Below are 56,866 nucleotides of genomic sequence, written 5' to 3' on the forward strand. Positions count from 1 at the left end.
CCGGCGGCGAGCGATCTGTGGCGAAGGTGCGGGAAACGACGGCGGGCCACCCCCGCGCCTTCGGCGGTGAAGGTGCGGGAAACGACGGCGGGCCACCCCCGCGCCTTCGGCGGTGAAGGTGCGGGAAACGACGGCGGCCCCCGCCGAAGCGGGGGCCGCCGGACGGATCCGCGGGTCAGACGCCCATCGACTGGGTGTCGTTGGTCTCCGGGGTCTGCTGGGCCGACACCTCGGTCACCCCGTTCTTGAGGTGGTAGCGGGCGACGGCCTCCTGCAGGACCTCGGCCTTGACCTCGCCGCGACGCACGAGCTGGGTCAGCACCGCCAGCGTGATCGAGGCCGCGTCCACGTGGAAGTGGCGGCGCAGCGCCGAACGCGTGTCCGACAGGCCGAAGCCGTCGGTCCCGAGCGAGGACCAGTCACCCGGCACCCACTGGGCGATCTGGTCCGGGACGGCGCGCATGTAGTCGCTGACGCCCACGAACGGCCCCGGCACGCCCGACAGCTTGCTGGTCACGTACGGCACGCGCTGCTCGGCGTCGGGGTTGAGCAGGTTGTGCTCCTCGACGGTGAGGGCGTCCCTGCGCAGCTCGCTCCAGGAGGTGGCCGACCAGACCGAGGCCGACACCCCCCAGTCCTCCGCCAGCATCCGCTGTGCCTCCAGCGCCCACGGGCCGGCGACGCCGGACACCAGGATGTTCGCCTTGGGTCCTGTACCCGCCGCCGGAGCGTAGAGGTAGAGACCCTTGAGGATGCCCTCGACGTCCACATTCTCCGGCTCGGCCGGCTGCGGGTAGGGCTCGTTGTAGACGGTCAGGTAGTAGAAGATGTCTTCGGGGTGCTCCCCGTACATCCGCCGCAGGCCGTCCTTGACGATGTGCGCGATCTCGAACGCCCACGCCGGGTCGTACGACACGGCGGCGGGGTTGGTCGAGGCGATCAGAGGGGTGTGGCCGTCCTCGTGCTGCAGGCCCTCGCCGTTCAGCGTGGTGCGGCCGGCGGTGGCGCCGAGCAGGAAGCCGCGGCCCATCTGGTCGCCCAGCTGCCACATCTGGTCGGCGGTCCGCTGGAACCCGAACATCGAGTAGAAGATGTAGACCGGGATCATGTGCTCGCCGTGCGTGGCGTACGACGTGCCCACCGCGAGGACCGAGCCCATCGAGCCGGCCTCGCTGATGCCCTCGTGCAGGATCTGACCCTCGGTCGACTCCTTGTACGACAGCAGCAGCTCGCGGTCGACCGCCTCGTACGTCTGGCCGTGGGGCGAGTAGATCTTGGCGGTCGGGAACATCGCGTCCACACCGAACGTGCGGGCCTCGTCCGGGATGATCGGCACGAACCTGGCGCCGATCTCCTTGTCACGCATGAGGTCCTTGAGCAGGCGGACGAACGCCATGGTCGTGGCGACGTTCTGCTTGCCCGAACCCTTGCGCAGGCCGGAGTAGACGGGGTCGCCGGGAAGCTTGAGCGGCTTGGCGCGTACTACCCGCTTGGGCAGGTAGCCGCCGAGCGCCGCCCGGCGCTCCTTCATGTAGGCGATCTCGTCGTTGTCCTCGCCCGGATGGAAGTAGGGCGGGAGGTCGGCCTCGAGGTCCTTGTCCGGGATGGGCAGGTAGAGCCGGTCGCGGAACTCCTTGAGCTCGGCCTTGCTCATCTTCTTCATCTGGTGGGTGGCGTTGCGCGCCTCGAAGTCCTTGCCGAGCGTCCAGCCCTTGATGGTCTGGGCCAGGATGACGGTCGGCTGGCCGACGTGCTCGCGGGCCGCCTTGAACGCGGCGTACACCTTGCGGTAGTCGTGGCCGCCGCGCGACAGCTTGCGGATGTCGTCGTCGGTCATGTGCTCGACCATCTTGCGCAGGCGCGGGTCGCCGCCGAAGAAGTTCTCCCGGATGTAGGCGCCCGACTCGACCGAGTAGGTCTGGAACTGCCCGTCGGGCGTGGTGTTCATCTGGTTGACCAGCACGCCGTCGACGTCGGCCGCCAGCAGCGGGTCCCAGTCACGGCCCCAGACGACCTTGATGACGTTCCAGCCGGCGCCGCGGAAGTACGACTCCAGCTCCTGGATGATCTTTCCGTTGCCGCGCACCGGGCCGTCGAGCCGCTGCAGGTTGCAGTTGATGACGAAGGTGAGGTTGTCGAGCTCCTCACGGGCCGCGACGCCGATCGCGCCGAGCGACTCGGGCTCGTCCATCTCGCCGTCGCCGAGGAAGCACCAGACGTGGCTGCGGCTGGTGTCCTTGATCTTCCGGCTGAGCAGGTAGCGGTTGAACCGGGCCTGGTAGATGGCGCCGATCGGGCCGAGGCCCATCGACACCGTGGGGAACTCCCAGAAGTCCGGCATCAGCCGCGGGTGCGGGTAGGACGGCAGGCCCTTGATCCCGTGGGACAGCTCCTGGCGGAACGCGTCGAGCTGCGGCGCGTCGAGGCGGCCCTCCAGGAAGGCGCGGGCGTAGATGCCGGGGGCCGCGTGCCCCTGGATGAAGATCTGGTCGCCCGACTCCCCGTGGTCCTTGCCGCGGAAGAAGTGGTTGAAGCCCACCTCGTAGAGCGAGGCCGCGGACGCGTAGGTGGCGATGTGGCCGCCGACGTTGGTCCGCGCGTTGGCGCGGGTCACCATGACCGCCGCGTTCCAGCGGATGTAGGCCCGGATGCGGCGCTCGACGTACTCGTCCCCGGGGAACCAGGGTTCGCGCTCCGGGGGAATGGTGTTGATGTAGTCCGTGCTCCGCAGGCCGGGCACGCCGACCTGGTGTTCGCGGGCGCGCTCGAGCAGCCGGAGCATCAGGTAGCGGGCCCGGGTGCGGCCCTCGGTCTTGATGACGTTGTCGAGCGATTCGAGCCATTCGTTGGTCTCGCTCGGATCGACATCAGGCAACTGGCTGGGTAGGCCGTCACTGATGATCGAAAAACGCTGGCGTCCGGAAGCCACTGGGTCTCGCCTTCCGAGATGGACTTTGTCTCGTCGAGTCTGTTACGTCTGTGTTGCCTGCTGCGATGCGGTCAGCGCTTGATCGCGGCGTTGCGGGTCGTCTTCCATCCTGTCTCGTCATACCGGAAAGCGCATCTCTACTCCCCGGTAACCGGACCGTCCGCGCTGGCTGCGGGGTAGGTCTTGGCCTAGACCACCGATGGTAGGACGATTTTTACTCACCATCCATTCCCGGTTGCCGCCGGGGGCACCCCAACAGGCATCGGTACCGCATCGTGCCTGGTCGGAGCCTCCCTACCCGGTCTGGTCCCGGCCTACCCGGCAGGCGTGGCGGATTCGCCGTGACAGGGCGGAGGGCGCCGCCGGGCGGCGCTCCCGCCGTAGTCTCCGGAACCGTCCGCATCGCGCGTCCCCCGTCTCCGGCGGGTACGCGGGGCCCGGACGCGCGCCGGGCCACACGTCCCCGCCGGGGGCCTCGCGGCCGCGTAACGTTTTGGTATGGGTTGTCCCTCCCTCTGTGGAGAGGAGGGTTTCTCCTCTTTCCAGGTGGCGATAGCCGTACCAGGCTCTGGAGAGAGGGGGATCGAGATGCACGCAACCGTAGGGGACCGGCTGGTGGTGCACGGCGCGGTAGTGGGCGACCACGAGAAGCACGGTGTCATCGTCGAGGTCCGCGGCCCAGAGGGCGGCCCGCCGTTCCTGGTGAAGTACGAGGACGGGCACGAGGCGCTCGTCTTCCCCGGGCCGGACGCCGTCGTCCTCCCAGCTCAGCGCGAATCGTAATATCGCGGATGTGAAATCGACGGTGATCGAGGTACGGACCGGCGCGCGGGAACGTGTGCACGACATAACGGAGGAGTGCGCCGATTTCGCGCGCGAGTGCGGGGGAGACGGGCTGCTGCACGTCTTCGTCCCGCACGCGACGGCGGGCGTGGCGCTGCTGGAGCTCGGCTCCGGCAGCGACGAGGACCTGCTCGCCGCTCTGGGCGACCTGCTGCCGGCGGACGACCGGTGGCGGCATGCGCACGGCTCCCGTGGGCACGGGAGGTCGCATGTCATGCCCGCCTTCATTCCGCCGTACGCCACCGTTCCCGTCCTCGGAGGCAGGCTGGCGCTGGGGACCTGGCAGTCGGTCGCCCTGATCGACCTCAACGTCGACAACCCCGACAGGCGTGTACGTTTGTCGTTTTTGACCGATTAAGAGATAACGGTGCGGGTCAGCCACCGTGGCGACCGTTGACGACTACGGGTCGCAGCGTGTGGACTGTGCCGAAGCATGGCTCTCAACGAGCCAGGACAACCGCAAATATGGGCGGGGTCACCCCAAGCAGGAGGGATGAACGTGAGCGCGACCGCGGGTCAGGCGCAGGACGAGCGCGGCCTGGCCGAACGACTCGGCCTCAAAGCCGGTCAGGTGGTGCAGGAGGTCGGCTGGGACGAGGACTGCGACGAGGCGCTGCGCCAGTCCATCGAGGAGCTGACCGGCAACGAGCTGGTGGACGAGGACTACGACGACGTCGTCGACGTGGTGCTGCTCTGGTGGCGTGACGGCGATGGCGACCTCTTCGACGCCCTGAGCGACGCGATGACCGCACTCGCCGACGGAGGCCAGATCTGGCTGCTGACCCCGAAGGCGGGGCGCGACGGCCACGTGGAGCCCAGCGACATCGGTGAGGACGCGGCGACCGCGGGCCTGTCGCAGACGAGCAGCGTGAGCGCCGCCAGGGACTGGTCGGGCACGAGACTCGTCGCCCCGAAGGCCCGCCGCTGAGAATTGCCCTGCCGTACGGCCCGGGGATGCCGTACGGCAGGATGATGGGCGGACACCTGGGGAGGGACTGCTCATGGCGATAGAGGTCGGGCAGCGGGCTCCGGATTTCGCGCTCAAGGACCAGCACGGCGTTCCCGTGCGTCTTTCCGGCCTGCGTGGCAGGACGGTCATGCTCGTCTTCTATCCCCTGTCCTTCAGCCCTGTCTGCCACGGCGAGCTCGCGGCGATCCGCGACGAGCTGGCCGGCTCCCTGCCTCCGCACGTCCAGTTGCTGGCGGTGTCGGTCGACTCGATGTTCAGCCAGCGTGCCTGGGCCGACCAGGAGGGCTTCTCGTTTCCCCTGTTGTCGGATTTCTGGCCCCACGGTGAGGTCGCCCGGGCGTACGGTGTCCTCGACGAGGACAGGGGACTCGCGCTCCGGGGCACGTTCGTCATCGACGGCGAAGGCGTCGTCCGCTGGAAGGTCGTCAAGCCGATCGGCTCCGCACGCGATATCGACGAGTACCGCAAGGCGCTCGCGGAAATCTGATCGTTTCATTGCCCGCCCCCGGGCACTGACATATCCGACTCCGACTCCGACTCGCCCATTGGAGGCCACGATGCCCTGCTACAGGTGCGGGGCCCGGCAGACCGACCCCGTCCGCGGCGCCAGTCCCTGGAAGCGCGCGGTGCGCCACGAGGCGCAGGTCCTCGTCTGCCCGGACTGCCAGCGTGTGCACGACCTCGATCTCGACACGTGCGCCTCGTGCGGCTCGATCGCGCTGATCTGCCGCCTGGGGGAGATCGAGTGCCGTTCCTGCGGGGAGGTGCGGCTCGCCCGCGACGGTGAGCCGCTCGTCACGGCCGGCCCGCCGGGTCCGGCCCGCATGCCCGGCCTCGCCGCGGAGGTGGAGGCGGCCCTCGACAGGGTGCTGGGCCGATCGTGACGTACGTCGTCGCGCTGGATGTGGGGGGCACCTCCATGAAGGGCGGCCTCGTCACCCGCGCCGGCGAGGTCACCGTCCTCGCCGGGCGTCCCACAGCGCGCGAGAACGGTCCGGACGCGGTGGTGGAGGCCGTGCGCGCCTACGTCGGTGAGATCGCCGGCCTCGGCCGCTCCCGGTACGGCACCGAGCCCGCCGGGGTGGGCCTGGCCGTCCCGGGCATCGTCACCGCGTCCACCGCCGTCTACTCGGCAAACATCGGCTGGCGCGATGTGCCCGCCGAGGCGTTCACGCCTCCCGGCGTCCCGGCGCGGCTCGGCCACGACGTCCGTACGGGCGGCCTGGCCGAGAGCGTCTTCGGCGCGGGGCGCGACGTCGCCGACTTCCTCTTCCTGCCCATCGGCACCGGCATCGCGGGCGCGGTGGTGCTCCGCGGCGAGCCGTACGGCGGTGCGCACGGCTGGGGCGGCGAGCTCGGGCACGCGTCCGTCTGGCCGGCGGGGGAGAAGTGCGCCTGCGGGCAGATCGGCTGCCTGGAGACCTACGCCTCCGCCTCGGCCGTGGCCCGGCGCTTCACGGCCCGCTCCGGCCGTACGGCGACGGCGAAGGAGGTCGTGGAGCTCGCGTCCGCGGGAGACCCGGTGGCGGCCGAGGTGTTCGGCGAGGCGATCGAGGCCCTGGCCATCGCCCTCGCGTCGTACGTGCTCGTGCTCGACCCGGCTCTGATCGTGATCGGCGGCGGCCTGGCGGAGGCCGGTCCGGCCCTGTTCGAGCCGCTGCGGGAGCGGCTGGCCGGCCGTCTGGCCTTCCGGGAGCCTCCGCCCCTGCGCCCGGCCGCCCTGGGCCCCCTGGCGGGGATGCTCGGCGCGGCGCTCCTCGGCTGGCAGGCGGCGGGAGAGCACGACGCGGGCGCCGACTGGTCGCTCGATGTGCTGAGAGGCGGGTCGGTGTCGTAAGGTGTAGTCCGGTCCGGGCGGTTAGCTCAGCGGTAGAGCACTCGCCTTACAAGCGAGGGGTCACTGGTTCGAACCCAGTACCGCCCACCTGCGAAAAGAGCCCCGTCTCCCATCAGGGAAAACGGGGCTCGTGCCATCAACGTGCCATTAGCGAACGCAATCGATCTTGCTCAGTGACCACTCGCCTTGGTCGGTAGGGCCTGTGAGATCATGCCGTTCATGACGTCGGCGATCTTGTGGTCTGCTTCCGCCGTGCGGTGCTGGTAGATCATCGCGGCGCACACGCTGTCATGTCCCATGCGTGCCATCAGGTCGCGGAGGGAAGCGCCGGCACTGGCCGCGATCTAGAGCCAGCTCGGCCAGCGTCCGAACAAGGAAATCCTCTTTGTGTACTCGCTCATTCTGCCGGTCGGCCGCTTCAGGAACTTGAGACGCCTCCGGCAAGAACCTCGGCTCCGGGATGATCATGATTGCCGAACAGGGAACTAGTAAACGACTGATGAGGGCCTGAGCGTCCCACCGCCCACGTCCCAGTCTGCTTCCCTAGTGAAGGGTAACAAGCGCCACAGTGGGTGAAGGGCCTCCGTGAGCGAGCCTGGGGTGGACGATTTCGGCCGCTTGGAGCTGCTGTGTAGTCCGCCCCAGATCAGACGGCGTCATAGACGATTCTGCTGGACCGTAGGCTGCATGGCCAGGTCAATTGGCTGCCGCTAAGACCTTAATTCTTCCGTCCTTGCCCCGTACCATGAAGCGATCTTCCTGTAATGAAGGCCGATTCCTCAGGTCCCAGGGGGTGCGGTGTTCGGTTGGAAAGCTCGACCGGGCGTGTCGCGGAAGGACCGTGATGCGCGGGCGCTTGTGCATGCCACCCGGCTGTTCGGTGAGGCTCGGGAGGAGCTGAACCGCGCGGACATGAAGGCACAGGTGCTGCTCGGTGTGGCTGGGGTTGGCATCGGAGCGGTGACAGGTGGGTTCCTCGCAGGGAACTGGTCGCCGTTGATGTTGCACCCCGGAGTGCGATGGCTTTGGTGGTGCGGGGCGGCCTGCGCGTTGGGCGCCCTTTTCTGCCTGGCAAATGCAGTTTATCCACGTCTTACAAATCGGCCCTTCGGTATTACCTATTTCGGTGATGTTCGAAGGTACAAATCAGCAGCGGAGATGACCGACGCACTTCGTAGGTCTGACAGTGATGGTGACCTGAGCGCTCTGGCCGAGCAGATCCGCGTTGTCAGTATGATCGTAGTGAAGAAGTACACGCTGATCCGGTGGGGGTTCTGGCTGCTACTGGTATCCGTTGTGGCGACAATCGGTTCTTCGGCGGCTCAACTGTTCCTGTAGCGCTTCCTGGTTGCCAAAGTCCTCGCCCTGGCATACCCATGAACCATGTGCTCCTTTCCTCGATCCGTCTGGCGCACTCTGACCGAGGAAGGCGTGCTTCGCCGCTACAAGCCAGGGGAGGTGCTGTTACACCAGGGTGCGGACGGGACTCATGTGCTCCTGTTGGCGTACGGTCACGTCAAGGTGACCCGGCTCGAAGCCGGACGGTGGTGAGCTGCTGCTAGCCGTTCGTGGGCCGGGAGATTTACTTGGAGAGATGGCCGTTCTGGACGGCGGTGAGCGGTCGGCAACGGTCTCGGCGTTGACGTCATGCCTGGCCCATGCGGTCACGGCCGCGCGGTTCCACGAGATCGTGCGCACATTCAATCTGCATGGCATTCTGATCCGCCGCGCGATTCAGCGTCTGCGTGAGGGCGAGGCCATCCGGGCGGAGCTCGCGGGACTGCCCGCCCCGGTGCTCGTGGCACGTACTCTGATCCGGCTGGCGACCGGGCTGGAGGTTCGCCTGTCCCAGTCCGATTTGGCGGCGGCGACAGGGTTGTCGAGGTCGGCGGTGGCGGCGGAACTGGCCACGCTCCGACGCACGGGGTCAGTGGAGACGTACAGGCAGCGAATCGTAATCCGGGACCTCAACGCGCTACAGGCGGCGGCTTCCTCTGAACGTCTAGTTCTGGACAGTTCGCTCAGGAGATGACCGGCATGGTGGAGCCGACTCCATGATGGGACCAAACGAGGAGACAGCGTTATGCTCCCCCTTTCGCACAGCCATCCCCTGCCGCCCTACCGCGGGCTGCTCGCCGTGGATGTCGTCAGGTTCACCGGCAACCGAGATAGACACCTTCCCGAGTTGAGCAAGATGATCCCCGACGTCCTCCAGCAGGCGTTTATCGACTGCGGCCACGAGCGCATATGGCGAGAGAAGCGTTTCCCTGACAAGCCCGGCGACGCGTATGTCTTCGGTGTCGCCCCGGAACAACTGCCCTTCCTGATTCACCCCTTCCTCGACAGCCTCCAGGCCACGCTGTGGGAGAACGGGCCGGCTCTTCGCTCGGCTGACCGGAAACTCACGATGAGGCTGCGAGTGAGCATCAACGTGGGACCGGCCCATGACCGGGGCGACCCGGAGCGCGATCGCATCGGCAGGACCACCAATGACACGTTCCGATTGCTCGACTCGAAGCAGTTGAAGGAGATCATGGCCGCTACGGACCCCGACGTCACGCTCGTCGGGGCGATCGTTTCCCAGCGTGTCTTTCAGGACGCGGTGCTGGGTGGTTACACGGGTGTCCATGAGAGCCAGTTTCGGCGGGTGACAGCGGAGGTGCCGGGAAAGGGCTTCCAGGAGGAGGCGTGGATCTATGTGCCACGCCTCACTTTTCGTGAGACGGAGTCCGAAGCCGCCGAAGCGGGCGTCCGTACGCCAGAAGACCGCGGGCGGCATGGGCGAGGCGGTCCCGTGTTCAACGAACGGGTCGAGCAGGCTTTCACCGACGGGACTTTCCACGGCGACTTTCACTTCGGAGAGCGATGATCATGGAAGGCGACACGATGACGCCGCAGGCCGCCTTCATCAACAGCACCTTTCACGGCCAGTTCGTCTTCACCAGCAGATGGATCCGGCCACGCAGGCTTGGCCAGCAGGACATCGAGCGAATGCGTGCGGTCTACGTGCGACCAGAGGACCGCAGCTTCTCAGAGGCTGTGATGGCAGCGCGCGAGACCGGAGCGGTTATCTTGTGTGCCGAGCCGGGGACCGGCCGGCGCATCACCGCCGTCAACGTGGCGGTCGAGCTGGGCGTGACCCCGGAGTGGCTGACCCTCGACGAGGAGAACGTCCAGGCATCGCTGTACGCCGAGAAGAGGCGAGCCTACCTGCTCAATCTGCAGGACACCGAGCAGGATCTCATCCCCGCCATAGGCAGGGCGGTGCCGGATTACGTCGCACGTCTGCAGGAGGCGGGCTCCTACCTCATCGTGGTCGCGGCCGATCAGGAGCGGAAGGCGCTCGACCTCGTGGCCGGGCTTGCCATGGTGAAACTCACGGCCAGCGACGCGGGGCGGGTGTTCGAGGCGTATCTGACCGTGCGCCACGAGTACCCGCGGGAACTGGCCAAGGCGTGGGCGACGCATGTCCGGGTCGTCGAAGTGCTGGCCGACGCCTCACCGGCAGACGCCGTGTCTTTGGCCGAGCATGTCTACGAGTCGAGGCATCCGACGCCGGAGGACGACGCGGTCGAAGAGGTTCTGTCGGCTTACTGGAACTGGGAGAAAGACCTGAGCGCCTGGTTCCAGCAGACGGGTTTTCCGCAGGACGGGTACAAACGCGCTCTGCTGCTGTCGGTTGCCGCGCTGGAGGGTGGACCTCCGGAGAGGGTCTTCGACGCGGCCGACCGGCTCTGCGCTCTCACCGGCACGTCCTACCTCCCCGGGCGTGGGCTGATTGGTCCGGGTATCGCCCAGCACCTGAACGACGTCGGTGCCGACAGAGACGAGAAGGGGCTGATCCACTTCACTCGTTACCGGTACGGTGCCGCCGTATTGGACTACGTGTGGCGGGACCGGCCGTTCTTCCAGAACCAGTTGATCACCTGGCTCAGGGAACTACCGGACGAACGACCTGCCGAGGTCATCTTCAACCTGGCCCTACGCGACGGCCGCCCCGAACTCGTCTTGGAAACGGTGCAGGAGTGGGCCGCGAACGCTGCGGACCGTGCGGCGATGCTCCTCACGGCGGGGGCCATGAGCGACAGCCTCGGACGTGTCGTACGCGACAGAATGTATAGGTGGGCGCGGGTGCCAGGCCAGGAACGCGAACCCCTGCACCTGGTCATCGCGGAGGTCTGCGGCGGGCAGATGGCCGAGGAGGGGTTCGATCGGGCCGCGCTGACCCGTCTCCGTAATCTCGCCCGGTTCGGCACGGGAAGTGTCCGTAAAGCGGTTGTCGACGCGATCACGCGGCTGGCTACCCGGCCGCGCCTGCTCGTCCGCGTGCTGACCGAGATCATCGGATGGATACAGAGCGTGGAGCCCGCCCGCAGTACCGGGCTGCGAGCCTTCGCCGCTCTGGCCGGTCACCGCCTCGACGACGGCCGCCTGCTGCTCATACGAGACTCGGGTCGGGACGAGCGACAGATCGGTCTCATCGCGGACGGCTGGCGGATGAGCCTGCGCGACCCCGACACCGCCGGGGTGGCAAAGGCCGCGGCCGTCGCCTGGCTGGAGCACGCTGTCAGCGGCACCGCAGACAGCGGTGTCGTCCGCACGGTGCTGCTCGCGGCCTGCCGGACCAGCCGGGACACGAGCATGTTCATCCGCCTGGTCTGGCACTGGGCGAATTCGGCTCCCTTGGACGGCGTGGATCGTGAGGGGTTCTGCGTCGAACTGTCGCGAGAGATCGCCGAAGTCGATCCGCTCACTCCCGGGATCGCACCCACGGCCGCGTACGGCCGGGAGGAGGTGACAAGTGGGGCTCCGAGACTGGCTGAGTGAGCTTCTGCGCGGGCCGGTACCGCAACCCTCCTTCACCACCTACTCCCGCACGCTCGAACTGGTGTTACCCAGCGATCGGAGGAACGTATCGTTCCGCACCCGAATTACTGTCTCCTGGCGCCTGCCGGAGGGAACGGCGCTGCCCGACGAGACCCTTGTGTCAGCGTGTGATCAACTCGTCGCCGCCGCCAGGGATGTAACTAGGTCGTTCTCGGTTCTCCATCGAGAGGAGGCGGAAAGCGCTCTCGATATGGAACTGCGCCGCTTACGAACACATGCCGGCCCTCATCATGCCCAGGCGACACTCGCCGTCGACCCCGAGGACGTCGAGTTCGCTCGGCAGGCGCGTGCCAGGGACCTGGAGGTCATGCGGCAGCAAGGCGAGGTCGAACGTCTCGCGACCTTTCGGGACACCGTGCTTCGTGATGCTCACACCGCCCGGCTCTGGTGGCTCGGTACTGACCCGAATCGCCTGATCGAACTGGCGAAACACGCCGACGATATTGAACGTGCCGTCGCCCTGATCGCTCCTCCATCAGGAACCGGCGCACAGAGGCCGGGTGAAGCGGCGATTGCCGAACTCATCAACCTGTTCCTGACCGGGCTCGACCCTGATTCCCGTTGGTTTCTCATCCACCAATTGAGCAGGGTCTTTTGTAACTACGACCGAAATGACCTGGCGTTACAACTTTCTACAGCGATCCCCGATGACACGCTCTCGACAACTCCGGACGACACCGGAGGAAACGGCGCGTCGCCCACGAAGAGCTGAGAGCGATCGTGATGATCGCACCCGATACGGGCACAGCCTGGACCTACACTCTTGGGTATGAGCGCCATGCGCGAGGAGTTGCACTATCTCGTGGACCAGTTGCCGGAGTCGGAGCTACGCCCGGCTCTGGAGTTGATCCGTGGCCGTCTGGACGAGCCTGCCCCGGCGGAGCGTGACCTTCCGTTCTTCGGGTCGTTCGAGGCTGAACCGGATCTCGCGGAACGGCATGAGGAGATCCTGCGTTCCGAGATGGGCCGCTGACGTGCTCCTGTGCGACACCGGCGTCCTTCTTGCTGTCGGCAATGCCAAGGACAAGCACCACCAGGCATGTCTCAAGCTGCTCCGCCAGGCGGAGGGACCGCTGCTCGTGCCGTCCCCGGTCATGGGAGAAGTCGGTTATCTCCTGGAGTCGCGTGTCGGCCCGCATGCCGAGGTCACGTTCCTGAAGTCGTTCGGTGGCAGCGGCTTCAATGTAGCCGAGCTGGAGGACGAGGACCTTCCTCGTATGGCGGAACTCGTCGAGAGGTACGTCGATCTCCCTCTCGGACTGGTGGACGCCGCCGTTGTCGCGATCGCTGAGCGTCTGGGGCTGAGGGAGGTCGCGACAGTCGACCAGCGGCACTTCCGAATCGTGCGCCCACACCACATCGAGGCCTTCACGCTGCTGCCCGGCTGATCACGGACGCTACCGTCTTAGTGACTATCTGGGTGACAATCGCCATGGACGAGCCCGGACGGCGGTGGACAAGAGTGAACCGTAGGCCCAGGTCAGGGCGGGTACTGGTGCTGGTCCCGCCCCTTCCTGGGTTGACTTACAAGCGAGGGGTCACTGGTTCGAACCCAGTACCGCCCACCTGCGAAAAGAGCCCCGTCTCCCTCAGGGAAAACGGGGCTCGTGCCATTAACGTGCCATTAGCGAACGCAATCGATCTTGCTCAGTGACCACTCGCCTCGGTCGTAGGACCTGCGTGATCTTGCCGTTCATGACGTCGGTGAGCTTCCGTGCCCGTCATGTGCCCGGTCCGTGGGGATCTTGCTCGTACGGCTCGAAAAGGCTTCAGCGGTCGTCGTCGGCGAAGCCCGTGCGGTAGGCGAAGACCACGGCTTGCACGCGGTCGCGTAGGTCCAGTTTGGTGAGGATCCGGGAGACGTAGGTTCGGACGGTCTCGAAGCTGATCACCAGTTCCGCGGCTATCTCGGCGTTGGAGAGGCCACGGGCGATCAGCCGCAGTACCTCGCGTTCGCGGGGAGCCAGGACGGCCAGCGGATCCTCGTCGGGGGTGGGGACGGCCAGGCGGAGGCGGTCGGCGAAGCGACCTATCAGGGTACGGGTCACGGTGGGGGACAGCAGGGACTCTCCGCGGGCGACGGTGCGGACGCCGTTCACCAGATCCAGTAGAGGGGCGTCCTTCAGAAGGAAGCCGCTGGCTCCGGCGCGCAGGGCTTCGTAGACGTACTTGTCCACGTTGAACGTGGTCACCACCAGTACCTTCGGTGGCGCCACGACACCGGGGCCGGCGACGCGCCTCGTCACCTCGATGCCGTCCATCAGCGGCATGTGGATGTCCATGACCACCACGTCGGGCTTCAGCCTGGTGACCGCCTCGACCGCGGCCGCGCCGTCGGCGGCCACGCCGACCACCGCCATGTCCGGCTGCGCGTCGAAGGCCGTCATGTAGCCGGTACGGACGACCTCCTGGTCATCGCAGATCACGACACGGATGGTCATTCGGTACCGCCTACGGGGATCGACGCGGAGACTCGGAAACCGCCGTCCGGTTGCTCGGCCGCGGCCAGCTCGCCGCCCAGCGCGCCTATCCGGTCGCGCAGTCCGGCCAGGCCGCGGCCGCCGGAGAGACTGCTTCTCGCGCCGACCGGGACCGCGGCGGCGGCGTTCGTCACCTCGACTTCCACGCGGTCGTCCCGGTAGCCGATGCGAACGGTGGTGGGGCGGCCTTCGGCGTACTTGACGGCGTTCGTCAGGCCCTCCTGCACCACCCGGTACACGGCCAGCCCCACGCCGACCGGGAGCGAGGGCTGGTCGCCGTCCTCCACCAGTTCGATCGGCTGGCCGCCGCTTCGGGTCTGTTCGACCAGGTCTCGCACGCTGCCCAAGGCGGGCGTGGCCGACTCTCCGGTCGCCTCCAGCACGTCCAGCAGATACCGCAGTTCGGCCAGGGCTCGGCGGCCGGCGCCGCCGATCGTGGACAGTGCCGTGACCACGCGCTCCGGCGACGTGGCCACGAACTGCGTGGCGTCGGCCTGCACGACGATGGCGGTGACGTGGTGGGTCACCACGTCGTGCAGCTCCCGCGCGATGCGCGCCCGCTCGGCGGCGGCCGCGGCCTCGGTGGCGAGCCGCCGTCGCTCGGCCTCCTGGAGCCGCTGCCCGCGTACGAAGGCGCCGCCCAGCCAGCACGCGGCGAAAAGCAGGTAGAACACCAGGAAGTCGCTCTGCAGAACCGGTGAGCCGAGCAGGATTATGGCCACGCACAGCACGACGTACGCGGCCGATGCCACGACGGCGATGACGCGCCGGAACCGCTCCTGGTGCGCGCCGACCGAGTAGATCGCGATGTACACCGTCACGGTGCCGAACTGCATCGGGTAGCCGAGCGTCTCGTGGATCACGAAAGCCGTGCCGTTGATCGCCAGACACGCGGCGGGCCATCGGGTGCGTACGGCCAGAGGCACCGTCTGGGCCAGGATCAGGACGATCTGGAACGCGTCGGCCGGGCGTCCCGACAGGTTGCCGAACTGGACGCTCATGATCGACAAGGCCGGCACGAACGCCAGCCCGGTGGACACGACGGCCAGCCACCGGTCCCACACCCTGGCGTCGTAGACGCGCCACACCTCTCGCAGCCTCCGCAAGCGGTCGCTGACCCAGGTCCCCGACATGGCTCAGAGCCTAGCGATCTCTGATCCCCGAGTTGCCGCGCTTGTCCCTCATGTGAGCTACACGGAATGTCCGCAACGCAGTGATTCGGGACAGCGCCCTCCACTCCTAGCTTTCTCATCAGCGGCCGACAACCACAGTCAACCGCGAAGCAGATCGCGGCATATCGGTAATTCGGAGGACAGCACCATGGGAAACACCATCCGCGTACGCGTCGTCGTCGCCGGCGCCCTGACCACGGTCGCGGCAGCGGGGGCAGTGATCGGCGGACAGCCGGCCGGCGCCAGGGCCATGGCGACCGCCGGTCACGTCCAGACTTCGATCAAGTGGGGTAAGTGCCCGGAACTCGCGCCGGGTGCCGAACGGGACCCCAGGCAAACCTGCGGCACGGTCAAGGTGCCTCTGGACTACCGCCGCCCCGACGGACAGACCATCACCGTCGCGGTCTCCAGGATCGCCACCGCCAAGCACGGCAAGAAGCGCGGCGACCTGCTGTTCAACCCGGGTGGTCCAGGGCTGCAGGGCCTGGACATGCCCGGCCAGATGGCACTCACGCTCCCGAAGGGGGTGCTGGACTCCTACGACCTGATCGGGTTCGACGCCCGCGGCGTCGGCCACAGCACCCCGATGAGCTGCGGTCTGTCCGGCTCCAGCCTTCTCACCATCTTCCCCTACCCCGGCGCCGGCGGCTCGATCGAGGGCAACGTCACCACCGCGCGCGCCGTCGCCCGGCAGTGCGCCACGATCGGTGACAAGCTCCGCTTCTTCAACAGCGCGAACACGGCGCGCGACATGGATCGCATCCGCCAGGCGCTCGGGGCGCGGAAGATCTCCTACTGGGGCCAGTCCTTCGGCACCTACCTCGGCGCGGTCTACGCCTCGCTGTTCCCCCGCAACACCGACCGGATGGTGCTGGAGGGCAACGTCGACCCGGGCAAGGTGTGGGCGAAGATGCTGAACACCTGGAACCAGGGCATGAACGACCGGTTCCCGGACGCCGCCCGCGTGGCCGCGGCGGACGACGCCGACCTCGGGCTGGGCGGCACCGCCGACGAGGTCACGGACTCCTTCCTCGCGCTGGCCGACCGCCTCGACCGGAAGCCGGCCATGATGCCGGGCACACCGGTGGCCATCAGTGGTGCGCTGCTGCGCGGCGTCACGTACCAGATGTTGCAGCGCAACGAGATGCTCGCCCCGCTCACCCAATTCTGGAAGGCGGCGGCCGACCTGTCCGCCGGCAAGGCCCCGGCGGACGCGGACGTCGCCGTGCTCCGGCAGATTCTCGCCGACACCCCGGCTGCGAAGGGCGTGCCGGCGGACAACCAGGCCACCATGGTCCTGGCCATGCTCTGCGGGGACACCACCTGGTCGCGAGAGGTGGACTCCTATGCCGACGCCACCGCGGCCGCCCGCGCGAAGTACCCGCTGAGCGCGGGCATGCCCAACAACATCCTGCCGTGCGCGTTCTGGTCGCAGAAGCCGATCGAGCCGGTGGTCAAGGTCACCTCGCACGGTCCGCGTAACATCCTGATCCTGCAGAACCGCCGCGACAACGCCACACCGTGGGCCGCGGGCCGGGGAATGCGCAGGGCCCTGGGTGACCGCGCCGGCTTCCTCGGTGTCGAGCACGGCGGCCACTTCGTCTACGGCACCGGCTCGACCTGCGCCGACAAGGCCACCGTCGCGTTCCTGAGCAAGGGAACCCTGCCGGCCAAGGACGTCTCCTGCGACGGCCCCCGGCCCTGACCGTCATGCCATGCATCGCCTCGACTCACATCGAGGTCAAGCCCGACAAACTTCAGCGCGTCGCGTGCCAGTGGGCGGCCGCTGGACCTCATCACCCGGTCCCGACGACTTGGTGACCTACATCACATCTCGCCCCTGTCAGGGATCGCGCGCCTGTCCGGTTCAGGAGGTGCAAGCAACCAGATAGGAGCGAGCCATGAAGCACCGCATCGTCGTCCTGGGGGCCGGATACGCCGGAGCCAACACCGCCGGTCGCCTCGCCAAGCGGCTGCACCGCGACGATGTCGAGATCACCCTGGTCAACGGCGACCCGGAGTTCGTCGAACGGGTCCGCATGCACCAGCTCGCGAGCGGGCAGGATCTGCGGCCTCGCCCGCTGCGCGACCTCTTCGCGGGCACCGGCGTACAGGTCCGGACCGCGCGGGTCACCGCTGTCGATGTGGACGGCAAGACCGTCGATCTCGGCGGTGAGACCCTCGCCTACGACACCCTCGTGTACGCCCTGGGCAGCGTCATCGCCGATCAGGGCGTCCCTGGTGTCGCGGAGCACGCCTACAACGTGGCCGGCAAGCAGGCCGCTTTCCGGCTGCGGGCGCGCCTGAGCGAGGTGAAGCCCGGTGGGACCGTGCTGATCGTGGGCGGTGGCCTGACCGGCATCGAGGCGGCCACCGAGATCGCCGAAGCCCACCCGGACCTTGAGGTCGCGATCGCCGCGCACAGCCGCGTCGGCGGCTGGCTCAGCGACAAGGCCCAGCGCCACTTGCGCGGCGCCTTGGACCGGCTCGGGATCACGGTCCACGACCACACCGACATCACGCGCGTCGAAGCGGACGGCGTGATCACCGGTGCAGGCAGCAAGATCGGCGCCCAGGTGACCGTATGGACCGCGGGTTTCACCGTGCACCCGATCGCGGCCGCCACCACCCTCGAGGTGTCCGACAGCGGCCGGATCGTCGTCGACGCCAGCATGCGATCGGTCTCGCACCCCGATGTGTACGCCGTCGGCGACGCCGCGCTCGCCGAAGGGGCGGGTGGCAAGCCGCTGCGGATGTCCTGCGCCTCGGCAAACCCGATGGCGTGGCTGGCAGCCGACGTCATCGCCGCGCGCCTGACCGGTCGCAAGGTGCCCAAGACCACGATCGGCTACTCCGTGCAGTGCATCAGCCTCGGACGCCGCGATGGGATCATCCAGCGCGTGACCCCCGACGATCAGGTCACGTCCACCGTCTTCACGGGCCGGACCGCCGCCCGCATCAAGGAGATGATCTGCGCTAGCGCGGCCTGGAGCGTCTCCCACCCGACCATGATGATGCCGAGCCGCCGCCGCCACCTGGCGGTCACCGGCGCAGTGGAGACCCGACCCCTCACGCGGTCATGACGAAGAGCGTTGGCGGGCGAGCGTGTTGTCCGTTCGCCCGCCTGCTGCATGCTCGTTCGAGTTGGCGTTGCCGTTGCGCTGCGCCTCGTCCCGGAGTTTCTCCACCGCGCGCGACAACTCGCCCTGCACGCCGTCCGCCTGTCTTCGTCGCAGTACCGAATGCCTATGTGGATCACGCGGGTCCGGTTACGGCACCTCGCGTGGGTTTCGGTGGAAGGCCGAACCCTCTCGGCGGGCGCATCACCGAGGCAGTGCAGCGGCCGCTCATGTGGCCGGCACATCTTGTGGGGCTTTCACATAGAGGGCCTCGCGGCCGAGTTTCAGGGACTCCACGCCGAGTGTCTCCCTGACTTTCCGCAATTCGTGTGGGCCCTCGAAGGCATCGGCCCGCAATCGGAACCGGCTCACACCGTCGACCTTGAGAGCGCGGAGTCGCCAAGGCCGCTTCGGGGCGTCCTGTTCGGTGTGGGCCAGAACTATGACGGCGACGGGGTCCTGCGGCGCCTGGTGACGGGTGTGTGCGGCCGTGTACGTGGCGAGCCGGAGCTCGCCCTCCGGGGGGCAGGCCGAGATCCCATGCCGTGACGAGCGGCGGAGGCTGTGCCTCTGGTGTGGTGATTCCTTCGATCCATGCTGTGGTGGTGTCCGGGAGTCGCTCCTCGCGGATGATACGACGACGCTGTGCAGGATTCCGGCGACCAGGGCCGCGCCCTGTCGGTATGGCCGCCGTCGCTCGGGTGCGCGGTGGTTTCGTTCCTCACGGGGTGGGGCCCGCTGATCGGCGGCCCGGCCGGCGGTGGAGAGATGCCAGGATCGGTCATCGGGGTACACGGTGCCGCTGGTGGCGGACAGCTTTCCGCTTGCGCCGACACCGATGACTGTCCCCTCCGCCCCGCTGTGCAGGGCGACGCCCATCCGGTCGTCGGAGTCGAAGCGTACGCCGGTGACATCGTCCAGCCACAGGCTCAACGTGGGCGGTTCTCCCGCCTGCGGGCCGGTGTCGTAGCGGCGCGGGGCGGCCAGGACGAGTGACCCGGTCAGTCGTGTGCCGGCACGTTCGAGCAGTAGGGTGCGGACCTCGGCGGCGGCCAGGTCGTAGTCGGTTCCGAGTTCGAGCGCGGCCTCGGCGGTCAGCGACCTGAACGCCGGCATTACGAGCCCCAGAGAATCCCTTATGTGCGGAGGCTCCGCGACCGGAGGCGGCAGGAAGCGCTCCAGCGGATGCCCTGCCGCCTCGGCCCGCTCGACCATCCAGGCCCGCCGCTCCGGCCCGAGCCCGGCCATCCAGGCGAGGGCGGCGCGGGCGCGGCGTTCCCGCCCGACGGAGGTGAGGGCGATCGCGGCATGGAACAGCGGGAGAGTGTTGTTGTCCCACACGTCCGCGACCTGGTGGATCGTCTGCCGGTCGTAGGTCCGTGCGTCCGCCGACGCCTCCGCGATCTGTACGAGCGACCTGTCCAGCAGCAAGCCCAGGGCGCTCAGTGCCGTCCCACTTCTTGTCATTCCGGCGAGATATCACGATCGATGTGCACCATGCAGCTGTACCGGTGAAGGGCCGACACCTTGCACCGCCCACCCTCGCGGGCATCATGGTCGTCATGCCGCAGTTCATCGACCCGGTCGGCGGGTTGCTGACGTCGTTTCTGGCCGCGGTGGCCGAGTTCCGTGCCGACCATGACTATCCGGTTCCCTGGTTCGTCGACGATGTCGACCCGCAGGCTCTGGTGGACCCGGCGGCCTTCGAGGCGTACACCGCGCGCGTGGTCGACGAGCGGAACCCGTCGGGGGTACGCCCCGGGTTCGTGCCGATGACCACCCTGTGGTGGGTCGACGGCGAGCAATTCCTGGGAAGGCTGGCCATCCGGCACCGGCTCACTCCGGCACTGGAGAAGGTCGGCGGCCACATCGGCTATGACGTCCGTCCCAGCGCACGCCGCCGGGGTCACGCGACGGCGATGCTCGCCGCGGCGCTGCCGATCGCCCGGTCCCTGGGCATCTCCGAGGCTTTGGTCATGTGCGACAAGACCAATATCGCCTCACAACGGGTCATCGAAGCCAACGGCGGACGGTTGCTCGACGTCACCGAGCAGAAGCGTCGCTACTGGGTCCCGACCACGAGGTCCTGATCCTCGCCGCCTGCTGACGTCGCGGCGCCCCGGCCCCCGAGGGGCCGTGGTGCCGGGCTTCCGGGAGGCGGAAGGGGCCCGTTCGCTCCTCACCATCCCGGGAGGAGGCGAACTCGCGGTAGCGGCCGCAGTGGAAGAGCAGCGGTTCCCCTCCTGACCGCTGGTGGTGCTCCACCTCGCCGACGAAGATGTGGTGGTCGCCGCCGGCGTGGACGGTCACCGTACGGCAGGAGAAGGTGGCCAGGGTTCCGGCGAGCATGGGCAGCCCCGTGGGGGTCGCGAGCACGTCCACGCCGGCGAACTTGTCCGGCGCCGGTGTCGCGAATCGCCGCGACAGCTCGTCCTGGCCGGCGGCCAGGATGTTGACCGCGAAACGCCCCGCGCGCAGGAAGACGGGCGCGCTGGGAGCGCGGTCCGACAGGCACCACAGCACCAGTGGCGGATCGAGCGAGACCGAGCTGAAGGAGTTCACCGTCACCCCTGCCCGCTCCCCGCTCGCGGTCGCGGTGGTGACCACCGCGACCCCGGTCGCGAACTGCCCCAACGCGTCGCGCAGCGATCTCATGACGCGACCCGGGCGAGGTAGGCCTGTGCCTTGTCGGCGTCCATGAACCACTCGGCGTAGTCGGTGGGGTCGTCGAAGCCGTTGACGAAGCGGGAGGCGATCTCCGGCACCTGGCCGGCGGCGCCCAGGAGCGCCAGGTAGTGTGGTTCGGCCGGGGCCAGCAGCGCGTTGGTCCAGCGGGTGACGTGCTGGGCCTGCGCCCAGAAGCGATCGAAGGTCTGCCGCATCCAGGCCGCGTCGAACGGCTGCTCGCCGCGCTCCAGGATGGCCTGGAGGTAGGTGGCGGCGCACTTGGCGGCGTTGTTGCTGCCCTGCCCGGTGATCGGGTCGTTGAGCACCACCACGTCGGCGACCCCGAGCACCGGCGCGCCCGACGGCAGGATGGCGACCGGGTGGCGCACGGTGGGGCTGAAGCGTCCGGTCAGCACCCCGTTGGCGTCGGTGAGTTCGATGCCGGAGCAGCGTTCCGCCTCCCAGGGGAAGAAGCTCTCCAGGATCCGGCGGCTGCGCGCCAGGTGCTCGGCGGGGCCGCGCACATCGCCCCAGCAGTCCATCGGCCCGCCCGGCACACCCTCGAACACCATGATCTCGCACGGGCCGCTGTGCGTCAGGGCGGGGAAGACGAAGTACTCGCCGACGCCGGGCAGCAGGTTGAAGCAGACCGCGGAATACTCGGGCCGGGGGGCGAGACCGTTGACGTAGGTGAGCGCCAGCGCTCGCTGCGGGGTGCTGTACGGCGAGCGCGCCGCGTCCCGCTCGAACAGCGAGGAGATCGCTCCCTTCCCCGCGGCGACCAGAACCAGGTCGTACTGGGTCGCGTAGGTCTCCAGATCCTCCGGACCGGCGTCGTGGATGACGAGCTTGCCGCCGAGCCGTTCGACCTCGTCCAGCCAGGCCGGCATCTTCACCCGCTGGTCGACCGAGAGGGCGGGAGTCCTCAGCCGGGCCGCCCAGCCGAGAGCCTTGCCGCCCGCGGGGCTCGGGACGGATAACTCGATGCCCTCGATGGGCGGGCAGGCGTCCGCCCACCAGTCCAGGCCGAGCGTGTGCTCGTGCGCCCGGGCGGTGCCGAACATGCACTGGCCCGACATCACCCGGCCGTCGCGAATCGAGTCGGGGGTGCGGTTGGAGACCACTGTGACGTCGTAGCCGTTCTGCAGCAGGCCGATGGCCAGGTGCAGGCCCGCCTGACCGGCGCCGACGACGAGGACTCTGCGCATGAGGATGTTTCCTTTCGCTGAAAGTTGAGCTCTCAGCAGGAAATTACGGCCGAAGCGGCCCGGTGATCCATCCGCTCAGCGCGGGTTCCGTCCATCTGGCGCGGGATTCGCCTCAGCCGCGTCTGAGGGTCTCCGACGGGTGCCGGCCGTACTTCTGGCGATAGAGCGCGGCGAACCGGCCCTGGTGGAGGAAGCCCCAGCGGGCGGCGACGCTCGTGACGGTGTGGCGGGCCGGATCCCCGGCGGCGAGCTCCTCGTGCGCCTTGGTCAGCCGTACCTCCCTGAGCTGCGCCATCGGCGTGCGGCCCACGTGGACGCGGAAGCCCTCCTGGAGCGAGCGGCCGCTGACCGCCACGGCCCGCGCGACGTCCTCGGTGGTGATCGGAAGGTGGGCGTGCTGCTCGATGAACTCCAACGCCCGGCGCACCACCTTGGGAAGCACGGGGGGCCGAGGCGCCGTCAGCCGTTCCCGGTAGTTGGAGGGCTGCATCGTGAGCAGGGAGGTGAGCAGCGCGTTCTCCAGGTGGGCGATGGCCAGCGGCTGCGCGGTGAGCCCGTCGTCGTGCTCGGCCTCGCGGACGATCAGGTCGGCCATCGCCCGCCAGGCGCGCGTCCATCCCGCGGTCAGATCCACGCCCAGGTCTAAGACGACCGGCCGGTCGAGCGGCTCGCCGAGCATCTGCTCCAGCGAGCGCTCGACCGCCGTGCGCTCGAACTTGACGATCAACTTGGGGGTGCCCGCCGCCCATCGCATGTCGAGATGCTGCGTCGGCGAGGCAAGGCTCGCCGTCGCCGGGGTGGAGACGACCTCCTGGCTCCCGCTGCGGATCAGGCTGCGCCCGGCCAGCGGGATCATCACCAGGAAGAAGGTGCCGAGGTCGCCGGGTTCGATGCGGACGTCGGCCCCGTAGTCGAGGTAGCTGATCCGGACCGAGCCGAGCCGGACGGAGTTGAACCGCGCCGACAGCAGGGACGCCGCGCCGGTCAGGTCCAGCCGATGCGGGCAGAAGACCCTCGCCACCTCGTCACGGACCTCGTCGAGGTCGGTGCTGGCGAAGACGGGTCTGTTGCCGAGCAGCACTTCCATCGATCTCCCCCACTCCGACGCCCTGTCAATCGGATAATCGCGTGAGGCTTCTCGGCGTTCCACTGAAAAGCACGCGTTCCGCGGGGATGTTTCCATCGAGACCTGGCGGCGTACGTTTTCGTGCGCGGTTTTCCGCGGGCGGTGACGGCGGCGCTCCAGTATCGGTTCTGGCCCAGATTCCGCGTGTTGATCCGCTTTGCGGCGACGAGGACGCTTTTGCGTGAGAGGTCGGGATTGGCCCGGTCATATCTGTCGCTGGGGCATCGTGTCGCGCGCAGGCGGCAACGGCCGCCCTGCATCGAAACGTCATCGGCCCCGGTGGTCGCGGGGGCAGAAGGACGTCGACCGCGCTCACGCATCCGAGCCTTCTAAAAACGCGCATCATGGCCCTGAAATCGTGCAAGCCGCTGCCGACGCTCCGCTGCCCCCTACGTGCTCCCGCCATCCCGCAGGCCGTTTCGTCCCGCGAGCCGGGGAGACGACCGCTGCCGGTGATGAAAAGGACTCCATCGTGGAATTCGGGGTCTGTCGCGACGGCTCAGTCGAGGATCTCGACGTACCCGTCGGTGCCGTGGACGCGGATCCGCTGCCCGTCCCGGATCAACCGGGTGGCCTGCTCCACCCCCACGACGGCCGGCAGGCCGTACTCCCGTGCGATCACCGCCCCGTGCGCCATGAGGCCGCCGACCTCCGTCACCAGTCCTGCGACGGTGACGAACAGGGGGGTCCAGCTGGGGTCGGTGTAGGCGGTGACCAGGATGTCGCCCGCCTCGAGGTCGGCCCGCGCCATGTCCAGCACGACACGGGCACGGCCTTCGACGGTGCCGGCCGAGACCGGGAGGCCGGCCAGCGCGCCGGGCGGGGCGTCGTCGCGCCGATACCGGCCGGTGATGACCTCGCCGTCCGAGGTGAGGACCCGGGGCGGCGTGAGCGCCTCGTACGACCGGAACTCGTCCCGCCTTCTCAAGATGAGTTCGGCGTCCACATCGTGGGTGCGCACGACTTCGCGCAACTCCTCGAGCCGGAGGAAGAAGATGTCGTCCTTCTCGCGCAGGATGCCGGACCGGACGAGGCGATCGGCTTCCCGCAGCAACGCCTGCTTGTAGGCGAAGTAGCGGCTGACCATGCCGTACTTGGGGTACTCCCGGTATCCGGCGAAGGTGCGGACGCGGTCGACCATCCGCTTGGTCTCCGCGGCCTTCCGCTCCCCGTCGGGCAGGGCGCGCAGGCGCGTCAGCAGTTCCTGTTCCTTCTGCCGTGACTCTTGGAGTCCTAGCTCGAAGCGTCGCTTGCCGGCGCCCGGCTCGAAGTTCTTGATGTTGCCGAGGATGGCGGGAACGAGCGTGGCGGGTTGCTCACTCCAGCGCGTCCTGGTGATGTCGATCTCGCCCGCGCAGCGCATGCCGTACTCGTCGAGATAGCCCCGGATGGCGTCACGTGCCTCCCGTCCGCCGGACAGCCCGGCCAGCTCGTCCAGGAAGCCGTCGCCCTCCCGGCCTTCGTCCACCACGCGTTGCAGGAACGCCACGACGTCCGCGTGCGGCCGGATCGCGTCCGCGACGTCGAGGAGCGCCAGCCCCATCTCCGACGTGACGTTGTGGGGGACGGATTGCGTGAGCACGTCGGCCGCGTTCCTCTCGCCCAGCCACGCCTCGAGGTGGTCATTGAGCCACCATGCCGCCTCCATGCCCGCCATGATCACCTGAGAGCTCTGCGGATCGAACAGGATGCGCTTCAGCTCGGCGATGTCGGCCAGGATGAAATCGAGCAGTGCCGGACCGGACAGATCCCGGATCTCGCGCCGCAGAGCGGCCACGGACGCCTGACTGCGCCGGATCAGCTTGGTGACGACGGCCGGATCGGTCTCGATCGGGGCGGGTGCGTCACCGGCGGGCGCGGCGCCGGAAGCTTCGTCCGGAAGCGAGCGGAGGAAGTCACCGCGGTCGACGACGGTCTGCAGCGCGTCCCGGATCAGCGGGTCTGACCTTCCCAGGGTCCCGATGAGGTGCGCGCGACCCGCGGCCGTCGCCAGGACGGGGGCCACGTCGACGAACAGCCGTCCGCCCGCCTCGTGCATCGGCCGTGGGGTCGTCAGCTGCCACAGGGACAGTCCCAGCGGCTTCATCGCATCGGTCATCATCTGCTGGTGACCGACGGAGACGTAGACGTGGTTGTCCTGGTCGTCGGTCGCGGGGACCGGGAACAGCGTGGTGATCGGCCGGCTCTGGACGATGTGGAACTCGTCGCCGGTCAGGCACCATTCGATGTCCTGGGGCCGGCCGAAGTGCGCTTCGATTCGCCGGCCCAGCCGTACGAGACGCACGACTTGTGCCTCCGTCAGAGCCGGCTGTGTCTGCCGCTGCGGCTCGACCGGCACCTCCTGGGTACCACCGCCCGGCGACGCCTCGACGAACCGCGGCTTCGTGGCGACCGCTGTGGTCACGACCTGGTCGTCGCGCACCGTGTAGACGTCTCCGGCGACCAGGCCGGAGACGAACGCCTCGCCGAGCCCCCAACCGGCTTCCACGGTGGCGATCTTCCGGTTCGAGGTCACGGGGTCCGCGGTGAACATGACCCCGGCCGCGTCCGGGAACACCATCCGCTGAACGACCACGGCCATCCGTATCCTCCGGTGGTCGAAGCCGTTACGGCACCGGTAGGTCACCGCCCGTTCGGTGAACAGCGAGGCCCAGCACCTCCGGACGTGCCGGAGGATCGCATCCAGGCCCACGATGTTCAGGTACGAGTCCTGCTGGCCGGCGAAGGACGCGGTCGGCAGGTCCTCGGCCGTCGCGCTGGAACGTACGGCGTAGGAGGCGTGCTCCCCGAGCCTGGCGAGCGATTCGCCGATCGCCGCCGCGAGATCGCCGGGAACCGCGACGTCTTCGACGGTGCGACGGATGTCCGCGCTCAGGGTTCGGATCGCCGTGCGGTCGTCCGGTTCCAGGCGCGACAGCAGGTCAAGCTGAGCGTCGATCGACGGCGCCTCGGCGACGACCCGCTGGAAGGCGTCCGTCGTGACGCAGAAGCCGTCCGGCACGCGGATGCCGTCGATACGGGAGAGCTCGCCCAGGTGCGCACCCTTTCCGCCGACGTCCGAGATATTCGTCCCGTCGATCTCCTCGAAACCCATCACGTAACGCAATTGCCGTGCTCCATCGTTCGTCGGGTCGGTTCGCAACGGGCAAGTATGAAGCACTTTCTGGCACCTCATGAGATGCGCGAGTCTGATATACAGTGATAAGGGCGGGGGTGTTATGCCCAAGGCCGGACGACCGGTCTCGTCGAGGCTGTGACCAGCGACGATGTGCGACCCCGCGCAAGCCGCGACGGCAGGATGCCGTCCTTCGCCCCGGTGAAGACGAGCGTGGTCGGCTCCGTCAACTGTCCGGCAGCGGCGGCTCGCCGGCCGGGTGCCGCCATCTGCCGGACGGTGGTGTGCCGCGCCCGCGATCTACGGCGGCGCTAGATCGTGCCCTGGCGAAATCGGTTCGGGGCGGTCGCAGACGTCATCGCAGTGGGGAGAGGCGGACTATCTCGAGGCCGCAGTGGGCGAGCACCTCGCCCATCTCGCGTATCACGGCACGGTCCTTGTCCTTCTCCTCCTCCGGCAGTCTCTCCCACGGAACCAGGCTCGGGTGGTGCTTGGCCTCGTCGTCCCGTTGCTCGTCCCACGTCCATCCCTGCGCCGTGCGCTCGGCCATCCACCGCTCGTGCTCCCGCTCGGCGAGCGTCTCGAACAGAGGGTCGTCGCCCAGCTCGACCCCGGTGCCGGTGCGGGGCGCCACCGTACAGCCGGCGGCGGCGAGCTTGTTGCCTATGTCCCGCGCTTGGGCTCGGTTGGCCTGCCTGTAGTCCTCGGCGAGGTCCTCCCACGGAACCATCGCCGGGGCGCTGCCCATGGCGTTGCCCTTCTTCAGCTCGTGCTGCAGATAGTTGTGATGGATCAGTTGCGCCAGACGCTCGTAGATGTCCTCGTGGATCCGCTCTGCTCTGCCCGCGTCGGCACCGACGACGAATTCGCCCACGCAGACAGGCTGCAGCCGACCCTCGACGTCGTCAAGCAGGCTGCCCGCATCGCCGCCGAGCACGCCGGCGAGACCGCTCAGGCGGTCCAGGCGTACGACGACCGAACGCTCCCCGCCCCGCCACAGGCCGGGCATGGTGAGCGCCGCCCGCACCGCCTCCTCCTCGGCCTCGTGGCACAGGTACACGCGATGGGGAGCGGGCACGGCCGGTGTGTCGAACACCGAGGCGAGGCCGGCGACCGGTCTCAGCTCGCACGTTTCCGCGACGGCCACCCAGCGCCGCCGCAGATCCTTCGCGACGGCCTCGGCGTCGCGATCCACGAGGAACACGACGAGCTTTTCGTCCGCGCGCGCCGATACCTGCCACATCCGTGCCAGCTCGACGACGATCGCCTGCCCGAACGGCCCGAGCCCCACGACGACGACGAGGGGCTCGCCGCCGCGGAACGAGCCGGCCTCCTGCCGGACCAGTTCCCGGGCGGCGAGCTCGTCGATGTTGAAGAAGTCGGCGCCGGTGACCGGCTGACTCAGGTGGCGGGCGCGCAGCGCGAGCGCGTACGTGGGGTCGCTGACGTGCGCGTACACGTTCAGGTCGCCGGCCTTCTTCGTGCGCGCCTGTTGCCGTGCGGTCGCCGCGACCAACACGTTGACGCTGCTGTCGTCGCGGTCGTCGGCGCAGGCGTAGACGAACCTGGCACCGGCGATGCCCGCGTCGCGCAACGATTCGGCGTCCCCGGCGGTGGCGCGCAGCACCAGCCCGTTGCGGCGCAGCCCGTTCTCCATGGCGTCGGCGATCGGCGTCTCACCGACGACGATCGTGTGCCCGGTCACGCGCCGCTGCCGCAGGCGCCGCCACTCGCTCGCGAACACCGCCCGGCCCGCCTCGAACAGGGCGTAGATGGTAGCGGCCGGCGCGAGGAACCGGGCCACCTGCAGCGGCCAGGGAAACGGTCCCGGGTTGTCGAGTGGTGCCGCGCCCAGGACGAAGAGCTGCAGATCGTAGTAGGCGATATCCCAGAAGCTCCGGCCGAGGTCGTAGGACGCGGTGTGCGAATACGACTCCAGGCCCCAGAATCCGAGTATGACGGCGAGGACCACCGTCGCTACGAACCCGATTCGGGCCGCCGATAATGCCCGTTCTCGGACGCTCTTCGTAAATGGCGTCGTCCTCGGCATGCTGCTCCTCATCCCTCGCGCCCGGCCGCGACCCGCATTCGGTAAGGGCTGGCCGGGGAATATGGCGCAACTCGATCCTGATCTGTTTTCATGTCGGCCGCCCATGAGGTGGCAAAGGTGTTCAGGGCGGCCTTCGTGCGGTTCACCCAGTGTGCGGGGCTCTTCCCCGTCGGGTCCAGGGTCGTGATCGCAATTCAGGCGTTTCGGATGTGCCCCACTGATAGAAACGGCCGGATCTCACCGACGGCGCGATCTCCGCTCCCGGAACGGGAAAGCCGGGCGTTATGCATGCGGGGCAACCAATTGATCGAGCTCGCAACCCGCGACGGCAGGACCGCCTCGCTCTACCGCGTCGAGGGGAAGTCGCGTAGCGGACGGAATGGGCCGAGCAGCAGGATGGCGACCGAGAAGAGCTGGCCGACAGCCATCAGCATCAGGGTCTCGCGTACGCCTACCGCATCGCCCAGCATGCCGCCGAGCAGCCCGCCGAGGGGGACGGCGCCGTAGTTGAGCGCCGACGTGCTCGCGGTGATCCTGCCGAACAGTTCGGCCGGGCAGTAGCGCTGGCGGAAGGTGCTGGTCAGGATGTTGGAGGCCACGATGCCCAGGCCGGTGCCGAAGCCCGCGGCGGCGAAGAGCGCCAGGCCCACGCCGCCGCTGCCGATCGGCCCGAGCAGAGCCATCGGCGCGGCGACCGCCTCGCACAGCAGGAATCCCCGTGCCGTTCCGAATCGTGTGGCCACCCTGCCCGCGAGCGCGGCGCCGAACAGGCCGCCGGAGCTCGCCAGCGCCAGCACGAGGCCCACCTGGCCTGCTCCCGCGTGGAGATCCCGGGTGAGGAACACGACCTGAATCGACGCGTAGCCCATCAGGGCGATGTTCGACACCGCGCTGAAGACGGTGAGGGCGCGCAGGTACGGGTCGTGCACGACGAAACGCAACCCGTCGCCGATCTCGGCACGCAGTCGCCGCTTCGCCGCCCTCTCCCGGCGGGTCTCGCGTGCCCACCGAACGCAGGCACAGCACGGCGATCGCGAGACTGACCGCGTCGGCCAGCACACCGCTGACCGCGCCGAACCATTGCGCGAGCAGCCCCGCCAGCCCGGGACCGGCGATCCGTGCCGCCGATTCGCTGCCCCGGAGCTTGGCGTTGCGCCGGCGGGCAGTCCGACCAGCAGCCACGGCAGCCAGGCGGCCGCGGTCAGCAGCCCGACGGCGAGTGGGCTCGCGTGCAGCGAAACCACGGCGACCAGCGGAAGCGCGACACCGGCGACGGAACTGCCGAGCATGCTTGTGGTCTCGCCGATCCACAACAACCGGAAGTCGCGGGTCCTCGACAGTCCACCCCACGCGACCGGCGTCGTGGTCACGGCCGGCCCGGCACGGCGCGGGCGGTCAGGAAGACGAGCCTGCGCTCCTGCCCGTCGTCCGGGATCTCCCGGTCGGCCAGCGAGGCGAGCAGGTCGAAGATCTTGTCTTCCAGCTCGGCGAGCTCGGCGGCCGACAGCATCGCCCAGTGGTCGGTCGTGAAGGCCGCCCGCCGCCACGGCTCCGGGTAGCCGTCGCGCTCGGCGAACCACTGCCGGACGAGGGTGGTCTGCCGCTCCAGGACGAGCGATTCCGCCGCCGCGGCCACGGGGTCGTCGGGGAAGTCCGACGCCGACCGGCTGAGGACGTCCGGAGACCTGCGCCACCAGCGTTCCCGGCGGTCACGCGCGAGCTCGGGCACCTCCGCGACGAGTTCGCTCGCCGCCAGGACCTTGAGGTGATGGCTGATGTTGCCGACGGCCTGCCCGGTCTTGCCGGCCAGCACCGACGCCGTCGAGGGGCCGTCCACCCGGAGGATGTCGAGCAGCCGCCGGCGCAGCGGATGGGACATGGCTGGGCGGCCGAGGCGTGTGGCGTCTCAACGGGCGGCGCCGGGGCGTCGCGATCTCACTCGTTGTGGCGCAAGTGGGGCAGGACCTTGGCGCCGAAGGTCTCGATGAACGGCAACAGGTCCTGGCCCACGTGGTGCAGGTAGACGCGGTCGAATCCCAGGGCCGCGTAACCGCGCAGCCAGTCGATGTGCCGGTCGAGGTCGGAGGAGACGTTGACCACGGAGCGCACCTGGTCCACGGTCACGTGCTCGGAGACGACGTCGAAATGCTCCACCAGCTCCAGGTCCCAGCTGACCGGCGGACCGAAGACGTTGCTGCGCCACTGGTCGTGGGCGATCGCCTCCGCCTCTTCCTCCGTCGGCGCCCAGCTCAGGTGAACCTGCAGGCAGACCGGGCCGCGTCCGCCCGCCTCCCGGTACGCCGCGATCATCTTCCGGAGGTGGTCCTCGGGGGCGTTGACCGTGATCAGGCCGTCCGCCCACTCCGCGCACCGGGCCGCCGTACCGGTGCTCACCGCCGCGCCGATCAGCGGGGGCGGTGTCTCGGGACGGGTCCACAGCCGGGCGCGGTCCACGGTCACCAGGCCGTCACGGGTGACGTCCTTGCCGTCGAGCAGGTCGCGGATCACGTCCACGCACTCGAGCAGGCGGGCGTCGCGGATCTCCTTGCGCGGCCACGGTCCGCCGGTGATGTGCTCGTTGCTGAATTCGCCGCTGCCCAGCGCGGCCCAGAACCGGCCGGGGAACATCGCGCCGAGGGTTCCGATCGCCTGGGCGACGATCGCCGGGTGGTAGCGCTGCCCGGGCGCGGTCACGACGCCGAAAGTGAGTCCGGTGGCCTGCAGGGCGGCGCCGAGCCAGGACCAGGCGAAGGCGGACTGGCCCTGCCGCTCGCTCCAGGGGGAGAAGTGGTCGGAGCACATGGCGGTGCCGAAACCGGCGCGCTCGGCGGCGATCATCGCGGTCAGGAGATCGGCGGGCGGGATCTGCTCGTGGGAGGCGTGGATTCCATACTCCGTCATGCGAGACGCGGCTACCCAGCGAAGCGACAGCCAACCCCGGCCCCTGCTCGGTACAGCCGAACCGACGCCGTCTCCGGCGGCGGGCTCGCCGTTTCCCCTTGTCATCGCACGGGGTCATGGGCGTATGACCAGAACTCCGATGATTTCGCCGCAGACTGGATATGGCCCGATGATCTTCGCTCTTGGGATCGTACGTGCGTCAGAGCCTGAGCAGCGGGTGCTGCCATGGTGATCCCCGCTCCGGTGACGAGGTCGTACGACCGCTGTCACGGGAGCCCGCGAAAGGAGCGACACCCATGTCCCAGAGCACACCGGATGTATTCGAGGCGCACGAGGACGCTTACGCCACGCCGGACGCCGCGCTGAACCTCAACCACAACGAGAGCGCGGTGTTCGAGGTCCGCGAGGACGCCTACGGCACGCCGGACGCCGCGCTGACCTACAACCACAACGAGAGCGCGGTGTTCGAGGTCCGCGAGGACGGCTACAGCACGCCGGACGCCGCGCTGACCTACAACCACAACGAGATCCTCGTCGAGGCGTGAGGCCGTGACGGGCCCGGCACACGCGCGTCCGCGTGATGCTCCCGGCCCGTCGTGACGTGGTGTGCGTCCGCCCCGGGGCTCCGGTGAGCCCGGGGGCGGACGCCGGTGGCAGCGGAACGCGGGGGACACCCGGGGGCCCAACCACCCCCGGTGTGGCGAGGTGGTTCGGGAGGCGTTGGTGAGTGGCAGGACGGATCCCGGTTCCGTCGCGGGGCGGCCGTCGGCGGAGGAACTGCTGCGGCACGGCGTGCGGCGACGCGGCGAGAACGCCTTCACGGAGGCGGAGCGCGCCCTGCGGGCCGCCGTGGACAAGGCTCGGCGCGACGACCAGGTACGGCACGACGATCAGGTACGGCACGACGATCAGGCCCGGCGTGACGACGGCCTGATGGCGGTACGGATCCGCGCCCAAGTCGAGTTGGCGACCCTATGGCGCATGCGCGGCGACTACCGCAGGGCCGGGCTGCTGTTCGCCCTGACTCTCCCCGCCGCGGAGCGGACCTTCGGCCCTCGATCGGTGGAGGTGGCCGCGCTCTGCAACGAGTGGGGCGTGCTGGGCAAGTACACGGGCCGCTTCCGGCAGGCCGAGGCCCTGTACCGGCGCGCTCTCGAGATCCTGGAGGAGACGCGCGGCCCCGAGCACGAGGACGTGGCCACGGTCTGTCACAACCTGGGCGGGCTCGCCCACGCGCGCGGCGACCACGAGGCAGGGGAGCCCTGGGCCCGGCGTGCGACGCGGGTGCGGGCCCGGCTCCTCGGCGAGCGGCATCCAAGGGTGGCCGCGGACCTCGCCGCCTGGGCCGCGCTCGTGGACGGCTGCGGGCGCCCCGCCGAGGCCGAGGCGCTGCTCCGGAAGGCCCTGGCCGTCAGCGAGGCGGCGTACGGCCCGGAACACCACGACGTCGCCGCCGCGCTGCACAACCTCGCCGCCCTGGCACACCGGCGGGGAGACCTGGACGAGGCGCGGGCCCGCTACACGCGCGCACTGGCCGTCAAGGACGCGGTTCTGGGACCGGGACATCCGGAGTCGGCCATCACCCTGATCAACCTCGGCGCACTGCACCGCGCCCGCCGCCGGCCCGACCAGGCCGAGGCCTGCTACGGGCGGGCGGTCGAGGCGCTGCGGCGGGCGGCGCCGGACCATCCGCACCTGACGGCGGCCCGCCGCGGTCTGGCGGCCGCCCGCGCCGAACTGCCGCCCGCGGACGTGGAGCCGCGTCGGCGGACCGCTCCCACCCGAGAAGAGACGCCATCGTGAACGTCCGCCTGTCCGCCTGCGGCGCCCTGCTCTGGGACGCCGGCCAGCTGGTCTGGGACGACTACCTCGACCATCGCCAGTTCGCCCTCGCCGACGGGGTCGAGCGGGTGCTGCGCTGGTTCACCGGCTTCCGCCCGCTCGACTCCGTACGGGAGATGGCGGACGATCCCGGCGAGGCCGCCCACTGGCACGAAGTCGCCACCGTCCTGGCGGACAACGACGTCCTGATCTCCGAGAACGGGCCGCGCCATCGGCGCGAACAGGCCATCGAACAGGCCTGGCGGCCGTGGGGTCCCCTGGCCCGTGCCTACCACTTCTCCAGTCGTTCCCACGCGGGCACCGCCATGCGCACCGCCGAGCAGGACAACGAGGAGCTCGAAGCCAAGGTCCTCACCGACCCGCCGCCACCGGCGTTCTGGTCCCTGCCCGCCGTCTCCCGCCACGCGCTGCCCGACGCCGACCCCGGCGTCTGGCGTCATCGCGACCTGATCGACGTGCTGCACCGGCGCCGCAGCCGCCGCTTCTTCGGTGGCACGGCGCTGCCGCTGGACGTCGTGGCCGCCCTGCTCAAGACCGCCGCCGGACCTCTGCCGCGGGCCGACGGCCCCCTGACTCAGGCCGGCGTCACCCTGGACCCCGGCGGCGTGCTGACCGACTCCTGGCAACGGGTGTTCAAGACCAGCCCGTCCGGCGGCGCCCGCCATCCCACCGAGGTCTACCTCTACGCCCGCGATGTCGAAGGCCTCGCCCCGGGCGCCTATCACTACGCCGCGGCCGACCACAGCCTCGAATACCTCGGCCGCCGTCTCGACGACGAGCGGCTCGTGGCCGCGGTCGGCGACCAGGACTGGGTCGCCGGCGCCGGAGCGCTGATCTTCTACACCAGCGTGATCGCCCGCAACCAGTGGAAGTACACCTTCCCCCGTGTCTACAGGGCTCTGCTGATGGACGTCGGTCATCTCAGCCAGACCGTCTACCTGCTGGCCACCGCGGCCGGCCTGCACATCACGTTCACCGCGGCCCTCCGCGACCAACTCGTCGAAGAGCTCCTCGGGTGCGATCCCACCGGGCATCTGGTCATCGGCACCTCCGTCATCGGCACCGCCCCCGCCCGCTGACCGGTACCCCCTGTCCGGGATGCCCGGCGGGCGCTGCAACTTTCATGCGAGGCGCCGGTCGCTCCGCCTCGTGGCGGCGTGACCCCGCAGGTCAGTGCGCGGCGCGCTCGCGGGGGCGGTCGCCGGGCGGGCCGCGGCCTGGCGCCGCTCCTGCCGCTCTTGACACCATCCCTGGGTCACGGGGGTGGCCGCCGTCCGCCCGTACGGGCAGTGGCCCCTGCCGGCAGGCAGGAGGGCGCACGGCGGGGGCGGGCGGGTGCGCGAGGAGAGGGGAGGGCGTCAGGTGACGGCTGCCGTCCAGGAGTCCGGCCACGACCCCGAGCGCGGGGAGCGGACCGGGCCGGATGAGAAGGCCCCCGTCCAGGAACCCCGGCAACCTCCCGAACCCGGAAGAGCCCCTGCGTCCGGGGAATCCCCGGAGCCGCTGCGGAAGAGCGCCACGGTCCGGGACGCGCTGCTGCTGTGGGTGGGCACGCGGGCGGGCCTGCTCCTCCTGGCGCTCTACGGCGCACTGATCGTGTCCGGCCAGAGCCACGCCCCGCTGCTGGAGCGGTGGAAACACTGGGACGTCGGCCTGTTCCGGAAGATCGCGGAGTTCGGGTACGACGGCGATCCGCACCTGGAGCCCGACCCCGGGCTGCCGGCCATCTTCCCCGGCATGCCGCTGGCGATGCGCCTGGTGCATCTGGTGGCCGGCGACTGGATCCTGGCCGGGCTGGTCATCTCGTTCGTGGCAGGCGCGGTGGCCGTGGTGGCGCTGGCCCGGCTCGCCGACGCCGAGGGGCCCGCCGGCGCGGGCCGCTGGGCCGTCCTGGCGCTGCTGTTGTGCCCGCCCGCCGTCTTCCTGTTCGCCGGCTACTCCGAGGCGCTGTTCCTCGCCTTCGCGCTGCCCGCCTGGCTGGCGGCCCGCCGCCGTGCCTGGCCGCTGGCCTGTGCCCTGGCCGCCGGGGCGTCCTGCGTACGTATCACCGGCCTGTTCCTGGCCGTCGCGCTGATCGTCGAGTTCGTCGTGAGCCGCATCCGGAGGGACGGCTGGGCGGGCTGGCGGCGGGGAGCCTGGCTGGCGTTGCCGTTCGCGCCGCTCCTCGCGTACGCCGCCTACCAGCACTCCCGCACCGGTGACTGGCTGGCCTGGAACAACGCGCAGCAGACCGGATGGGGCCGGAAACCGGTCTGGCCCTGGGAGGCGTTCCGCACCACCTGGGACTCGACCGGCGGTGACGAAGGGTTCGGGCCGATGTTCCGGCTCGAGATCGCGGCGGCGATCGTCGGGGTGCTGCTGCTCGTCTGGCTGCTCGTCGCCCGCCGCTGGGCCGAGTTCGTCTACGTCGGGCTCCAACTGGGCGCGCTGGTCACCTCCACGTTCTACATGTCGATCCCCAGGTCGGCGCTGCTGTGGTGGCCGCTGTGGGTGCTCATCGGCCGGGCGGCCGCCCGGCACCGATCGGTGATCATCGTCTACGCCACCGTGATCGGGCCGCTCATGGTGGCGATGACGTTCTCGTTCCTCAACAGCTCCTGGACCGGCTGAGCCGCCCGGCCGGGCGGACCGCGGAGGAGGCCCGGGGGCGGGGCGTCAGAGAGCGGCGACGATCTCCTCGACGCGTTGCCTGGCGTCGCCGAAGAGCATGCTGGTGTTGTCGCGGAAGAACAGGGGGTTCTGCACCCCGGCGTACCCCGTGGCCATCGACCGCTTGAAGACGACGACGTTGTCCGCCTCCCACACACGCAGGACGGGCATCCCGGCGATGGGGCTGTCCGGGTCCTCGACGGCCGCGGGATTGACGGTGTCGTTGGCGCCGATGACGAGGACGACCGACGTGGTGGCGAAGTCGTCGTTGATCTCGTCCATCTCGAGGACGATGTCGTACGGCACCTTGGCCTCGGCGAGCAGCACGTTCATGTGCCCCGGCAGGCGACCGGCGACCGGGTGGATGCCGAACCGCACCTCGACGCCGCGCTCCCGCAGCCTGCGGGTGAGCTCGGCGACGGGGTACTGCGCCTGCGCGACCGCCATGCCGTACCCGGGAGTGATGACGACGGACTTGGCCTCCTTCAGCAGTCCGGCGGTGTCGACGGCGGTGATCTCCCTGTGCTCGCCGTAGTCGCGGTCGCCGGCGGGCCCCGCCTCGATGCCGAACCCCCCGGCTATCACGGAGATGAACGACCGGTTCATCGCCTGGCACATCACGTACGACAGGTAGGCGCCGGACGAGCCGACGAGGGCGCCGGTGACGATCAGCAGGTTGTTGTCGAGCAGGAACCCGGACGCCGCGGCCGCCCAGCCCGAGTAGCTGTTGAGCATCGAGACGACGACGGGCATGTCCCCGCCGCCGATGGAGGCGACCAGGTGCCAGCCGAGCAGCAGCGCCACGACCGTCAGCGCGAGGAGGATCCCGAGGCCGGGGGAGGCGACGAAGACCACGGTCAGGACCGCGAACGCCGCGAGCGCGCCCACGTTCAGGGCGTTCTTGCCCGGCAGCATCATCGGGCGGGAGTCGATCCGGGCCGACAGCTTGAGGAACGCGACGACCGACCCGGTGAAGGTGAGCGCCCCGATGAACACGCCGATGGACACCTCGGCGTGGTGGATGCCGAGCAGCGAGCCGGGGAGCCGGGTGCCGCCGTTCTCGACCTCCAGGAAGCCGTTCCAGCCGACCATGACGGCGGCGAGGCCGACGAAGCTGTGCAGGATGGCGATGAGTTCCGGCATGGCGGTCATCTCGACGATCCGGGCCCGCCAGAGCCCGACGGCGCCGCCGATCGCCATGGCGGCCGCGAGCAGGATCACCGCGAGCGTGCCGCTGCCGTCGGCGGCGAGGACGACCGTCGCGGCCAGCGCGATGACCATGCCGGAGATGCCCAGGACGACGCCGGAGCGGGCGGTCTCGTGCTTGGACAGGCCGGCGAGGCTGAGGATGAACAGGAGGGCGGCGACGATGTAGGCGGCCTGCGCGGCCGTGGCGAGGGTCACGGTCAGCTCCTCGTGAACATGCCGAGCATGCGACGGGTCACGGCGAAGCCGCCGACGATGTTGACGCTCGCCAGCAGGATGGCGACGAACGACAGGACGGCGACGACCGTGCCGCCCTGCCCGATCTGGAGCAGCGCGCCGACGACGATGATTCCGGAGATGGCGTTGGTGATCGACATCAGCGGCGTGTGCAGCGCGTGGTGCACGTTGCCGATGACGTAGTAGCCGATCACGATCGCCAGGACGAAGACGGTGACGTGCTCGATCAGCGCGTTCGGCGAGAACGCGGTCAGGACGAACAGCGCGGCGGCGACCGCGGCGGTGACCAGATGACGTCGTCGTCCGGGCGACGGGGCCGGCGGGCTCGCGGCGGGAGCCGGCGGCGTCCCCCGCGCCGGGGCGGGGGCGGCGGGGGCCGCGCTCACCGGCACGGGCGGCGGGGGCCAGGTCTTCTCGCCGTCCCGGACGACGGTCATCGCGCGCTGCACGACGTCGTCGAAGTCCAGCACGAGCCGGCCGTCCTCGCCGGGGGTGAGCAGCTTCATCAGGTTGACGACGTTGGTGCCGTAGAGCTGCGAGGCCTGCGCCGGCAGCCGTCCCGCGAGGTCGGTGTAGCCGATGATGGTCACGCCGTTCCCGGTGACGACCGCCTCCCCGGGACGGGTGCCCTCGACGTTCCCGCCCTGCGCGGCGGCCATGTCGACGACGACGCTGCCCGGGCGCATGCGCGCCACGTGCTCGGCTGTGAGCAGCCGGGGGGCGGGACGCCCGGGGATCAGGGCGGTGGTGATGACGATGTCCACGTCGGCGGCCTGCTCGGCGTACATCTCGGCGGCGCGGCGGTCGTAGTCGCGCGAGGTCTGCCTGGCGTACCCGTCCGCGCTCGACTCCTGCGCGACCCCGACGTCCAGGAACTCCGCGCCCAGCGAGCGCACCTGCTCGGCGACCTCGGGACGGGGGTCGGTCGCCCGTACGATCGCGCCCAGGCTGGCCGCCGTGGCGACGGCCGCCAGCCCCGCCACGCCCGCGCCGGCCACCAGGACCTTGGCCGGGGGGACCTTCCCCGCCGCGGTCACCTGACCGGTGAAGAGCCGCCCGAACGCGTGCGCGGCCTCGATGACCGCGCGGTAACCGGCGATGTTCGCCATCGAGCTCAGCACGTCGAGCGCCTGGGCCCGGGAGACGCGCGGCACGGCGTCCATCGCGAGGACGGTGATCGGCCGTCGTGCGAGCGCGTCCACCAGGCCGGCGTCGGCCGCCGGGCCGATCAGCGAGATGAGCGTGGCGCCCTCGCGCAGCGCCGGGATCTCGTCCCCCGCAGGGGCGTTCACCTTGAGCACGACATCGGCGCCCCACGTCTCCTCGCGGTCGCCGATCCGTGCCCCGGCCCGGGCGTACGCGTCGTCGGTGAAGCCCGACCGCCGCCCGGCGCCCGATTCGACGATCACCTCGTAGCCGAGCGAGACCAACTGCGGGACGGTGGCCGGGGTGGCCGCCACCCGTGTCTCGCCCGGCGCCGATTCGGCGACCACGCCCAGGCGTTGTGCTGAGTGAATCATCACGGTCCTTCCTGTCGGACGGGTCGTCGGGTTGGCCGACCCTGCGGTGGCCGCCGTCCTCCGCTCACTCGTGGGTCGCGGTGGCACGGACGGCACGCCTCGCGCCGCCGTCGAGGCGGCGGTGAAAGGGATGCGATTCGATGCGACTGGCGAGGAAATTGTCCCGACTTCTCGGTCTGCGGATCAAGGCGTGCCCGCCGGCGGTTCGTCGCCCGGTGATGCCTGATCGGCATGAACCGAGCCGCGTACGCGGTTCCGGCGCCGGGCGTCGTGCCCCGGCGTCCCGCGCGTGTCGCGAAGACGGCCCGCTCAGGCGTTTCCCGGCAGCTGCACGTTTCATCCCATTCACCGCCGCCCCGGCACGTGTCACCGGAATGCCGGCGCGCGAACAAAGCAGATGCGGGCGCTGCGTCCTGCTTGCCAGGATGGCGCGGTGGATCGACAACTGCTCAGCGCCATCGCCCATCGTGAGCATCCCATCGCCGCGCCCGTCTCCGAAGCTTCCCTCGATCGGCTGCTACGCCGCGCGGCGCTGCCGGAGGAGGCCCGCATCCTCGACCTGGGCTGCGGCGAGGGCGAGTGGTCGCTCCGGGCGCTCGAACTCCACCCGTCCGCGCGGGCCGACGGCGTCGACATCTCGCCGCACGCCGTGGCGTCCGCGAACGAGGCGGCCGTGCGGCGAGGGCTGGCCGACCGGCTGACGCTGCACACGACGCCGGCCGACGCCTTCACCGCCACCCAGCCGTACGACCTCGGGCTGTGTGTGGGGTCGACGCACGCCTTCGGCGGGCTGACGGAGACGATGGAGGCGCTCGCCCGGTTCGTACGGCCCGGCGGCCTCGCGCTCGTGGGCGAGGGGTACTGGGAACGGTCTCCCGCACCCGAGGTCCTCGAAGCGATCGGCGACTACCCGGATCTCGCGGGCACGGTGGAGGCCGCCGAGTCCAAGGGGTGGCTGACCGTCTACGCCCACGTGAGCGACCCGGCTGAGTGGGACGAGTACGAGTGGTCGTGGACCGGAACGCTGGCGCGCTGGGCCGCGGACAACCCCGGCCCCGACGGTGACCAGGCGCTCGCCGTGATGCGGGAGCACCGCGACATGTGGCTCGACGGCTACCGGGGCGCCCTCGGTTTCGTCACCCTGCTCCTGCGGCGTGTGTGAGCGCCGGCCTCAGCCGTCGACGCCGCGGTTCAGGTCCCTCATGTACCGGCCGATCCGCGGCAGCCTGCGGGCCGTCTCGTTCCAGTCGTAGACGTGCCATTCCTCGCCCCTCGGTTGCGGCGCGCACGACGGGTCGTGGCCGCGTGCCCGGTAAGCCGCGTAGAGCCCGTCGGCGTCCGCACCGGTCGCCTGCTCCCATGCGTCGTCGGGCACGGATTCCAGCCACTCGAAATCGGGCCACTCATCGTTGCTCCACGCCGAGTCGTGCAGTACTTGGAACCCTTCTGTAGAGAATGGACGGCTCTGCGTACAGTAAGGATGTGCTCATCCATCCCTGGGACTCCGCCGCCGACGAGGAGGCGCTGGCCTTCGTCCGCGCGAACGAGTTCGGCCACCTCGTCGCGTCCGGACGTGACCGTGACGTGCCCGTGGTCGTGCCCACGCAGTTCCTCCTCGCCGACGCGTCCACGATCCTGCTGCACCTCGCCCGGCCGAACCCGATCTGGTCGGCGATCGAGGAGAACCCGGCCGTGGTCATGTCGGTGGCCGGCGACTGGGCGTACGTCGAGGGGGCCTGGAAGGCGCTGCCGGGCACCGGCGAGGATCCCCGGCTCGGCATCCCCACGACGTACTACGCGGCCGTCCAGCTGGTCTGCCACGCCGAGATCGTCGACGACCCCGACGGGAAGCTCGGCATCCTGCGGGCCCAGCTCGCGCGGCTGGACCACGATCTCGCCGACCCCGCCGAGCACCACCGGCGCCTGCCGGGCATCCGCGGCCTGCGGCTGGCGATCCAGAAGGTCAACGGCAAGTTCAAGTACGGCGGGAACGTGGACGAGGCTCACCGCCGGTATGTCGCGGAACGTCTCGCGGAGCGGGGCGGCCCGGGCGACCGCGCCGTCCGAGACCACCTGCTGCGCCGGCTCGGGTGACCGTCCCCTGGGCCTGAGCGGGTCGCGCGGCGGCGAGCGGCGCGACCGTGCGTCTCGCGATGCGCGGCTTGTCGTACCCGGGGTGTAGAAGTGTGACGTGGCTGCTGAGACGACGTGGGCGCAGGTGCTGGCCTGGAGGCTGAGACGGCAGTTCGTCGAGCCCACGAGCGGTGACGACGCGGTGGCGATCGCGCGGCGTCTGTGCGGGGTGCAGGCCCAGGTCGCCTCGTCGGCGGCGCTGGCGGTCGCCGTACGGCACGCGAGCCCGCGCCCCGGAGAGATCGAGGACGCCCTGTGGCGTGACCGCACGCTGGTCAAGACCTGGACGATGCGCGGCACGCTCCACCTCCTTCCCGCCGACGGGTTCCCCGCCTACCGTGCGGCCCTCGGGTCGCTCAGGTTCTGGGAGAAGGCCGCCTGGCAGCGTGGCCACGGAGTGTCCGCCGGGGAGATCGAGGCCGTCGTGGAGGCCGTTCCGCGCGCGTTGTCCGGCCGGGTGCTGACCCGCGAGGAGCTGGTCGAGGCGGTCATCGAGGTGACCGGGGACGGCCACCTCAGACAGGCCCTCACGTCCGGCTGGGGCGCGCTGCTCAAGCCGCTCAGCTTCCTCGGCGAGCTGTGCTACGGCCCGCCGCGGGACGGCAGGGTCACGTTCACCGCACCGGCCGACTGGCTGCCGGGCGGGGGAGAGGCGCTCTCGGCGGAGGAAGGGGGAGTGCGCGTGCTCCGCGCCTTCCTCGGCGCCCACGGCCCGGCCACTCCCCGGATGTTCGACGCCTGGCTGTTCCGCGGCGCCACGCCGAAGGCCGTCCTGCGCGGCTGGTTCCGGGATCTGGAGCCCGAGCTGGCGCAGGTCGAGGTGGAGGGCATGCCCGCCGTGCTGCCCGCGGAGCTTCTGGACGACCTGCTGTCCTGCCCGCCGTCCGAGGACGTGCATCTGCTGCCCGGCTTCGACCAGTTCATCCTGGGTGCTCCGCGTGACCTGGAACCGCTCCTGCCGAAGGCCGCGCGGCCCAAGGTGAGCCGGACGGCCGGATGGATCTCGCCCGTGGTCATCCACCGGGGTCGGGTGGCGGGCGTGTGGGAGGCCAAGGAAGGGCGTCCGCTCGTGGAGCTGTTCGAGCCGGTGCCGGAGCGCCTCCTGGCAGCGGAGACCGACCGCGTCGCCACGCTCCTCGATCGGCTCTAGAGGCACGCGTCACCGGTACCCGGCCTCGCGGGGCCGGGCGCGCACCTCGTCACCCGTGCCGGCCATGGGGCCGGCGCACCTCGTCACCCGTGCCGAATTTGCGGGGCCGGGCGCGCACCTTTGTCACCCGTGCCCGCCTCTCTGCGGGCCGGCGCACGTCGCCGGCCCGGCCCCCGTCGCGGGCGTGCGCGGGGTCAGGTCACCTCCCTGCGGAGCACGCGGACCAGGCCGGCGGCCATGGGGAGGACGATCCAGAAGGCCGCCGACGCCGCGAGCCTGGCGCCCTCGCTCCAGGTCATGTCGCCGCTCACCAGGGGAGCGCAGGTGGTGTTGAGGTCGAGCCACTCCGCGAGCCCCGCGCCGACCGAGCCGAGCCGGCCGACGACGGCCCACAGGACCGGCGTCGACAGGCTGATCACGATCGCGGCGGGCGCGTTGAGAAGCAGCGTGCCGAGGGCGAGGCCCTGCGCGGCCACGAGCACGTTCACCCCGGTCCAGCCGAGCAGCCAGATCGGCTGGACTCCCCAATCGGCGGGAATGTTCCTGACCTCGGCCACGACGGCCGTGATCGGCACCGCGACCAGCATGGCGAACAGCGAGAGCGCCACCGCCGCGAGCAGGGGCGGCAGGCACTTGGCGGCGAGGACGCGATGGCGGCGTGGTTCGAGCACGAAGGTGGTCAGCGCCGTGCGATGCGCCCACTCGCCGGTCATGGTGAGGATGGCGAGCACCGGGAGCAGAGTGCCGAGGGCGATGCCGGCGGTGCCCACCAGCGTCTGCGACTTCGGCCCGACGACGACGCCACGCGCGGCGATCGACGCGATCACCAGCCCGAGCATGACCATCGCGATGATCTTGCCGCTGCGGGTGTCGGCGAGCTTGCGCGCCTCGACGACGAGCAGTCGGTGGAACGGGATCGGTGTGGTCGCGGTCATCATGCCGTCCTTGGTGCGGGGGCTCGGCGCTGCCTTCGCGATGTCGTTCGGGTGGTGCGTGGCGCGGGTCATGCGGCACCCCGGTTCGCATCGGTCGTTCGGGACGTGCCGGCGCCCGCGCTTCGGTCCGCGTGCGCGGTCAGGTCGAGGAAGGTCTCTTCGAGGCCGCGGCCCCGGCTCAGCTCGCCGACCGTGCCCTGGGCGAGCACGCGGCCGCGGCCGATCATCACGATGCGGTCCGCCACCTGCTCCACCTCGTGCAGCAGGTGCGAACTGAGCAGAACGGAGCATCCGGCGTCCGCGAGGTCGCGCAGCAGGCGGCGCATCCAGTGGATGCCCTGGGGGTCGAGGCCGTTGGCGGGCTCGTCCAGGACGAGCACCTCGGGGGCGCCGAGCAGGGCGTGCGCGATGCCGAGCCGCTGCCGCATCCCGAGTGAGTAGCCGCCGACCGCCCGCCGGCTCTCCCGCTCGGTGAGTCCAACAAGGTCGAGCACCTCGCCGACCCGCGCCCGCGGCAGCCCGAGAGTCATCGCGCCGAGCGTCAGGACCTCCCTGCCGGTGCGGCCCGGGTGCTGGGCGCCGGCGTCGAGCAGGGTGCCGACCCGCAGGCCCGGGCAGGCCATCTCGGCGTACGGCCGGCCGAGCACGGCCGCCGAACCGGAGGAGGGGCGGGCGAGCCCCACCAGGATGCGCAGGGCCGTCGACTTCCCGGCGCCGTTGGGCCCGAGGAAGCCGGTGACGCTCCCGGCCCCGACGGTGAAGGTCACGTCGTCGAGCGCCTTCACCTTTCCGTAGATCTTGCTGACGTGGTTGAACTCGATCACGCCGTCCAGTCCACCGCGAGCGCGGGTGACGCCGCATCGGGCCGGGGTCCACGGCGAATCGACGCTCGGCAGTCCCTTCCGCCCGCAAGCGATACCCGAGGCTGTCCACAGGTCGACCCAGGTCGCTAAAACCCGGTCGCGGTGGTCCCTAAGCTGTGGGGCTGTGCACGGCCCACCCGACTACCAGCCGCCCCTGGACAGGCGGGGTGCCGTGCTGCGCTACCTGTGCGCCGCGGTGCCGATGATTTTTCACGGCACGGTGCTGGCCTGGCTCGTCCTGCACGACGGCGACCGCCTCCCGCAGGCGCTGTTCGACACGGGGCTCGGCCTGATCGGGCTGGTCCTGATCCGGTGGCGGAGGCGGTGGCCGTGGCAGATCGCGCTGGCGACCGCTCTGCTCACCACGTTCTCGGCCACGGCGAGTGGCCCCGCGTATGTCGCGTACGTCTCCCTGGTGACCCATCGCCGATGGAGCCGGACGATCCCGGTCGCGCTCGTGTCCGTGGTGTGCCTGCTGGCCGGTGCCGCATGGGGCGGCGTCGACCAGGCCGCGGTCGTCTCCTCGGTGACGGGGCTGACGATTCTCGGCGGGCTGACCGTGTTCGGCCTCTACCTGCGCGGGCGCCGCGACCTGGAGATGTCCCTGCGGGAGCGGGCGCGGGCCGCCGAGCGTGAGCAGCGTCAGCGGATCGACCAGGCGCGGCTGGCGGAACGGGTGAAGATCGCCCAGGAGATGCACGACGTGCTCGCGCACCGGATCTCCCTGCTGGCGATGCTGGCCGGCGGCCTGGCCTACCGGACGGACCTCGGGCCGGAGCAGACGCGCGAGGCCGCGCTGGCCATCCAGGAGAACGCGCACCAGTCGCTCAACGAGTTGCGCACGGTGCTGCGCACGCTCCGCGACGACGGCGCCGTGGAGGCGCCGCAGCCCGATCTGGCCCATCTGGACGCGTTGTTCGGCGAGGTCCGCGCGGCCGGTCAGCGGGTCGACGTGGACGACGGCATCGACGGCCGGGAGTCGCTGCCCGCGCAGACGGGCCGGCACGCGTACCGGATCGTGCAGGAGGCGCTGACCAACGCGCGCAAGCACGCGCCGGGTGCCCGGGTCACCGCCGAGCTCGGCGGACGGCCGGGGGAGGAGCTGCGGATCCGGGTGACGAACCCCGCCCGCCCCGGCTCGGCCCCCGGTCCGGGGGGAAGGCTGGGCCTGGTGGGCCTGGCGGAGCGGACGAGGATGGCCGGCGGCACCCTCAGCCACACGATCCAGGACGGGCGTTTCATCCTTGATGTCCGATTGCCATGGGAGGCTGTGGATCGTGACCCGGCTGGTGATAGTGGATGACGACGCGATGGTGCGGACCGGGCTGCGTCTCATCCTCGGCGGCGAGCCCGACCTCGACATCGTCGGCGAGGCCGAGGACGGGCTGCGCGCCATGGACGTGATCCGCGACCTGCGCCCCGACGTGGTGCTGCTGGACATCCGGATGCCCAACCAGGACGGGCTGGTCACCACCGAGCTGTTGCGGGCGCGGCCGAGCCCGCCGCGGATCCTCGTGCTCACCACGTTCGACGCCGACGACATGGTGCTGCGGGCTCTGCGGCTCGGCGCCGACGGCTTCCTGCTCAAGGACACCCCGCCGCCGCGGATGATCGAGGCGGTCCGCGCCGTGGCGAAGGGCGAGCCCGTGCTGTCGCCGAGCGTCGCCCGGCAGGTGATCGCCGCGGCGACCGGCGGGTCCGGGCCGGCCCTCCCGCAGGCGCGGGAGGAACTGGCCCGGCTCACCGAGCGGGAGCTGGAAGTCGCGGTCGAGGTGGCGCACGGCAGGTCGAACGCGGAGATCGCCGAGCGCCTCTACATGAGCGTCGCCACCGTGAAGGCGAACATCACCAGGATCTTCGCCAAGCTCGGCACCGACAACCGGGTCCGGGTGGCGATGAAGGTGCGCGACGCCGGTCTCCTGTGAGCGCGGTCCCCGGACACGCCTCGCCATCCCCGGACACGCCTCGCCATCCCCGGGCGCGTCGCGCCATCCGCTGGACGCGACTGCGCCCAGGAAGGGCGGAGGTCAGGCCCCGGGCACCGTCCGGGGTCGCCAGGAGAAGACGGACGGCGTCCTGGGGTCGGCCGTGACCCGCAGCCACTGGCTCGCCGTGGAGCCGAAGGTCTCCAGCCGGGTCAGGTTCGGCACCCCGGCATACCCGGGTTCGACCTCGTAGACGTGCTCGTCGCCGTGCACGAGCAGCACCGGCTTGCCGTACGCGCGGGCCTGGGCGACGACGCGGGCGCGGATGTCGGCGAAGCCGGGGCTCTGCACGGGCTCGGCCTGCATCATGAGCAGGACGCCGGGCGCGTGGGTGCGGCGTGCCCGCTCGAACGTCGCGTCGATCCAGTCCAGCGCCGCGCTCCTGCGTGCCTCGAACTCCGCCGTGCGCAGGGCGGGACGGTCCCCGCCGGGGAGCTCGGACCAGGGCTGCAGGTCGTTCTCGCTGCCCACGACGTGGACGGTGGAGAACACGACGCGCCCCTTGGTGAACAGCACGTTCTCCCGGTAGTCGCGGTGGCGCCGGTCCGCGGCCTGCGACAGCACCGGCATCGGGTGACGGCCGAGCGTGCGGCCGGCCACCGGGTAGAACACGCGGCGGACCGCGTCGAGGCGCTCGGTGGGCAGGTAGCCGCCCGCGGCGGTGCGGTGGCAGTCGGTCCACTCGTTGTCGCCCGGCGTCAGCACGAATGGGGCGGCGAAGGTGCCGAACAGCGCGGCGAGGTCGGCGAAGCGGGCGTCGTCGCAGGTGCTCGAGCCGTTCTTCACGTCACCCGCGTGCAGCACGAACCGTACGCCGGTGTCGGAGTTGATCGCGTCGACCAGGGCGGGGAACCGGGCACGCTGGTCGTCGCCGTACGGCGTGTCGCCGATCAGGGCGAAGGTCACCGCCGGCCCCTTGCCGGAGCCCGCCGGTGCGGGGGCGGCCAGTGCGGGGGCCGGGATCACGGCGGCGAGCGACGCGGCGAGAGCGGCCGCCGCGAGGAGGGTTTTGCGCATGGAACAGTCTTCGCCGACCCGGACCACGGCGCGATGACGGCAGGCCGGCTCCTGGCGGAACCCTGACCGACAACCGGGAGCCGGGCGGGCGATCAGTCCAGCCAGGCGGCGGGAGAGGGCAGGTGCCGGTCGAGCTCGTCCCACAGACCCGTTGGGATCGGGGTGGCGGCGAGGCGCAGCGTCTCCTCGATCCGCTCCGGTTCCGAGACGCCGACGATGGTGGACGCGATCCTGGGGTCGCGCAGCGAGAACTGCAGCGCGGCGGCGGCGAGGGGCACACCGTGTGCGTCGCACACCCTCCGCATGGCGCGGACCGCGTCCCGGACGGGCTCGCCGGTGTCCCGGTAGGCGTAGCGGGGCTGGGCGTCGGGTCCCTTGACCAGCATCCCGCCGCCGTACGGCGCGCCGTTGACGAAGGCGACGCCGCGATCGCGGGCCTCGTCGAGCAGCGGGCCGGCCTCGCGGTTCACCAGCGTCCACCGGTTGTGGCTGATCACGGCGTCGAACACGCCGGTCGCGACGTACCTGCGCAGCAGGCCGACCGGGCCGCCCGCGATGCCGATGTTGCCCGCGACGCCGGCGTCCCTCAGCGCGACCAGCGCCTCCACCGCCCCGCCGGGGGCCATGGCCTCCTCGAACGTGATGTGGAACTCGGGGTCGTGCAGGTACAGCAGCGGCACGTGGCCGACGCCGAGCCGTTCCAGACTCTCCTCGGCCGACCGGCGCACGCGCTCGCCGGAGAAGTCGCCGGTGCCGGGGTCCGCGTCGACCTTGGTGGCGAGGACGAACCCGGCGGGGACGCCGCCGCGGTGGCGGACCACGGCGCCGATGCGCCGTTCGGCGCTGCCGCCGCCGTAGTTGTTCGAGGTGTCGAGGAAGTTGAAGGGCCCGTCGAACACGGCCTCCACGGTGGCCCGCGCGCGTTCCTCGCCGACCGCGTACCCGTACAGTCCCGGCATGCTGGCCAGGGGACTGGTGCCGACGCATATCGGCGTCACCGCCAGGCCGGTACGCCCGAACGGCCGGCGCAGCGCCGGGTCCGGGACCGTCGGATCGTCGCGGGCGTCGAGGGGCATCCGGGTGCGTCCTTCCGTCACGAGCCGTCGGAGGTAGCCGGCGCCAGCCGTGCCACGGCGGCCGCGGCGAGCCGGTGTCCTTCGGCCAGCCGGGCAAGCACCGTGTCGGTCGCGGCGTCGGGCAGGGTCTCCTCGGCATGTGCGGCCCGCCAGGCGTGCAGTCGCCTGGCCCCCTCCGCCCAGGTGACGACCGGCCGGAACGACGGGACGAACCGCCTGATCTTCGTGGTGTCGAACAACGCGGTGTGCTGGAGGTCGCCGACGATCAGGTCGGACCAGAACCAGTCCGGCGCGATGATCGGCAGGAACTCGGCGGGCAGGTGGAGGAGCCGCGCCCGGGTCCCGGCCGTGCGCCCGATCACCTCGTAGATCTCGTTCCAGGTGAGCGCCTCGCCCGAGGTGATGTGGAAGTCCTCGCCGACCGCCTGCCAGGCGCCGAGGAGGCCCACCAGGCCGACGGCGAAGTCGTCCGCGTGCGTCAGCGTCCACAGACTGGTGCCGTCGCCGGGCACCACGATCTCGTCGCCGCGCACGACCCGGTCCCAGGCCGTCCAGTCGCCGGGCAGCGGCGGATGCGCGTCGTCGTAGGTGTGCGAGGGGCGCACGATCGTGACGGGGAAGTCGCGCTCCTCGTACGCGCGGCGCAGGACGTCCTCAGCGGCGATCTTGTCCCTGGCGTAGCCGAGGTAGGGGTTGTGCCGGGTGGTCGACTCCGTGAACGGGGCCCGCCGCACCGGCTTGTGGTAGACGGAGGCGCTGCTGACGTAGACGTACTGGCCGGTGCGGCCGTCGAGCAGGTCCACCCTCGCCGCCGCGTCCTCGGCCGTGTAGCCGAGGAAGTCGACGACGCAGTCGTACGCGCTCCCGGCCAGGGCCCGGCGGAGCGCGTCGCGGTCCCGTACGTCGGCGGTGAGCGTCGTGACCCCGTCGGGCAGTGGCCGGCGCCGGGCGGTGTGGCCCCGGTTGAGCACGTGGACGTCGAGCCCCCGGCGCGCCGACTCGGCCACGCAGGCCGAGCTGATCGTCCCGGTGCCGCCGATGTAGAGGACCTTCACACGGACTCCGAATGGTGGGATCGCGGACGAGCCGTGCGGGGCCCGGTCCGCGCGGACTCTCAGTCGCCCAGAAAATTTTCGACTGCTGCACGAAAATTATCAGCTGCGGCAGCAACCTAGAGCGCGGCGTCATCCCACGTCAAGAGCGCCGCCGCCGTCTAGAGCCGCCTCGCCACCACCTGGAAACCGGCCCTGCAGAGATCGGTGGGGTGACCCTCGTACCGGACCGCCATGATCGCGATGCGTGGGTTCCACGAGTTGTAGAGGCCGACCCGTGCCTGCGTCCAGTTGTACACGTCGTGCATCAGGCAGCCTTCCTGGCCGTCCGTGGTCTGGGCGTGGATGTTCAGCTTGACGGTGTCGCCGAATTTCCCGCGGATTTTGACCGTGTTGTTGTTCTTGGCGAAAGCGGTGCGGCACCAGCGGTACGTTTCGGTCTGGCACATCGGACGGTCGGCCACGTTGAAGCTCGTCGAGCTTCCGATGAACACCGGGAAATCCGGATTCGCGGTGCTGGACCAGTTCTCTGTGCGATCCCAGTTGAGCGGAGCTCTGTCCCACGTGCCGATGTTGCGCACGCGGTACGGGCCGACGACCTCGCCGCCCTCCACGCTCATGGACGCGTTGATCCGTTCCCAGTCCCCGCACTCGGGGCTGGGGTGGGGCCCGATACGGCCGCCGCCGATGATCGGGCCGGTCGGATCGCAGCTGCGGCGTTCGTTGAAGGAGAACGAGCGCCAGGTGACCTCGAGTTCGAAATCGGCGTCGGCCGCGGCGGCGGGGGCGGCCGGTGCGATGGCCGCCGCCGCCGCGAGGGCGAGCAGCGTGGACAAGCCGAATCGGGTCCTGCCGAAAATGGTCGCCACTGTTTCAGATCCTTTCGGGGGCGTTGTCGGATCTCATGCTTCCAGCGGCGCACCCCAGTGAGGGATATCCAGAAAAAGGCGGATTTTCCATAACTGTGGCCATATTGCATGCCGGGGAATGGCCGGTTCGCGGGCCGGTTTCGGGTTCAGGTCGCCAGAAGTTCGCGGATTCGCGTGGCGTACGCGCGGGGGTGGGTCGTGTTGCCGTTGTGCCCGCCGGGGAACTCCCTCGCCTCGACCCCGAGAAGCGCCGCGAGCTCCTGTGCGCACCGGTGGTCGAAGACGTGCCGGGGCGTGGTGCGTCCGAAGGCCGGGATGACGCGGACGGCCGTGTCCCCGAGCGCGGCGACGTCCAGCGTGTCGCGGGCGATCGCGGTGAAGTCGTTGCGGATGAAGAAGTCGAAGCCGGCCCGCCGCCGGTCGTCGAGAGGCCGCGGGGTCAGGCCGGGTTCGGTGTCCTGCGCGACGGGGTCGATGCCCAGCGTTTCGGCGATCCTGGCGAACGCGTCGGCGAGGCCGCGCGCACGGTAGAGGTCCTGCAGTTCCTCCAGTTCGCGTACGTGACGGACCCGTTCGGCGGCGGGCAGGAGCGAGGGGGCGACCGGCTCGTGCGCGATCAGGGTGCCGAGCTGTTCCGGATGCTCGACGGCCAGGTGCAGCCCGACGACGGCGCCGAAGCTGCATCCGAGCATGTGCGCCGGGCGGTCGGTCACGGCGGCGAGCAGGCGGTGGACGTCGTCGACGTGGTCGGCCATGGTCGCGCCCCGCTCGGGGTCGTCGAGGACGCTGCGGGACAGGCCCCGGCGGTCGTAGGTGACGACGGTGTAATCGGCGGCCAGGTGGCGGACCAGGTCGGCGGTCCGGTCCGCGTCCCCCTCCCCGCTCTGCGAGATGAGGAGCACGGGGCCGGCGCCGCGCACCTCGTAGTAGACGGTGGCGCCGGTCGTGCGGAGCGTGCCGTTCACGGGTCGTCCTCTCATTGGGGTGATCCGGACGATAATCCATCAGATCTGATGCATCAAGTCTGATGTAGTCTGGTGCGGTGAACGGAGTCGACCTCTTCCTGCTCGGCAGGACCCTCATGAAGATCGGCGAAGAGGCCATGCCGGTCGAGGACATCGCCACGTCGGGAACGACGCAGGCCGCCAGTGTCCGGACCGTGCTGGTGGTCGTCGCCGACCTGCGCGCGCACCCGGAGACCTCGGTGGGGGAGATCGCGGCGCGGACGGGCCTGCCGCAGAGCGCCGTGTCGGGGGCCGTCGCCCGGTTGAAGGAGGCCGGGGCGGTCGTCACGGCCCCCGATCCGGCCGACCGGCGCCGGGTCGTGATCAGGCGGGCGCCCGGGCACTCCGCGCGGGTGGAGGCCGTGCGGGCGGCCGGTGTCGAAGAGCCGCTCGCGGCTGCTCTGGGCACCGACGACCCGGCGCGGGTCGCCGAGGTCGTCGCGGCGCTCGAGTTCCTCGCCCGCCGCCTGGCGCCGGGATCGGTTCCGCGCCGCCCCTGACGCCCGGGAGGCGCCGGGGAGACGCGGGGGAGGCGTAGGGGAGACGCGGGGAGGCGCGGGGGAAGGCGCCGGGAAGGACCGGCCGGGCGGCGGCTCTACTCGGGTGAGGTCACCAGGCGGACGGCCAGGGCGGCGAAGACGGAACCGCTGAAGAGGTTCAGGCCGCGGGCGACCCGGCGGCTGCGGCGCAGCACCGACGCGAGCCGTCCCGACAGGACGCCCACGACGGCGTCGACGCAGAGACCGAGCAGCACCAGGGTGAGGCCGAGAATGATGAGCTGACCGGCGACATGTCCCAGGGCCGGGTTCACGAACTGCGGCAGGAACGCGATGTTGAACAGGATGACCTTGGGGTTGAGCAGGTTCGTGAGCATGCCCTGCCAGAAGGCGCGCAGCCGGCGCGGGTCGGGGCCGGCCGGCGGGCCCTCGTCGCCCTGGAGAGTGCTGCGGTCGCGGAAGGCCTTGACCGCGAGGTACACGAGGTAGGCGGCGCCCGCCCACCGCAGCACGTGGTACAGCACAGGCAGGTGCGCGAACAGCGCCGACAGGCCCGACATCGCGGCCAGGGCGTGCACCAGGGCGCCGCAGGCCACGCCCACGGCGGCCAGGACGCCGGTGGCGGGGCCGCCGCGCCCACCCATGGCCACGATGAACATCATGTCGGGTCCCGGCGCGACGCAGAGGGCCGCCGCCGCGACGACGAAAGCCAGATAGAGGGAGAGATCGACCATGACGCCATCCTCACCGCTCGGGATGCCGGCGGACCTCCGGGATTCGCATGGTGAGACCGCTCACAGGGAGGCGGCGAGGCGGGCGGCGCGCATGATGAGGTGGTCGCGCTCGGGGACGCTGGCCGTACGGCTCGCCGCGGCACGGTAGTCCTCGACGGCGGCCCGGTGGTCGCCGGTCATCTCCAGCAGGTGGGCGCGCGCCGCGTGCAGACGGTGGTGACCGGCCAGCGGGCCGTCCGCCAGCGGTTCGAGCAGGGCCAGCCCCGTGGCGGGGCCGTGCACCATGGCGGCGGCGACGGCGCGGTTGAGGGAGACCATCGGATTGGGCGACATGCGATCGAGCAGGCCGTACAACGCGAGGATCTGCGGCCAGTCGGTCTCCTCGGCCGTCGCCGCCTCGTCGTGCACGGCGGCGATCGCCGCCTGGATCTGGTACGGCCCGGCGGCGCCTTGGCTCAGAGCGGCGGTGAGCAGCGCGACGCCCTCGGCGATCGCCTCGCGGTCCCACAGGGTCCTGTCCTGTTCGGCGAGCGGAACGGGGACGCCGCCCGCGCCGGTCCTGGCGGGCCGCCTGGCGTCGGTCAGCAGCATCAGCGCGAGCAGCCCGGCCGCCTCGCACTCACCGTGCGGGTGACCTCGCAGCAGGCGGTGCAGCGTCCTGGCCAGCCGGATCGCCTCGCGGGACAGCTCGACGCGGTGCAGGCCCGGGCCGCCGCTGGCGGCGTACCCCTCGTTGAAGATCAGGTAGAGCACGTGCAACACGGCGGCGAGCCGCTCGGCGCGTTCGTCCGGCTCCGGCAGGCGGAACGGCACGCCCGACGCCCTGATGCGCTGCTTGGCCCGGCTGATCCGCTGCGCCATCGTCGCCTCGGGCACCATGAAGGCCCTGCCGATCTCGGCCGTGGTCAGTCCGCCGACGGCGCGCAGGGTCAGGGCGATGGCGGACGCGGGCGTCAGCGCGGGGTGGCAGCTCAGGAACAGCATGACGAGCGTGTCGTCCCCGTCCGTCCCGGGTGCCAGGTCGGCGGCCGGGGAGGTCCAGTGGTCGGCGGGCGACCGCGCGGCCACGAGTTCCTCGCGGCGGCGGCGCGCCTGCTCGCCCCGCACCTGCTCGATCATCCGCCGGTACGCGACCTGGACGAGCCAGCCCTTCGGGTTGTCCGGCACGCCCTCGGCGGGCCACTGGGCGAAGGCGTCGAGCATCGCCTCCTGGACCGCGTCCTCGGCCGCGCCGAAGTCGCCGAACCTCCGGGTGAGCACGCCGACGACCTGCGGCGCCAGCGGGCGCAGCAGGTCGTCGACGGGCGGATGCGCGGCGGTCACAGTTCCTCCGGCGGGCCCGCCATGACCTGCCGCACCTCGATGGGCATGTTGAGCGGCTCGCCGTTCAGGCCGGGCGCGGCCGAGATGTGGGCCGCCAGTTCGTACGCCCGCTCCGGGCCCTCGCAGTCGATGATCCAGTAGCCGACCAGGAACTCCTTGGTCTCGGGGAAGGGGCCGTCGGTGACGACGGGGACGCCGCCCTCTCCGGCCCGCACGATCCGCGCCTGGTCGGGCATCGCCAGCCCCTGCGCGTCGACGAACTCGCCGGCCTCGACGAGCCCGCGGTTGACGTCGCCCATGAACTCGATGTGCGCCTTGACGTCCTCCGGCGACCAGGTGTCGATCGGGGCGATGTCGCTCTGCGGGCCGAACTGCATCAGCAGCATGTATTTCATGTCTCGCTCCTCCTGCCGCCCGCCCCCGGTGGGCGCGCTCACCCCTGGGTAGAAGCCGGCTCCCCGGTTCTCGACATCTTCCACGAAGAAATCTCGAAAAATCTTCCGCAGCCGGTGGCGGACGTCAGAGGGACGTCAGAGACGTCAGAGAGACGTCAGAGAGACACGGCCACCTCGGCGTCTCCGGGCTCGTCCAGGGTGAACGCGGCCGTCCGGCCGCCCGCGGTGACCTCGTACTCGCCGAGGAAGCCGTCGAAGCGGACACGGCCGTCGTCGTCGGTGACCATGGTCGTGGGCGGCAGCCACCACTCGTCCTTGATGAGCGAGCGCAGCGCGTCGTACGACGGCTTGGGGGTGCCGTCGACGCGGACGAAGCCGCCCGGAGCCCCGAGCCAGCCGCCGTCCGACAGGCCCCAGTAGGTCGTCGCCTCCACGGCGGGGTGGGACAGCAGGGTCTTGTAGTGGCGTACGACCTCGTCGGCCTGGCGGGCCTCGCCCTCGGGCGTGCTCGGCCACTCGGGGATCTGGTAGTCGTTCAGGTCGACGATCTCCTCCGGCATGATGTGGCCGGAGACGATGGTCGTCTCGGTGAAGTGGATGGGCAGGCCGTACCGCGCGAAACGGTCGATCGTGGCGAGCGTCTTCTCCTCACCCCAGTAGCCCTGGTGCATGTGGCTCTGCAGGCCGAGCACGTCGATCTTGATGCCCGCCTCCAGCACACCCTCGATCAGGCACTCGTACGCCGCGGACATGTCGAAGTCGTTGAGCAGCAGCGTGGCGTGGGGGTTGGCCTCGCGGGCCGCGTCGAACACCATCCGGACCATCGGGATCCGGCCCATCTCCCGGCAGATCCGGGTGATCCCGTTGTCGTACTTGTCGAAGATCGGCATGATCACGACCTCGTTGATGACGTCCCACATGTCGATGACGCCGGCGAAGTCGGTCATGTCCCGCTGGATCCGCTCCACCTGGGCCTTGGCGATCTCGGCGTTCGACAGGTCCATCAGCCAGTCCGCGGTCACGGTGTGCCAGGCGAGCGGGTGCCCCTTGACCGGGACGCCCCGGTCGGCGAACCACCGCGCCGTGGTGAGCAGCCGCTCGGTGTCCGGACGGCCCCGGACCGGCTCGAACTGCCCCCAGTAGAAGGGCAGCGTGGCGAAGTTGAACAGGTCGAACCACAGGTCGGCGACCTCCTGGGACCCGGCCGCGGGGGACTCGCCCAGCGACCGCCGCTCGCCGGTGCCCGCCGAGGTATCGCCGTTGGCCAGCGGGATGAAGTCGAACCCGATGCAGCCGAACAGGAACTTGTGCCGGCGCTGCGCGACGACGACCTCCCGGCCGGCGAGGGGCGCTCCGTCCGCGGTCAGGGTGAGCGTGGCGCCGGCGGTGCGGTGCTTCCTGATCGACGGGTCGGGATCGAAACCGGAGCGGGACGGCATGAAAGGGCCTCCAGGAGTGCGCGGAGCGGAGGAGACCTCGCCGGGAGCCCCGTCGCTCCGACCGGAGAGGTCCGTGATCTCGAGCACATTAACGCGCACGACGCCCGAAAGGGCACAGCCCTCCCCGGCTTCTGCGACCAGCGGCCGAAGCGGCGCGTTCAGCGGACGGAGCGGGTGAAGCGTGCGGCGGGCTCGCCGCGCAGCCGTCCCTCCGGCAGCCGGCGGCCGCACAGGACCAGGACCAGGTCCTGGGCGGCGCCGGTCAACGGGGTGCCGGTCCCGAGCGACCAGTCCACGTCGTCGGCGCGTAGTTCCACGCCGTCGAGGTCGACGCCGAAATACCTCCGGCTCCGGGGCGACAGCGCGTTGTCGAGCAGGACGCGCAGCCGGTCGCCGGGGATCCGCCGGTCGATCCCCAGCGCCACGGTGATGTCCATGCCGTGGATGACGTCGTGGGACAGCGCGCCCGCGTAGCCGCCGCCCGGAGGCCGCCAGGGATGCTCGGCGTTGTCCCGCAGGCACGCGGTCAGCTCCCGGGGGCCGAGCGCCGCCGCGTCCTCGCGGGCGAGCCGGTCGGCCAGCCGGTCGAAGTTCCCCCGGGCCCGGACGAGACCGGCCAGCACGCTCAGCCCGGAGCGCCGGTACGGCATCGTCATGTGCGCGACCACCTCCCGCACCCGCCATCCCGCGCACAGCGACGGCGCGTCCCACGACCGCTGCGGCAGCTCGCCCAGCAGGTCCGCCAGTTCACGGCGTTCCGCCGCTATCCGCCGTCGTACATCCGTATCCATCGGTCGTCGCCTTTCGTTCGTGCCGTACGTGTGTCCGTCCAACCGACGAACGGGAACGGCCCGTACGGACACCTATTCGAGGGCGGCGAGGCGGCGGGCGAGATAGCGGCGCTCGGCGTCGGTGGCGGCCAGGCCGGCCGCCTCCCGGTAGGACTCGGCCGCCTCGGTCGTACGGCCCAGGCGGCGCAGCAGGTCGGCGCGGGCGGCGGGCAGCAGGTGGTAGCCGGCCAGGGCGCCGGTCTCCCGCAGTGTCTCCCGCAGGGCGTCGACCAGGGCCAGGCCCGCGGCCGGGCCGTGCGCCATGCCGACCGCCACCGCGCGGTTCAGCTCGACGACGGGCGAGGGGACCAGCCGGGCGAGCCGCCCGTACAGGACGGCGATCTGTGCCCAGTCGGTGTCCTCGGGGCGGGCGGCGGTGGCGTGACAGGCGGCGATGGCGGCCTGCACCTGGTAGGGGCCGGGCCGCCCGCGCCGCAGCGCGCCGTCCAGCAGGGCCACGCCCTCGGCGATCTGGCCCGCGTCCCACCGGCCGCGGTCCTGGTCCTCCAGCACCACCAGGTCGCCGGTCTCGTCCAGCCGCGCGGCGCGGCGCGCGTGGTGCAGCAGCATCAGCGCGAGCAGGCCCGCCGCCTCGGGCTCGTCCGGCATCAGCCGCATCAGCACCCGGGCCAGCCGGATCGCCTCGGCCGCGAGGTCGTGCCGCACGAGACCGGCGCCGGCCGTCGCCGAGTAGCCCTCGTTGAACAGCAGGTACAGCACCGCGAGCACCGCCGGGAGGCGCTCCGGCAGCAGATGCGCCGGCGGCACGCGATAGGGGATGGCCGCGTGCCGGATCTTCCGCTTGG

The 56,866-nt window shown here is 70.5% G+C and carries 55 protein-coding genes and 1 tRNA gene (1 of these 56 cut by a window edge); 27 read left to right on the forward strand and 29 right to left on the reverse strand.

What is annotated here, in order from left to right; all coding sequences use genetic code 11:
- Positions 1–175: 175 nt before the first annotated feature.
- Positions 176–2,929: a pyruvate dehydrogenase (acetyl-transferring), homodimeric type gene (aceE, locus tag AB0J39_RS04605; protein ID WP_363461802.1), complete on the reverse strand. Its 2,754-nt coding sequence runs from the start codon at positions 2,927–2,929 to the stop codon at positions 176–178.
- Between the two features lie 588 nt (positions 2,930–3,517).
- Between aceE and AB0J39_RS04610 the strand changes: the two genes are divergently transcribed.
- The 7 genes from AB0J39_RS04610 (at position 3,518) to AB0J39_RS04640 (ending at position 6,666) form a co-directional block, all read left to right on the forward strand.
- Positions 3,518–3,712 carry a DUF1918 domain-containing protein gene (locus tag AB0J39_RS04610; protein WP_030505662.1) on the forward strand — a complete coding sequence of 65 codons (195 nt, stop codon included), beginning with the start codon at positions 3,518–3,520 and terminating at the stop codon, positions 3,710–3,712.
- Positions 3,713–3,722: 10 nt separating this feature from the next.
- On the forward strand, positions 3,723–4,130 hold the full coding sequence (locus AB0J39_RS04615; protein ID WP_363461804.1) for a YjbQ family protein: 408 nt from the start codon (positions 3,723–3,725) through the stop codon (positions 4,128–4,130).
- Between the two features lie 141 nt (positions 4,131–4,271).
- Positions 4,272–4,700 carry a DUF3052 domain-containing protein gene (locus tag AB0J39_RS04620; RefSeq protein WP_084370137.1) on the forward strand — a complete coding sequence of 143 codons (429 nt, stop codon included), beginning with the start codon at positions 4,272–4,274 and terminating at the stop codon, positions 4,698–4,700.
- A 73-nt stretch (positions 4,701–4,773) separates the two neighbouring features.
- On the forward strand, positions 4,774–5,229 hold the full coding sequence (locus AB0J39_RS04625) for a peroxiredoxin (RefSeq protein WP_363461806.1): 456 nt from the start codon (positions 4,774–4,776) through the stop codon (positions 5,227–5,229).
- Between the two features lie 70 nt (positions 5,230–5,299).
- Positions 5,300–5,626 carry a hypothetical protein gene (locus AB0J39_RS04630; RefSeq protein ID WP_169979862.1) on the forward strand — a complete coding sequence of 109 codons (327 nt, stop codon included), beginning with the start codon at positions 5,300–5,302 and terminating at the stop codon, positions 5,624–5,626.
- A complete protein-coding gene (locus tag AB0J39_RS04635) occupies positions 5,623–6,579 on the forward strand; it encodes an ROK family protein (RefSeq protein WP_363461808.1) in 957 nt (318 codons plus the stop codon). Before AB0J39_RS04630 ends, AB0J39_RS04635 begins: the two co-directional genes overlap by 4 nt.
- Positions 6,580–6,594: 15 nt before the next feature.
- A tRNA-Val gene (locus AB0J39_RS04640) sits at positions 6,595–6,666 on the forward strand.
- An 83-nt stretch (positions 6,667–6,749) separates the two neighbouring features.
- Here the strand turns inward: AB0J39_RS04640 and AB0J39_RS04645 are convergent.
- Positions 6,750–6,878, reverse strand: a complete 129-nt coding sequence (locus AB0J39_RS04645; protein ID WP_363461810.1) for a hypothetical protein — start codon at positions 6,876–6,878, stop codon at positions 6,750–6,752.
- A gap of 526 nt (positions 6,879–7,404) precedes the next feature.
- Between AB0J39_RS04645 and AB0J39_RS04650 the strand changes: the two genes are divergently transcribed.
- The 7 genes from AB0J39_RS04650 (at position 7,405) to AB0J39_RS04680 (ending at position 12,854) form a co-directional block, all read left to right on the forward strand.
- On the forward strand, positions 7,405–7,917 hold the full coding sequence (locus AB0J39_RS04650) for a Pycsar system effector family protein (protein WP_363461812.1): 513 nt from the start codon (positions 7,405–7,407) through the stop codon (positions 7,915–7,917).
- Between the two features lie 256 nt (positions 7,918–8,173).
- Positions 8,174–8,611 carry a helix-turn-helix domain-containing protein gene (locus AB0J39_RS04655; protein WP_363461814.1) on the forward strand — a complete coding sequence of 146 codons (438 nt, stop codon included), beginning with the start codon at positions 8,174–8,176 and terminating at the stop codon, positions 8,609–8,611.
- 51 nt (positions 8,612–8,662) lie between these two features.
- Positions 8,663–9,448, forward strand: a complete 786-nt coding sequence (locus tag AB0J39_RS04660) for a hypothetical protein (RefSeq protein ID WP_363461816.1) — start codon at positions 8,663–8,665, stop codon at positions 9,446–9,448.
- Complete coding sequence (locus tag AB0J39_RS04665; RefSeq protein WP_363461818.1) at positions 9,445–11,406, forward strand: hypothetical protein; 1,962 nt, start codon at positions 9,445–9,447, stop codon at positions 11,404–11,406. Before AB0J39_RS04660 ends, AB0J39_RS04665 begins: the two co-directional genes overlap by 4 nt.
- The gene (locus AB0J39_RS04670) at positions 11,381–12,178 is read left to right on the forward strand and encodes a hypothetical protein (protein ID WP_363461820.1); all 798 of its coding nucleotides are present in this window, start codon (positions 11,381–11,383) and stop codon (positions 12,176–12,178) included. Before AB0J39_RS04665 ends, AB0J39_RS04670 begins: the two co-directional genes overlap by 26 nt.
- Positions 12,179–12,235: 57 nt before the next feature.
- On the forward strand, positions 12,236–12,439 hold the full coding sequence (locus AB0J39_RS04675) for a hypothetical protein (protein ID WP_363461822.1): 204 nt from the start codon (positions 12,236–12,238) through the stop codon (positions 12,437–12,439).
- Between the two features lies 1 nt (position 12,440).
- The gene (locus AB0J39_RS04680; protein WP_363461824.1) at positions 12,441–12,854 is read left to right on the forward strand and encodes a PIN domain-containing protein; all 414 of its coding nucleotides are present in this window, start codon (positions 12,441–12,443) and stop codon (positions 12,852–12,854) included.
- 381 nt (positions 12,855–13,235) lie between these two features.
- Here the strand turns inward: AB0J39_RS04680 and AB0J39_RS04685 are convergent, their stop codons facing one another.
- Together AB0J39_RS04685 and AB0J39_RS04690 are read right to left on the reverse strand one after the other, a co-directional pair.
- The gene (locus AB0J39_RS04685) at positions 13,236–13,907 is read right to left on the reverse strand and encodes a response regulator transcription factor (protein ID WP_363461826.1); all 672 of its coding nucleotides are present in this window, start codon (positions 13,905–13,907) and stop codon (positions 13,236–13,238) included.
- Complete coding sequence (locus AB0J39_RS04690) at positions 13,904–15,079, reverse strand: histidine kinase (protein WP_363461828.1); 1,176 nt, start codon at positions 15,077–15,079, stop codon at positions 13,904–13,906. Before AB0J39_RS04690 ends, AB0J39_RS04685 begins: the two co-directional genes overlap by 4 nt.
- A gap of 187 nt (positions 15,080–15,266) precedes the next feature.
- Between AB0J39_RS04690 and AB0J39_RS04695 the strand changes: the two genes are divergently transcribed.
- Positions 15,267–16,823 carry an alpha/beta hydrolase gene (locus AB0J39_RS04695; protein ID WP_363461830.1) on the forward strand — a complete coding sequence of 519 codons (1,557 nt, stop codon included), beginning with the start codon at positions 15,267–15,269 and terminating at the stop codon, positions 16,821–16,823.
- Between the two features lie 196 nt (positions 16,824–17,019).
- Complete coding sequence (locus AB0J39_RS04700) at positions 17,020–18,201, forward strand: FAD-dependent oxidoreductase (protein WP_363461832.1); 1,182 nt, start codon at positions 17,020–17,022, stop codon at positions 18,199–18,201.
- Positions 18,202–18,465: 264 nt separating this feature from the next.
- Here the strand turns inward: AB0J39_RS04700 and AB0J39_RS04705 are convergent, their stop codons facing one another.
- Positions 18,466–19,704, reverse strand: a complete 1,239-nt coding sequence (locus AB0J39_RS04705; RefSeq protein ID WP_363461834.1) for a hypothetical protein — start codon at positions 19,702–19,704, stop codon at positions 18,466–18,468.
- A gap of 95 nt (positions 19,705–19,799) precedes the next feature.
- Here AB0J39_RS04705 and AB0J39_RS04710 point away from each other — a divergent pair, with 95 nt between their 5' ends.
- Positions 19,800–20,327 (forward strand): GNAT family N-acetyltransferase, encoded by a 528-nt coding sequence (locus AB0J39_RS04710; RefSeq protein ID WP_363461836.1) that lies wholly within the window; start codon positions 19,800–19,802, stop codon positions 20,325–20,327.
- Here AB0J39_RS04710 and AB0J39_RS04715 read toward each other — a convergent pair.
- The 8 genes from AB0J39_RS04715 to AB0J39_RS04750 all read right to left on the reverse strand — a co-directional run bounded on the left by AB0J39_RS04715 (position 20,281) and on the right by AB0J39_RS04750 (position 31,304).
- Positions 20,281–20,892, reverse strand: coding sequence for a flavin reductase family protein (locus AB0J39_RS04715; protein ID WP_363461838.1), 612 nt, complete (start codon positions 20,890–20,892; stop codon positions 20,281–20,283). The two genes, AB0J39_RS04710 and AB0J39_RS04715, sit on opposite strands and share 47 nt — an antisense overlap.
- Positions 20,889–22,112, reverse strand: coding sequence for a styrene monooxygenase/indole monooxygenase family protein (locus tag AB0J39_RS04720; protein ID WP_363461840.1), 1,224 nt, complete (start codon positions 22,110–22,112; stop codon positions 20,889–20,891). Before AB0J39_RS04720 ends, AB0J39_RS04715 begins: the two co-directional genes overlap by 4 nt.
- A 112-nt stretch (positions 22,113–22,224) precedes the next feature.
- Complete coding sequence (locus tag AB0J39_RS04725) at positions 22,225–23,199, reverse strand: AraC family transcriptional regulator (RefSeq protein WP_363461842.1); 975 nt, start codon at positions 23,197–23,199, stop codon at positions 22,225–22,227.
- Positions 23,200–23,737: 538 nt separating this feature from the next.
- Positions 23,738–26,413, reverse strand: a complete 2,676-nt coding sequence (rph, locus tag AB0J39_RS04730) for a rifamycin-inactivating phosphotransferase (RefSeq protein WP_363461844.1) — start codon at positions 26,411–26,413, stop codon at positions 23,738–23,740.
- A 295-nt stretch (positions 26,414–26,708) separates the two neighbouring features.
- Entirely contained in the window at positions 26,709–28,325 is a 1,617-nt protein-coding gene (locus AB0J39_RS04735) for a RyR domain-containing protein (protein WP_363461846.1), read from the reverse strand.
- Between the two features lie 422 nt (positions 28,326–28,747).
- On the reverse strand, positions 28,748–29,773 hold the full coding sequence (locus AB0J39_RS04740) for an MFS transporter (RefSeq protein ID WP_363461848.1): 1,026 nt from the start codon (positions 29,771–29,773) through the stop codon (positions 28,748–28,750).
- Positions 29,770–30,282, reverse strand: a complete 513-nt coding sequence (locus AB0J39_RS04745; protein ID WP_363461850.1) for a helix-turn-helix domain-containing protein — start codon at positions 30,280–30,282, stop codon at positions 29,770–29,772. Before AB0J39_RS04745 ends, AB0J39_RS04740 begins: the two co-directional genes overlap by 4 nt.
- 56 nt (positions 30,283–30,338) lie before the next feature.
- A complete protein-coding gene (locus tag AB0J39_RS04750; protein ID WP_363461852.1) occupies positions 30,339–31,304 on the reverse strand; it encodes a TIGR03885 family FMN-dependent LLM class oxidoreductase in 966 nt (321 codons plus the stop codon).
- Between the two features lie 296 nt (positions 31,305–31,600).
- Here AB0J39_RS04750 and AB0J39_RS04755 point away from each other — a divergent pair, with 296 nt between their 5' ends.
- The 4 genes from AB0J39_RS04755 (at position 31,601) to AB0J39_RS04770 (ending at position 35,756) form a co-directional block, all read left to right on the forward strand.
- A complete protein-coding gene (locus AB0J39_RS04755) occupies positions 31,601–31,849 on the forward strand; it encodes a hypothetical protein (RefSeq protein ID WP_363461854.1) in 249 nt (82 codons plus the stop codon).
- 178 nt (positions 31,850–32,027) lie between these two features.
- Positions 32,028–33,107 carry a tetratricopeptide repeat protein gene (locus tag AB0J39_RS04760; RefSeq protein ID WP_363461856.1) on the forward strand — a complete coding sequence of 360 codons (1,080 nt, stop codon included), beginning with the start codon at positions 32,028–32,030 and terminating at the stop codon, positions 33,105–33,107.
- Positions 33,104–34,225 (forward strand): SagB family peptide dehydrogenase, encoded by a 1,122-nt coding sequence (locus AB0J39_RS04765; protein WP_363461858.1) that lies wholly within the window; start codon positions 33,104–33,106, stop codon positions 34,223–34,225. Before AB0J39_RS04760 ends, AB0J39_RS04765 begins: the two co-directional genes overlap by 4 nt.
- Positions 34,226–34,508: 283 nt before the next feature.
- Positions 34,509–35,756, forward strand: a complete 1,248-nt coding sequence (locus tag AB0J39_RS04770; RefSeq protein WP_363461860.1) for a hypothetical protein — start codon at positions 34,509–34,511, stop codon at positions 35,754–35,756.
- A gap of 45 nt (positions 35,757–35,801) precedes the next feature.
- On the opposite strand, the gene pntB is transcribed toward AB0J39_RS04770, so the two are convergent.
- A complete protein-coding gene (gene pntB, locus AB0J39_RS04775; RefSeq protein ID WP_363461862.1) occupies positions 35,802–37,199 on the reverse strand; it encodes a Re/Si-specific NAD(P)(+) transhydrogenase subunit beta in 1,398 nt (465 codons plus the stop codon).
- A 2-nt stretch (positions 37,200–37,201) separates the two neighbouring features.
- Complete coding sequence (locus AB0J39_RS04780) at positions 37,202–38,758, reverse strand: Re/Si-specific NAD(P)(+) transhydrogenase subunit alpha (RefSeq protein ID WP_363461864.1); 1,557 nt, start codon at positions 38,756–38,758, stop codon at positions 37,202–37,204.
- A gap of 433 nt (positions 38,759–39,191) precedes the next feature.
- Here AB0J39_RS04780 and AB0J39_RS04785 point away from each other — a divergent pair, with 433 nt between their 5' ends.
- Entirely contained in the window at positions 39,192–39,920 is a 729-nt protein-coding gene (locus AB0J39_RS04785; RefSeq protein ID WP_363461866.1) for a class I SAM-dependent methyltransferase, read from the forward strand.
- Positions 39,921–39,929: 9 nt separating this feature from the next.
- Here AB0J39_RS04785 and AB0J39_RS04790 read toward each other — a convergent pair whose 3' ends face one another.
- Positions 39,930–40,133 carry a hypothetical protein gene (locus AB0J39_RS04790; RefSeq protein ID WP_363461868.1) on the reverse strand — a complete coding sequence of 68 codons (204 nt, stop codon included), beginning with the start codon at positions 40,131–40,133 and terminating at the stop codon, positions 39,930–39,932.
- A gap of 107 nt (positions 40,134–40,240) precedes the next feature.
- Here AB0J39_RS04790 and AB0J39_RS04795 point away from each other — a divergent pair, with 107 nt between their 5' ends.
- On the forward strand, positions 40,241–40,852 hold the full coding sequence (locus AB0J39_RS04795; RefSeq protein ID WP_363461870.1) for an FMN-binding negative transcriptional regulator: 612 nt from the start codon (positions 40,241–40,243) through the stop codon (positions 40,850–40,852).
- A 97-nt stretch (positions 40,853–40,949) separates the two neighbouring features.
- Positions 40,950–42,041, forward strand: a complete 1,092-nt coding sequence (locus AB0J39_RS04800; RefSeq protein WP_363461872.1) for a winged helix DNA-binding domain-containing protein — start codon at positions 40,950–40,952, stop codon at positions 42,039–42,041.
- Between the two features lie 194 nt (positions 42,042–42,235).
- Here AB0J39_RS04800 and AB0J39_RS04805 read toward each other — a convergent pair whose 3' ends face one another.
- Together AB0J39_RS04805 and AB0J39_RS04810 are read right to left on the reverse strand one after the other, a co-directional pair.
- On the reverse strand, positions 42,236–43,048 hold the full coding sequence (locus AB0J39_RS04805) for an ABC transporter permease (RefSeq protein WP_363461874.1): 813 nt from the start codon (positions 43,046–43,048) through the stop codon (positions 42,236–42,238).
- On the reverse strand, positions 43,045–43,800 hold the full coding sequence (locus AB0J39_RS04810; RefSeq protein ID WP_363461876.1) for an ATP-binding cassette domain-containing protein: 756 nt from the start codon (positions 43,798–43,800) through the stop codon (positions 43,045–43,047). The genes AB0J39_RS04805 and AB0J39_RS04810 overlap by 4 nt, the downstream gene beginning before the upstream one ends.
- 163 nt (positions 43,801–43,963) lie before the next feature.
- On the opposite strand from AB0J39_RS04810, the gene AB0J39_RS04815 reads away from it, so the two are divergent.
- Both AB0J39_RS04815 and AB0J39_RS04820 read left to right on the forward strand, forming a co-directional pair.
- Positions 43,964–45,142, forward strand: coding sequence for a histidine kinase (locus AB0J39_RS04815; RefSeq protein WP_363461878.1), 1,179 nt, complete (start codon positions 43,964–43,966; stop codon positions 45,140–45,142).
- Positions 45,117–45,764: a response regulator transcription factor gene (locus AB0J39_RS04820; RefSeq protein ID WP_363461880.1), complete on the forward strand. Its 648-nt coding sequence runs from the start codon at positions 45,117–45,119 to the stop codon at positions 45,762–45,764. The genes AB0J39_RS04815 and AB0J39_RS04820 overlap by 26 nt, the downstream gene beginning before the upstream one ends.
- A gap of 102 nt (positions 45,765–45,866) precedes the next feature.
- Here the strand turns inward: AB0J39_RS04820 and AB0J39_RS04825 are convergent, their stop codons facing one another.
- From AB0J39_RS04825 to AB0J39_RS04845, 5 genes are all read right to left on the reverse strand, one after another.
- Positions 45,867–46,841, reverse strand: a complete 975-nt coding sequence (locus AB0J39_RS04825; RefSeq protein WP_363461882.1) for a metallophosphoesterase — start codon at positions 46,839–46,841, stop codon at positions 45,867–45,869.
- 92 nt (positions 46,842–46,933) lie between these two features.
- A complete protein-coding gene (locus AB0J39_RS04830; RefSeq protein WP_363461884.1) occupies positions 46,934–47,917 on the reverse strand; it encodes an aldo/keto reductase in 984 nt (327 codons plus the stop codon).
- Between the two features lie 17 nt (positions 47,918–47,934).
- Positions 47,935–48,972, reverse strand: a complete 1,038-nt coding sequence (locus tag AB0J39_RS04835) for an NAD-dependent epimerase/dehydratase family protein (protein ID WP_363461886.1) — start codon at positions 48,970–48,972, stop codon at positions 47,935–47,937.
- Positions 48,973–49,130: 158 nt separating this feature from the next.
- The gene (locus tag AB0J39_RS04840) at positions 49,131–49,805 is read right to left on the reverse strand and encodes a hypothetical protein (RefSeq protein ID WP_363461888.1); all 675 of its coding nucleotides are present in this window, start codon (positions 49,803–49,805) and stop codon (positions 49,131–49,133) included.
- A 179-nt stretch (positions 49,806–49,984) separates the two neighbouring features.
- On the reverse strand, positions 49,985–50,803 hold the full coding sequence (locus AB0J39_RS04845; protein ID WP_363461890.1) for an alpha/beta hydrolase: 819 nt from the start codon (positions 50,801–50,803) through the stop codon (positions 49,985–49,987).
- Positions 50,804–50,880: 77 nt separating this feature from the next.
- On the opposite strand from AB0J39_RS04845, the gene AB0J39_RS04850 reads away from it, so the two are divergent.
- Positions 50,881–51,342, forward strand: a complete 462-nt coding sequence (locus AB0J39_RS04850) for a helix-turn-helix domain-containing protein (RefSeq protein WP_363461892.1) — start codon at positions 50,881–50,883, stop codon at positions 51,340–51,342.
- Positions 51,343–51,437: 95 nt separating this feature from the next.
- Here AB0J39_RS04850 and AB0J39_RS04855 read toward each other — a convergent pair whose 3' ends face one another.
- From AB0J39_RS04855 to AB0J39_RS04880, 6 genes are all read right to left on the reverse strand, one after another.
- Positions 51,438–52,073, reverse strand: coding sequence for a LysE family translocator (locus tag AB0J39_RS04855; protein ID WP_363461894.1), 636 nt, complete (start codon positions 52,071–52,073; stop codon positions 51,438–51,440).
- A 60-nt stretch (positions 52,074–52,133) separates the two neighbouring features.
- Positions 52,134–53,396 carry a DUF6596 domain-containing protein gene (locus AB0J39_RS04860; protein WP_363461896.1) on the reverse strand — a complete coding sequence of 421 codons (1,263 nt, stop codon included), beginning with the start codon at positions 53,394–53,396 and terminating at the stop codon, positions 52,134–52,136.
- Positions 53,393–53,791, reverse strand: a complete 399-nt coding sequence (locus tag AB0J39_RS04865; RefSeq protein WP_363461898.1) for a YciI family protein — start codon at positions 53,789–53,791, stop codon at positions 53,393–53,395. The genes AB0J39_RS04860 and AB0J39_RS04865 overlap by 4 nt, the downstream gene beginning before the upstream one ends.
- Positions 53,792–53,946: 155 nt before the next feature.
- Entirely contained in the window at positions 53,947–55,230 is a 1,284-nt protein-coding gene (locus AB0J39_RS04870) for an endo-1,4-beta-xylanase (RefSeq protein WP_363461900.1), read from the reverse strand.
- 158 nt (positions 55,231–55,388) lie between these two features.
- Positions 55,389–56,021: a maleylpyruvate isomerase family mycothiol-dependent enzyme gene (locus AB0J39_RS04875; RefSeq protein WP_363461902.1), complete on the reverse strand. Its 633-nt coding sequence runs from the start codon at positions 56,019–56,021 to the stop codon at positions 55,389–55,391.
- A 72-nt stretch (positions 56,022–56,093) separates the two neighbouring features.
- Positions 56,094–56,866, reverse strand: partial view of a sigma-70 family RNA polymerase sigma factor gene (locus tag AB0J39_RS04880; protein WP_363461904.1) — the 3' portion only. 475 nt of this gene lie beyond the right edge of the window; the window shows 773 of its 1,248 coding nt (coding positions 476–1,248); its start codon lies off the right edge, out of view — the gene reads right to left on this strand; its stop codon occupies positions 56,094–56,096.

This window comes from Microbispora sp. NPDC049633, assembly GCF_040675265.1.
GTDB classification, from domain to species: Bacteria; Actinomycetota; Actinomycetes; order Streptosporangiales; family Streptosporangiaceae; genus Microbispora; species Microbispora maris.

Coding starts and splice junctions, on each gene's coding strand:
- AB0J39_RS04645 (WP_363461810.1), bottom strand. CDS start 6,878: ATGGGACATGACAGCGTGTGCGCCGCGATGATCTACCAGCACCGCACG.
- AB0J39_RS04665 (WP_363461818.1), top strand. CDS start 9,445: ATGATCATGGAAGGCGACACGATGACGCCGCAGGCCGCCTTCATCAAC.
- AB0J39_RS04805 (WP_363461874.1), bottom strand. CDS start 43,048: ATGACCCGCGCCACGCACCACCCGAACGACATCGCGAAGGCAGCGCCG.
- rph (WP_363461844.1), bottom strand. CDS start 26,413: ATGAGGTGCCAGAAAGTGCTTCATACTTGCCCGTTGCGAACCGACCCG.
- AB0J39_RS04875 (WP_363461902.1), bottom strand. CDS start 56,021: ATGGATACGGATGTACGACGGCGGATAGCGGCGGAACGCCGTGAACTG.
- AB0J39_RS04625 (WP_363461806.1), top strand. CDS start 4,774: ATGGCGATAGAGGTCGGGCAGCGGGCTCCGGATTTCGCGCTCAAGGAC.
- AB0J39_RS04690 (WP_363461828.1), bottom strand. CDS start 15,079: ATGTCGGGGACCTGGGTCAGCGACCGCTTGCGGAGGCTGCGAGAGGTG.
- AB0J39_RS04715 (WP_363461838.1), bottom strand. CDS start 20,892: ATGAGATCGCTGCGCGACGCGTTGGGGCAGTTCGCGACCGGGGTCGCG.
- AB0J39_RS04870 (WP_363461900.1), bottom strand. CDS start 55,230: ATGCCGTCCCGCTCCGGTTTCGATCCCGACCCGTCGATCAGGAAGCAC.
- AB0J39_RS04725 (WP_363461842.1), bottom strand. CDS start 23,199: ATGGAAGTGCTGCTCGGCAACAGACCCGTCTTCGCCAGCACCGACCTC.
- AB0J39_RS04675 (WP_363461822.1), top strand. CDS start 12,236: ATGAGCGCCATGCGCGAGGAGTTGCACTATCTCGTGGACCAGTTGCCG.
- AB0J39_RS04695 (WP_363461830.1), top strand. CDS start 15,267: ATGGGAAACACCATCCGCGTACGCGTCGTCGTCGCCGGCGCCCTGACC.
- AB0J39_RS04655 (WP_363461814.1), top strand. CDS start 8,174: ATGGCCGTTCTGGACGGCGGTGAGCGGTCGGCAACGGTCTCGGCGTTG.
- AB0J39_RS04865 (WP_363461898.1), bottom strand. CDS start 53,791: ATGAAATACATGCTGCTGATGCAGTTCGGCCCGCAGAGCGACATCGCC.
- AB0J39_RS04720 (WP_363461840.1), bottom strand. CDS start 22,112: ATGCGCAGAGTCCTCGTCGTCGGCGCCGGTCAGGCGGGCCTGCACCTG.
- AB0J39_RS04780 (WP_363461864.1), bottom strand. CDS start 38,758: ATGATTCACTCAGCACAACGCCTGGGCGTGGTCGCCGAATCGGCGCCG.
- AB0J39_RS04745 (WP_363461850.1), bottom strand. CDS start 30,282: ATGTCCCATCCGCTGCGCCGGCGGCTGCTCGACATCCTCCGGGTGGAC.
- AB0J39_RS04700 (WP_363461832.1), top strand. CDS start 17,020: ATGAAGCACCGCATCGTCGTCCTGGGGGCCGGATACGCCGGAGCCAAC.
- AB0J39_RS04825 (WP_363461882.1), bottom strand. CDS start 46,841: ATGCGCAAAACCCTCCTCGCGGCGGCCGCTCTCGCCGCGTCGCTCGCC.
- AB0J39_RS04855 (WP_363461894.1), bottom strand. CDS start 52,073: ATGGTCGATCTCTCCCTCTATCTGGCTTTCGTCGTCGCGGCGGCGGCC.
- AB0J39_RS04630 (WP_169979862.1), top strand. CDS start 5,300: ATGCCCTGCTACAGGTGCGGGGCCCGGCAGACCGACCCCGTCCGCGGC.
- AB0J39_RS04755 (WP_363461854.1), top strand. CDS start 31,601: ATGTCCCAGAGCACACCGGATGTATTCGAGGCGCACGAGGACGCTTAC.
- AB0J39_RS04660 (WP_363461816.1), top strand. CDS start 8,663: ATGCTCCCCCTTTCGCACAGCCATCCCCTGCCGCCCTACCGCGGGCTG.
- AB0J39_RS04610 (WP_030505662.1), top strand. CDS start 3,518: ATGCACGCAACCGTAGGGGACCGGCTGGTGGTGCACGGCGCGGTAGTG.
- AB0J39_RS04750 (WP_363461852.1), bottom strand. CDS start 31,304: ATGACGGAGTATGGAATCCACGCCTCCCACGAGCAGATCCCGCCCGCC.
- AB0J39_RS04685 (WP_363461826.1), bottom strand. CDS start 13,907: ATGACCATCCGTGTCGTGATCTGCGATGACCAGGAGGTCGTCCGTACC.
- AB0J39_RS04710 (WP_363461836.1), top strand. CDS start 19,800: ATGCCGCAGTTCATCGACCCGGTCGGCGGGTTGCTGACGTCGTTTCTG.
- AB0J39_RS04830 (WP_363461884.1), bottom strand. CDS start 47,917: ATGCCCCTCGACGCCCGCGACGATCCGACGGTCCCGGACCCGGCGCTG.
- AB0J39_RS04705 (WP_363461834.1), bottom strand. CDS start 19,704: ATGACAAGAAGTGGGACGGCACTGAGCGCCCTGGGCTTGCTGCTGGAC.